Below are 52,891 nucleotides of genomic sequence, written 5' to 3' on the forward strand. Positions count from 1 at the left end.
TCTGCTGGTGCTGGGTTATTTTGCCTACAACTATGACATATGGTTTGCAGGCATCACTCTCAGTGCGTTGATCATCTATATCGTTTTTACGATTTATGTCACTGAGTGGCGCACCCATTTGCGTCGAACCATGAATGACATGGATTCGCGCGCGAATCAAAAGGCGATTGATTCGTTACTCAATTTTGAAACTGTGAAGTACTTTGGCAACGAAGCATTTGAGGCTAAGCGTTACGATGAAAATCTGTTGCGCTATCAGGCGGCAGCGATCAAATCGCAAAAGTCGCTGTCTTTTTTGAATGTCGGACAGCAGGCCATTATCGCAACAGGTCTGGTGCTCATTCTCTGGCGTGCAACGCTTGGTGTTTCTGATGGTTCGATGACACTGGGCGATCTGGTGCTTGTCAATACCTTGATGATCCAGTTGTACATTCCACTGAATTTTCTTGGTGTGATCTATCGCGAAATCAAACAGTCGCTCACGGATCTGGATCGGATGTTTACGTTGCTGGAGTCGGATCGGGAGATCGCGGATGCGCCGAATGCGCCAGCACTGCGCATTCGGGATCAAGCTAATGGTCCCGAGGTCAGATTTGAGAATGTCTCGTTTCATTACGAGTCCAATCGCGAAATCCTGCATGATGTGAGTTTTGTGATTCCCGCAGGCACAACAACAGCCGTTGTCGGACGAAGTGGTGCGGGAAAGAGTACGTTGGCGCGTTTGTTGTTTCGTTTTTATGATGTGCAGGGTGGCCGAATTTTGCTGGATGGCCAGGATGTGCGCAGCGTCCAGCAAGCCAGCTTGCGCCAAGCACTTGGGATTGTTCCGCAGGATACTGTGCTCTTTAACGATTCCATTGGTTACAACATTGCGTACGGCCGCCCAGGGGCGACGCCGCAAGAAGTGCAAGCTGCCGCCCGTGCGGCACAGATGAATCAGTTTATCGAGCATTTACCTGATGGATACAATACTCAGGTGGGCGAACGCGGCCTCAAACTATCCGGTGGCGAAAAACAGCGCGTTGCGATTGCACGCACCTTGCTGAAAAAACCTGCCATGTTGATTTTTGATGAGGCGACTTCCGCGCTTGACTCCAAAACAGAGCGAGCATTGCAGGACGAGCTCTCCAGCCTTGCGCGCAATCATACGACTTTGATCATCGCGCATCGTTTATCAACGATTGTGCACGCAGACCAGATTTTAGTGATGGATCAAGGTCGTGTCATTGAGCGCGGCACACATCAGGATTTGATCGCTGCCAATGGCGCCTACGCACAGATGTGGCAAATGCAGAAAAGAGAAGAGGGCGAGGGCTGAACTGATCGTATAAAACTGAACAGTTTAGAGCCGAGGCCCTCGTTTACCATTTTTTGATTCTGAATTAGCGCATGTCAAAGCCTAGTTTCTTGAGTGCGTCGACCAACAGATCGCGCCCAGCCATCGCTTCGGGTCCGCGAACGCGGTGCAAGGATTGAATATGCCAAGGACCAAGCGGTTTCATTGACTGTTCGGCATAAAATTTTTCCATAGTCGCGTTGTAGGCATCGACTGCTTCTTTATGCGCGATCGGATTGTAGGTCTCTTTATGCAGGACAGCGCGCTGGGGCAGGCGTGGTTTGACTACGTTTTTTGCAGTGGCGGCTGGATCGATGTGACCGACGCACATTCCAAAGGTCGCGAAACTCATTGGCGGCAAGCCCAGTTCTTTCGCGACGTCGAGGGGCTTGTTACGGATACCGCCGATATAGACGATGCCCAGGTTGAGTGATTCCGCTGCAATGGCCGCGTTCTGCGCGGCGAGTGCGGCATCGATCGTTCCCATCAAAAGCATTTCCATGTAGTTGAGGCTTTCATGGGCGTGCTGATGTTCCTCGCCCAGTGCTTTGAGACGGGCAAGGTCGGCGACCCACACCAGAAACAAAGGACAGGCGCTGATCCATTTTTGATTGCCCGCCATCGCGGCCAGGCGGTCTTTACGCCCCTGATCCTCGACAGCCACCACGCTCCAGGTTTGCAGGTTGGAGGAGGTTGAGGCGGATTGGGCTGCGGCAACCATGAGCTCGGCGGTGTTCGGGGCCAAGGGTTCACTGGTGAAGCCGCGTACGGACTTGTGTTGGAAAAGTGTCTCGAGTGTGGGGTTTAAAACGTTCAGGACTTGGGGGGCCTGGCCGTAGCGTGCTTTGAGGAGTGTGTCGAGGTCTTTTGATGTTTGTGTGCTCATTTTCTAGCTTTCCATCCTATCGTGAAGATGGCTTAGCATACATTGGGTTACAGTCAATGCCAAAATAACCAGGGTATCGCGCTAAAACGAACGTGAGGGTATTCTCACGTGAAAAGTGGAGTTCCAGTGGCTTCTTCAGTAGCATCTTCAAACGAATCTTTACCTCAGGCAAACGATCTGGCTGATCAAGTCCGTCGCCGCCGTGCTGTGTGGCTTCTCATGCTGTTGGTTTTGATTTGGGGGAGCAATTGGGTAATCGCCAAAATGAGCCTGGAGTATGTCCCGCCTGTGTGGGTCACTGCCCTGAGACTTCTCCCCGCTTGCGCGCTATTTTTTGTGCTGTGTCTGGCGACAAAGCGTTTGCGAGTTCCAGTGAAAGCGGATCTGCCTGTTATTTTCAGTATTGGCCTGCTTCACATGGTTGGATTCTCAGTACTAATTAGTATAGGTTTGCAGTATTTGCCTGCAGGAAAATCGATTGTGTTGGCCTATACATCGCCGCTTTGGGTCGTCCCCGCCGCCTGGTTTTTTTTGAGTGAACCTCTGACCGTCAGACGTATGCTTGGTTTGCTGATCGGGTTGTCAGGCGTGATTTTGATCATGCAGCCCGGGCAGATGGATTGGAGCGACTCCGATGTGGTGATTGGCCATGCCTTCATCTTGACGGGCGCACTATCATGGGCGATTTCAATTGTGTATGGACGTGCCCATAAATGGGTCACTCCACCCTTTTCTTTACTGCCATGGCAAATGCTGGTCGGTGGAGTTGTCCAGCTGGTGTTGGCCTTGGTGATTGAGGGCATTCCACATATTGAATGGACACTTGAACTTTGGTTATTGCTTGGATTCAACTGTTTGATTGGTAATGGACTGGCTTACTGGATCATGAATCTGGTGAGCCGGGACTTACCGGCCGGCATGGTGTCGATGGGGTTGTTGGGTGTCCCGGTCATCGGTATGGTGTGCGCGAGTATTTTCCTCGGGGAGACTCTTGGGTTGCCGTTAATTTTGTCCGCAGTGCTGATTATCATTGGCATCATGCTGGGTACGATGACAGTCAAATCAACAACGCATTCATAAAATCAGGGAGCGATTCAATATGAGCCAAACGGAATTCGATCTGGGTTTTGCCTCTGATGAGGATGTCCCGATTCCTTATATGACGCGTACGCGAGACTGGTATCTGGCGCTGGGTTATGACAATCCCTATCGGTGGGCGCATTATGCGGAGGTACCCTTCACGCCGCTTGTTGCGCCACTCTCAAAGATGACGGTCGCTTTACTGACAACCGCATCGCCTTATGATCCAGCCAAGGGCGACCAAGGGATCGGCGCACCCTATAACGCAGAAGCGAAATTTTATAAAGTCTACTCAGGTGACGTGACGCAAGACCATGATGTGCGGATCTCGCATGTCGCGATTGATCGCAAAAACACCACGATGGAGGACAGCAACACCTGGTTTCCATTGCCAGCGATGAGAGCGGCTGCAGCAACGGGTCGTATCGGACGGTTGGCGCCACGTTTTCATGGCATCCCGACTAATCGCAGTCAGCGTCACACACTTGAGGTGGACTGCCCCGAGGTGCTGAGGCGTTGCCAGGAAGATGGGGTAGAGGCGGCTGTACTCGTTCCCAATTGTCCGGTTTGTCATCAGACGCTGAGTTTGGTGGCGCGTTATCTCGAGGCCGCTGGTATTTCGACGGTGTTACTGGCCTGTGCAAAAGATATCGTCGAACACTGTGGCGTGCCACGGGCAATGTTCAGTGATTTTCCTCTGGGCAACGCGGCTGGCAAGCCAAACGACCCGGCTTCTCAGCAGGCAACGCTTGAGTTGGCGTTTCGTACTTTGGAGTCAGCGCCTGCGGCACGCACCACTGTCCAGTCACCCCAGCGTTGGAGTGCGTCGCATGAGTGGAAGCAGGATTATTCAAACGTGGCGCGAGTCAATCCACAAGAGTTGGCCCGGTTGCGTGCTGAGAACGATCGGGCCAAAGAAGCAGCTAAAGCGTTGCGAAGCGATCAGTTAGCCTGAACGCCAGCTTTTTGCAGCAGCGGGCCCAGCGTGTCGATTTCCTTTTTCAGGTGTTCAGCAAGCTTTGCTGGCACGGCCAAGTCTGGCGAGACAGGGGAGGTGCCCATGCTGGCCAAACGTGCCTTGACATCGGGATCCTGAACTGCCTTGGCAAGTGAGGCGGAGAGCTTGTCAATCACAGGCTTGGGGGTGCCTTTTGGCGCGTAAATACCAAACCAGATACTGAGGTCAAAGCCTTTGACACCTGCTTCGCTGATTGCGGGCAGATCGGGCAAAGAGTCGATGCGATTATTTCCAGCGACAGCGTAAGCTTTCACGCGTGTGCCTTCTTTAATGTGGCTCATGGTGCTGGTTGTCTGATCGCACAGAATGTCAATCTGACCACCCATCAAGTCATTCAGCGCTGGCGCTGTGCCTTTATAAGGAATCGTGTTGAGCTTGACGCCCAAGGCATCCATAAACATCAGACTGCAAAGGTGCGAAGCCGAACCCACACCGGCATTACCCATGCTGATCTTGTCTTGATTTTTTTTGACATATTCGACAAATTCTTTGGTGTTTGCAGGCGGAAAGTCTTTGCGAGCGATCACCACCATTGGACCCACTGTCGCCAAGCCGACCGGTTCAAAATCAGTCACAGGGCTATATGAGAGATTTTTAATCATCATCGGGTTGGTCGCATGGCTGATGTGCGTCATCAACAAGGTATACCCATCAGGTGCCGAGCGTGCAACCCGTGCGGTGCCGATACTACCGCTTGCTCCGGCAGGGTTGTCGACAATGATTTGTTGACCGATATTTTTTTGCATGGCAGCGGCAAAGAGTCGCGTAATCGTGTCACCAGGACCGCCGGGCGCATAGGGCATCACCATTGTGATGGTGCGATTCGGGTAGTCCTGGGCGTTCGCGGAGAAAGCGCCCGCGGCGAGCAATAAGGAGGCGCATAGAGTACGCACAAGGGTCTTTTTCATATTGAGTATCTCCTAAAATATTTTCGGTTCAGGGCAGATGTGGCCGTGCCTTGAAGCCGAATATACTATGAGGAGCGGGTGTAGATCACTATCACCCTGCATACCAATATTTTTCTTGATGAGCCTATTCCAATGCCCATTTCAATGATCGAGTCCTCCATTTTTAAAGACATGTTTGGCACAAACGAAATGCGTGCAGTGTTTGATGATGCAGCCACTTTACGTCGCTACACAGACACGGAAATAGCATTGGCTAAAGTTCAAGGCGAACTCGGTGTCATCCCTAAAGCTGCGGCTGCAGCGATTATGGCGCGTGCTGATTCAAGCAAACTTGACATCGCTGAGCTCAAACGTGAAACGGAAATCGTGGGCTATCCCATTTTGCCCTTGGTGCACCAGATTTCCAAGATGTGCGGACCAGAGGGTGAGTATTTGCATTGGGGGGCGACCACGCAAGACATCATGGATACCGCCACGGTGCTGCAGGTGCGTGATGGCTTGGCGATTATCGAAAAAGATCTGAACGAGCTTGATGCGATTTTGGATCAGTTATCCCTCCAATATCGTGATGCGCCCATGGCGGGACGGACACACTTGCAACATGCGCTCCCCATCACCTTTGGCTATAAAGCGGCCGTATGGCTGTTGATGGTGCGTCGTCACCGCGAGCGTTTGGCTCAACTCAAACCCCGAGTGTTGGTGGGTCAATTTGGCGGTGCTGCCGGGACATTGGCTTCACTGGGCGATCAGGGCTTGGCTGTTCAAGAGGCACTGATGAAAGAGTTGGGTTTGGGCTGCGCGCCCGTCACCTGGCACGTCGCGCGCGATGGTCTGGTCGAAGCCATTCAGTTTTTAGCTTTGGTCACAGGCTCGCTAGGCAAGATCGCGCTCGACATCATGTTGATGATGGCCAACGAGCTCGGTGAGGCATTTGAGCCTTTCGTCAAAGGACGTGGCGCCTCGAGCACCATGCCGCAAAAGCGTAATCCGATTTCTTGCGAGCTGATGCTCAGCGCCTCCAAGGCTGTGCGTCAACACGCTGGATTGGCACTTGACGCAATGGTCCAGGACTTTGAACGTGCGACAGGACCTTGGCACATCGAGTGGTCGGCCATACCCGAGTCATTTATTTTGACGGCAGGTGCGCTCAAGCAAGCTAAATTCATGCTCAGCGGTCTCGAAGTCGACACGAAACGCATGCTCAAAAATCTCGATTTGTCAGGCGGCCTGATCGTGGCAGAGGCTGTGATGATGGGGCTGGCTCCTCACATCGGACGCCAGACAGCGCATGACGTTGTCTATGATGCGTGCCGCATCGCATCGATTCAGGGTAAAAAACTGGCTGAAGTGCTCTACCATGATGAAACGGTCAGCAGCAAACTCGATCGCGCTTCGATTGATCGGCTGTGTGATCCCGCCAATTATCTGGGTGCCGCACCACAAATGGTGGATTGTATGCGTGCCTGGAACAAAGGCTGACCACTATGCGAGTGATTCAGGCGCGGGATATTGTCACAAGTATCGCTCAGGCGTTGCAGTATGTGAGCTACTACCATCCATCTGACTTTGTTCACGCGCTCAAAGAGGCCTATCAAAAAGAAACCTCTGCGCCTGCGCGCAATGCTTTGCTGCAATTGCTTGTGAATAGCAAAATGAGCGCGCAGGCCAAGCGTCCAGTCTGTCAGGATACGGGTGTGGCGCATGTCTTTTTTAAACTCGGCATGGATGTCCGCATTGCCGCGCCTGAACGTCCCGTCACACCAAGTTTGCAGACTCTTGCAAACGAAGGTGTTGCCCAGGCGTATTTGTTTTCCGCGAATCCCTTGCGCGCTTCAATGATCCGTCATCCTCTCGGTCAACGTAAAAACACAGGTGACAATACGCCAGCGATTGTTCACGTTGAGTTGGTTGAGGGAGATGGACTCGAGATTATCGCGGTGGCAAAGGGTGGCGGCGGTGACGTCAAGGCTCGCTACGCGATGCTCAACCCAAGCGACTCAATCGCGGATTGGGTTGTCAGCCAGCTACCTGGCATGGGAGCGGGTTGGTGTCCGCCGGGTGTCTTGGGACTCGGCATAGGCGGAACGCCTGAACAAGCCATGCTAATGGCCAAGCGCGCGCTCTTTGCACCGATCGATATTCAAGCAGTTCGCGCACGATCTTCCACGGATGATGTTGAAAGACTTCGCCTTGAGGTTTTTGATCGAGTCAATGCGCTCGGTATCGGTGCACAAGGCTTGGGGGGTGACTCCACTATTTTGGATGTCAAAATCGAGACGGCTCCGTCTCACGCAGCGTTGCTCCCTGTGGCATTGATGCCAAACTGCGCTGCGACACGGTTTATTTCTTTTTCTCTCGATGGCTCGGGCCCCGCGGTATTTACGCCTCCTGATGAATCTGTATGGGACGACATCCCTGAGACGATGCCTATTGGAAGTGGACGAAGGGTGGATCTCGATACACTTACCCCTGCAGAAGTCCGGAGCTGGAAAGCTGGTGAGCTACTTTTGCTTTCCGGCAAACTTTTGACTGGCCGAGACGCGGCACACAAACGGATGGCTGACACACTTGCGCGTGGTGAGCCCCTCCCGGTTTCTCTTAAAAATAGAGCGATCTATTACGTTGGGCCGGTTGATCCGGTAGAGGGAGAGGCCGTTGGGCCTGCGGGTCCCACAACTTCCACTCGGATGGATAAGTTCATGCCAAGCTTGCTTGAACAAACGGGGCTTCTTGTCTCCGTCGGTAAAGCGGAGCGAGGCCCAGTGGCAATTGAAGCGATTAAAAAATCAGGTTGTGCCTATCTCGTAGCGGTGGGTGGTGCGGCGTATCTGGTCTCCAAGGCCATCGAGTCCGCACGCGTGTTGGCGTATGAGGACTTGGGTATGGAAGCAATCTACGAATTTGTCGTGCGCGACATGCCTGTGACCGTGGGTGTCGATGCGCGTGGTCAAACGATTCACTGGATTAGCTCAGTTCATACCAGTCGCGAATAACATTCCATGCTTGCTCGGCTGTTTCAACGATCTTGACGATATTAAGGTCGTCATGCTCGATCAAACCTGACTCGATCAACAGATCAAAACGGATCATGTTGTTCCAGAAGGTATGGCCCACCAAGACGATGGGCATAGGTTCGACTTTTTTGGTTTGTACAAGCGTGAGGACCTCGAACAGTTCGTCAAACGAGCCAAAGCCGCCGGGATACACCACGATGGCGCGCGCCCGTAGCATAAAGTGCATCTTGCGCAGTGCGAAATAGTGAAACCTGAAACAAAAATCCGGCGTGATGTAGGCGTTTGGTGCTTGTTCGCGCGGCAGACTGATATTTAAACCGATTGAAACGTCCCCGGCTTCCGAGGCGCCGCGATTGGCCGCCTCCATGATCCCCGGGCCGCCACCGGTGCAAATATGTAAACGATAGGCCTTCGTATTCTGCTGTCGGTTGTATTGACCCACCAAGTGACCAAACTCGCGTGCCGATTCGTAATGGCTGCAGGTGTTGAGTGCGATCGTGGCTTTTTTGCGTTCATGCTCTGTTGTTGCTGTCTTTTCCAAGTCGAGCGCGATTTCTTTGCTGACAAAGCGAGCGGAGCCAAAGACGACAATCGTGTGGTCAATGCCGTGCTTGCGCAGAATCAAATCGGGTTTGAGCAATTCAAGCTGAAAGCGAATCCCGCGTACATCAGGACTATTCAGAAAATCTTGGTCTGCAAAGGCAAGCTTATACGAACTTCCCTTTTCAGAAGGAGAAAATTTTTCCTCAAGCTCAACCTCCAGTTCACCTGCGGTTTTAGCGTTATCGATCGGTAGTTTAGGTGTCATGCTTGCGCCTGAAATTTCATTTAAAAGTACTTGCCAAGCTTGGGTCGACTTCAATCGTCCACTTTCTAGCCTAATATATTCCAAAAGCTCAATAACCATTTGTAAAGGACACAAGCATGAAATTGGTGAGTTACATCCATCAAGGGAAAAATTCTTATGGTGTGTTGCGCGCCGATGGCGGTATCGTGGATCTATCTTCCCGCATCGGACAGCTCTATCCAACGCTTTTGCAGCTGGTTCAGAAAAATGCCTATGGTGTAGCCGAGAAAGCCCTGGCAAGTGTGGCGGTGGCGGACTTTCAGGAGTCGGACATTCGTTATTTGCCGCTTTTTCTTGAGCCAGTCACGATTCACTGCGTGGGCTTGAATTACGCCGCGCATGCCGCTGAGGCGGGTCATGCCCCGCCTGAGTTTCCCAGAACCTTCATTAAAATCCCTGCTGCCCTGGTCGCACATGGCGAAGATTTTGAAAAGCCAACCCTTTCCCCAGAATTTGATTTCGAGGGCGAGATCGCTGTCGTGATCAGTAAAACCGCCCGTAAAGTTCGTGCTGAGGATGCTTCACAATATATCGCTGGCTACACGTGTTTTATGGATGGCTCAGTCAGGGACTATCAGTTCAAGCGCACGCTGGATCAGGGTAAAAACTTTTACCGCTCCAGTTCAATCGGCCCTGCTCTGGTGACGCCTGACGAGGTTGGTCCTCTTGATCATTTAACACTCACAACGATCGTGTCGGGCGAAACGATGCAGCACACCGCCTTTGACAACATGATCTTTACGATCCCCAAACTCATCGAGTACATCTCTGGCTTCACCGAGCTCCAGGCCGGTGATGTGATTGCCACAGGCACGCCTGAGGGCGTGGGATTTAGTCGGACACCGCCTCGCTTTTTGCAGAAAGGCGATTATGTAGAGGTCATCATTGATAAAATAGGAACTCTGCGTAATCAGGTTTCTTAGCAAAATGACAATTAGCGATCCACAGTACTCGCAGTCGAGCATCCTTGAACCGGTTGCTGTGACGGCAGGTCCGGTGGGACATGGCTCGACGCATGTGTTGATGCTCGCGGCTATAGGCGTAGTATTTGGCGATATCGGCACCAGCCCCTTGTATGCGCTTAAAGAGTGCTTTAGTCCTGAGCACGGCATTCCTTACACGCAAGATGCGGTCCTCGGGATCTTGTCCATGCTTTTTTGGGCTGTTCTGTTGATCGTGACGCTGAAGTATGTGGTGATCGTGATGCGGGCAGATAACAGAGGTGAGGGGGGGGTACTCTCACTCATGGCACTCGCTTTGCGCTCACTCAAAGGCACGGGTAAACCGCATCTGGCTGTCATGATGCTTGGGATGTTCGGTGCTTGTATGCTGGTCGGTGAGTCCGTCATCACCCCCGCGATTTCTGTATTGTCAGCTGTCGAGGGTTTGGAGATCATTACCCCTGAGCTCAAGCGCTTTGTGATTCCCATCACTCTGACGATTCTGATTGCGCTTTTTTTAATACAAAAGCACGGTACAGCAGCGGTTGGAAAGCTCTTCGGACCGATCACGCTTTTATGGTTTTTGTCTTTGGCCGCTCTCGGGGTGCTCAATATCCTGAAACAACCCGAAATATTCATCGCGATTAATCCACTCTACGCAATCAATTTCGTCTACGAACACACGTTTTTGGCTTTTATCGTTCTGGGCTCAGTCGTACTGGTTGTGACTGGGGTCGAGGCACTCTATCTCGACATGGGTCATTTTGGAAAAAAACCGGTTCGCTACGCCTGGTTGTTTATCGTGATGCCAAGTTTGTTGCTGTGCTATTTTGGCCAGGGCGCATTATTGATGGTGGATCCTACGGCAATACGAAACCCGTTTTATTTAATGGCTCCTAGTTGGGCTCTTATTCCAATGGTGGTGTTGGCGACGTGTGCGACGGTCATTGCCTCTCAGGCCGTAATTTCAGGCGCGTATTCTTTAGCCAATCAAGCCACTTTATTGGGCTTTTTGCCGCGCATGAGTATCAATCACACCTCCGAGGCGGAGAGAGGACAGATTTATATCCCAGTCGTCAATTGGGCCTTGTTAATCATGGTTCTGTTTACGGTTGTCGAATTCCGTGAGTCGAGTAATTTGGCGGCAGCCTATGGAATTTCAGTGACAACAACGATGTTGATCACGACGCTGTTAGTTGCAGTTGTCATGATCCGCGAGTGGAAACTCAATCCCCTGATCGTGGCCGTGTTTTTGGTTGTGTTTTTGGCCATAGATTTGTCTTTCTGGGCGGCCAACCTCATCAAGGTCAAGGATGGTGGTTGGTATCCTCTCGTACTGGGCTTAGTTTGTTTTACCTGTTTGATGACCTGGTATACCGGCAGACGTCTATTACGCGAAAAGGCAATCGATGGTTCTATCCCATTGTCTGATTTTGTGACCAGCATTCTGGCGTATCCTCCCCATCGTGTGGAAGGCACGGCAGTCTTTTTGACTGCGCACGTGGACCACACTCCCGCGACAATGCTACACAACCTCAAGCACAACAAGGTTCTGCACAAGCGCGTGTTTTTTATCAAGTTGAGCACCTGGGACGTCCCCTATGTCAATGATGATGAAAGACTTCAACTCAAAGAACTCGGTAAAGATATCTACGTCGTCCGAGCGGTGCACGGCTTCAAAGAAACGCCAGACATGAAATCAGTGCTGGCACTGATTACGGCCAAACATGGACTGGAGTTTGAAGAAATGGATACGTCATTCTTTTTGGCGCGCGACACGATTGTGCCGAGCAAGTTGCCTGGCATGGCGCTATGGCGTGAAAAGCTTTTTTCCTGGATGTATCAAAACGCAGCCAAGCCTTCTGATTTTTTCCAGATACCGCCAAACCGGGTTGTCGAGCTCGGAGCGAAAATAGAGATTTAAATTTAGAACGTGCGGGGTTTGGCATACAGGTCGATATGGCCAATCTCGCATGATGTCGCAAGACATCGGCTACGCTGCCATGTGTCAATATCCGCAGATGCCACCATGCCTGTTTCGCGGACAGCGCCCGCGCTGCCAATCGCGAGCTGTTCGATCAGCGAACGATCTTCTTGACCCAGTTTCCAGGGGCTCAACGCGCTCGAGACTTTAAAGCCTCGCGTGCTCAATAGCGACTCCATGACGCGTGCGGCGGCCGGTCCTGCGGCTGCGCCAAAACCTTTGTCGGTCTGTTGATGTACATGAAATGCCTTGAGCATTGCGGCGTCCTGTACCTCAGGAGGACTCCAGATCTCCTCGCCGTTATAGGTGAGTACTGTGTAAAGGGGGGTGCAGAGCAAGCCGCAAAAGCGAGTCAGCCAGTCGACCGCGACCAGATCAAAAAAGGCAGCTGCTGTAATCAGGTCTGCAGGCAGCGCAAGAACCGCTTCAATATTTTTCGAAAGATCTTCGCAGCGAAAATCGATCGAAAGCAGTTTGCCGTTTTTGTTCAGCGCGAGCGTATCGTTATCCGCGATGATATGGTCAGCCCATTGCTTGAGTGTCGTGCGGGCAGCACTCAATAATGCGGGATCGAAGTCGACAAGTGTCCAGTGCTGGGCGTTGGGTAAATGAGGTGCCAAGGCGCGTAAATTGGAGCCGGAACCTGAACCCAGATCGATCAGTTTGAGAGGGCCTGGACGTAGGCGTGACAAGTGGTCGAGATCATGAACAACTTGGTTTTGCAAAGCAATATCGCGCGCACGGTGATCAGCGGGTTCACGTAAAGCCAACCATTGAGCGGAGAAACCTGTCATCTTTATTCCAGTGGTTTGTTTGTTGTTTGTTGTTCGTTTAAAGCGTCTTTTGAATAGGCGCGTTGAATTGCTGCTCGACGATTTCAGTAAATCTACCGCCTTGCGCATATAGCGTGTCGAACGTTCCCGCCTCGATAACTTGGCCGGCATCCATGACTAGAATCATGTCAGCTTGACGGATGGTGCTGAGTCTATGTGCGATCACAAGCGTACTGCGCTGTTGCGTGACTTCGTCCATCGCTTTGAGCAAGCTTGTCTCAGTCGAGCTGTCGAGCGCGCTTGTTGCCTCGTCTAAAATCAGAATAGGCGGATCTTTAAGCAAAACGCGCGAAATGGACAGACGCTGGCGCTCTCCGCCCGAAAGGCTGCGACCGCGTTCGCCAATCGTGGTGTCAAAACCTTCTGGTTGTCTCTGAATAAAGTCCAAGGCCTGCGCACGCGCGCAGGCCGCCTCGAGGTCGCTCATGCTTGCTTGTGGCGAGCCAACGCGCAGATTCTCTGCAATCGATCGGTTAAACAACAAAGGTTCTTGAAATACCACGCCTATATTTCGACGCAGCGCAGTCAATTGAAACGTTCGGATGTCTTGCCCATCAATGGTGATGGAGCCAGACTGCGGATCAAAGGCGCGATACAACAGGCTCAGTGCAGTGGATTTACCTGCACCAGAAGTACCCACCAAGGCAAGCGTCTGGCCTGGCGCGACGTTAAAACTCAGGTTTTGTACGGCAGGTCGTTTACCATCATAAGAAAAGCAGACGTTGCGAAATTCGATGTGACCCGTGCAGCGACCCGGATCAATCGCATCCGGTGCATCCTGAATATCCGGATCAGTATCAAGCACTCCGAAAAATTCTCTTAGTCGTGGCGCATCCATGGCGAGTTTATTGGCAAAGGCTACGATTTGCTCGAGACGACCAATCACCATTCCCGCAAAAGCGATGAACGTCACGATTTCACCAATCGTGATGAGTGACTGGGTATAAAGCCATGCGCCGAGAATGACAATACACAGGATGCTCAACGTAGTGGCCGACCGGGTCAATACTGTCACAATCGCCCACCAGGACAAGACGGGAAGCTGGGCGCCGAGCACGCGTTGACTGATGTTGCGCAAGGCATTCACTTCGGTTTGAATGCGTGAAAAACTCTGCACCAAGGCGATGTTGCCCAGCGTATCTGAGGCGAGTTCGGCTAAATCAGAGTGATGGCTTTCGACCTGTTGTTGAAGTTTTTGGGTTTTACGCAAAATAAAATTAGTTAAAAAACCAAAAAGCAAACACAGGACAATCAAGACAAGCGCGAGTCGCCAATTAATATAAAGCGCTAACGGAACAAGTACGACAAGCGATACGAACGCCGCCAGATGTTCCCTGAAAAAACTCAGCCACAACCACCAAAGCGTATCGGTGCCTTGCAGCATGATTTTCATCAGTCGACCTGAGTGTGTGCGTGACTGTTGAGCGAGAGGCAGATGCAGCACATGTTCAAAATACTCGCCAAAGACGGCGTGTCGCCTGCGGTGGGCCAGTCGATCAGAAAAGAGTGCAACGAGTGTCGAACACAGAATGGTGAACAACCCAAATCCTGTCCACAGTAAAAGTAGCGGCCAGACACCTTGCCAGATCGCAGCAGGCTGATCGCTCGGGATGTTGGAGAGCGTATCGATGACGCGGCCAAACAGTACGGGCTCGGCGAAGAGCGCCATCGCGAGCGCGACATTGGCAAACGCGAGTATCCAGCCGAGTCGGCGATCAGAGCCGAGCTTATCGAGTACACGCAAATAGAGGCGTACAAATTTCATGTTTGCTCAGTCAGGAGTTTTGCGATGCACGCATGGACTGAACGATATTCAGTGCTTTTAAATCGAGCGCCGACAAAGACTCAGGCGGGTTGATTTCCTCGGGCAACGAGAGTAACCCGCGGGACATCATCCAGCGTCCCAGCCAAGGCTGAGAAGTGATCACCGCCAGTGGAATCGCCAGTAGCAAGCCAGAATAAAAAATCAGTGCGTAGGGAAGCAAGGCAGGGTGCGTCGCAACCAGCAGCCCCGAGAGCACCAGTCCAAGCAGGGTATGCGGCCAAAACTGCCTGATCGCATCATCAAGTCCTATCGTGTGGTCATCACGCGTTTGCGCTGTCCAGCCCGCTTTTTTGCCAAATAAAAGTCCCACAATAAAAATCGAGTGATTCAGCCATGTGATGGGGGTCATCAGTATTGAGAACAACATCTCCATACTAAAACTCAAGCCAAACCGCCATCCCCCTCCAAAGCGCAAGCGATCTTCTTTACGCAGAAGCACATCGATCGCACCCGCGATCTTGGGCAGATACCACATTAACAGCGCGAAAAACAGTAAGGTCAAAGATTCGCCACTCTGCGCAAAATCCGCACCGTTTTGGGTCATGCTCAACGCAAGCGTCGCAATGATCAGCATGGCGATCCATGCGGGTGAACCCAGGAACATGAAAATCGCCAAGGTCAGTTGATAGCGGTTCATCAGCTTGAGTCCCGGTAAAGTTAGCAGGTGGATGTATTGCAAATTACCTTCACACCAGCGTAAATCACGGCGAATGTACTCACTCAAGGTTGGTGGGTTTTCTTCCCAGCTTTCATCTTCCTGGGGAAACACGCGTACCTCAAATCCCGCACTTCGCATCAAGACCGCTTCGACCTGATCGTGACTGAGAATATGACGGGCAGTGCCATCACGGCTGGTGAGGGTGGGGAGTTCGCAGTGTGCGATGAAGGGTGCGAGCCGAATGACAGCGTTGTGTCCCCAATAAGGACCACAGTCTGATTGCCACCAAGCTGAGCCCATCGTGTATGACCGCATACCCAGTCGCATCCCGTATTGAAACAGGCGGGTAAAGGCACTGGTTGAAGGCAATCCCACCACAAGGCCTTGCAAGATACCCAAGCGCGGGTTGGCTTGCATCATACGCACGAGACGCACGATGGCACCGCTCGTCATGAAGCTGTCGACATCCAGTGTGAGCGCGAAATCATGCTGAGACCCCCAGCGCTGACAAAAGTCCGCGATATTGCCTGCCTTATAGCCGCGGTTATCTGTGCGACAGCGATACGTAATGGCGACGCGGTCACTCCAGCGCTGTGTCATGGAGTCAAAACAGCTTTGTTCTTGGGCGGCGATGATGCGGTCGTTCGTGTCGCTCAGAACATAAAGGTGAAAGTGTTCACCGATGCCTGGTGCAGCAAGTCCCTTAAGCATGGTTTCGAGATTGCGCTCGATGCGCTCGGGTGTTTCGTTACGAATGCACAATAGAATCGCGGTCGATGTGGTGAGGGGTTCGGTGTCGGTGATGTCCATTTCACGCGGCAAAACAGATGCCGTGGGTTCTGTGGAAAGCTGGCAGAGCAATAAACCAATCAAGGCATTCCAGAAACCCACAACCATCCAGGGCAGTGTGAAGCCAAACAAAATCATCAGCGTGGCATAGAGGGGAGTCGAGACTTGAGGTGAGAGCGCCCTGTGCATGAGCCAGAGCATAAAAATGGCCGAACTGATGGACAGCAGACAAAAAACGACACGTCGTGCGGTGATCGCACGCGCAGAAGGATTATTCATAAAGGTATTCAAGGGTATGGCCTCTGGCTCACTTATACTCTGCGAAATGCAATCGCAGTATAGGTCACAGCGGATTGTTTAAATTAAAAAACCAGGATTTTCCAGTGCTTAGAGACCAGCCCCCTTCTTCTGCGCCACAACTGGCGCGCGCCCTCTGGTATGTCGCGCCTGAGCAAGCTGAACTGCGTGAGGAGCCGCTTCCCGTTTTGGCAAACGAGGCCATACAGGTACGTTCCGTGTTCGGAGCCTTAAGCCGGGGGACTGAATCACTCGTTTTTAGAGGACACGTTCCTGAGTCCGAGTACGCAAGGATGCGCGCACCATTCATGGGAGGCACGTTTCCGTTTCCCGTTAAATATGGGTATTCGAATGTCGGTCGCGTTGAGCATGGGCCGGATGCTTTGGTTGGACAGCTGGTTTTCAGTTTGATGCCCCACCAGACGGTATTTCAAACTGATGCCGCCTCTGTCTCCATCGTCCCCAATGGAGTGGATGCTGCGCGTGCTGTGCTCGCCGCGAACATGGAAACGGCGCTGAATGCCGTTTGGGATGCCGCCCCGGGCCCGGGTGACCGGATCGCAGTGATCGGTGGTGGTGTGGTGGGTTGCCTGGTGGCTTACTTATGTGGACATTTGCCTGGCGCGCAAGTCACTTTGGTTGATATCAATCCACAGCGTGCCGGGATCGCCCGGTCACTCGGTGTACAGTTTGCTCTGCCCGAGGCAGCACCGCAGGAGTGTGATGTGGTGATACATTCCAGCGCTCATGCTTCAGGCTTGGCGACTGCGCTGGCCTGTGCAGGCGAGGAGGCGACTGTTCTGGAGCTCAGCTGGTACGGGTCTGGCATGGTGAGTGCGCCGCTGGGTGGTGCTTTCCACAGCCGTCAGATCAGGTTGCAGTCCAGCCAGGTTGGCCACATATCGGCATCGCGTCGTCCGCGCTGGACCTACCGTCGACGACTCGGCGCAGCCCTGAATATGTTGCAGGACCCACGTCTGGATGTGTTGCTTGCGCCGGCTATTGATTTTGAGAATCTACCCCAATCCTTACCTGATATTTTGGGTCGTCACAGCACGGTTTTGTGCCAGCTGATACGCTATCCCTGAAAATTTATCCCTGAATTGTTTCCCTGAGGAGTTGCCGTGTTTACAGTCGAAGTCCGTGACCATATTATGATTGCCCACTCATTTCGTGGCGAGGTGTTTGGCCCCGCCCAAGCGCTTCATGGCGCAACCTTTGTGGTTGATGCCGCCTTTATTTCAAAAGAACTTGATCCCAACGGTATCGTGATTGATATCGGTCGCGCGCTCGATGTGCTCAAAGCCACGCTCAAACCTCTGAATTACAGCAACCTGGATGAACGTCCTGAATTCAAGGGCGTGAATACAACAACAGAATTTCTGACAAAGTATATTTTTGATCAATTGGCTGCTGCCGCACGCAGCGGGGATCTGGGGCGCGATGGTCGAGAGTTGCATGCTATCCGCGTCACAATCTCCGAATCGCATGTTGCACGGGCTTGGTACGAAGCTTCGATTCATTAAACCTTTGTCTGACTTCAGAGCCAGAGCTTGATGAACATGAAACCATTGGTTTTTGCTTTCCCTGGTGACCTTAATACGTCCACCGGAGGTTACATCTACGACCGGCGCATCATCGAGGGTTTGCAAAAATTAGGTTGGCAAATTGAGTTGCTGAGCTTGGGGCCGGGATTCCCATATCCTACCAAAGAGACCGTCTCTCTTGCGGCAGAGCGTTTGTTGGGAATTTCTCCCGATGCGATTGTTGTCATGGATGGATTGGCCCTGGGTGTTTTACCCGAGGCTGTGGCGGCGCTCTCCGAGCGACAACCGGTTGTTGCCTTGATCCACCATCCTTTGGCTTTCGAGTCCGGCTTAAGTGCTGAGCAGGCGCAGGCCTTTCGTCTGAGTGAGACACGCGCATTGCGTCATGCGATCCATGTGATCGTAACAGGCCCGTCCACCGGAAGGGATTTGGTTCGAACGTTTGGTGTGTCGCCAGCGTTGATTGATGTCGTTTGCCCAGGCACTGTACGAGCGTCTTTGGCGAAGGGAAGTGGCACATCGTCCCCGCACTTGTTATCAGTCGGCACTGTGACGCCTCGCAAAGGATATGACGTCTTGCTAGCCGCGCTCCGTCCGTTAGCAGATTTGTCCTGGACGCTTACGATCGCAGGTGATCTGACGCGCGATGCACAGGCACCTGTCCGGCTTCAGGAAGACATTCTCCGCTTTGGTTTTGAGGGTCGGATCAAGACTTTGGGTGTCGTGGATGAAGCACAGTTGGAAGCGCTTTATCAACGGACGGACGTTTTTGTTCTCGCTTCGCGTTTTGAAGGCTATGGCATGGCGTACGCAGAGGCTTTGGCGCATGGATTGCCTGTCATCGGTACGACAGGGGGTGCGATCCCGGATACTGTGCCACAGGAAGCGGGGCTGTTGGTGCCACCTGGTGATGTGGAGAGCTTGACCGAAGCTTTACGTAGAGTGCTGCAAGACGTGCGCTTGCGCGCGCGTTTGTCTCAGGGGGCCAGAGAAGCTGCCGTCAGTCAGCCTACCTGGGAAGACTCGGTGAAGCGGTTTGAGGCGGTTCTATTCAAAATATCTTGATACGCTGGCCACTGAAATCGCAATCAAACAACACTTCGTTACCAAGCAAGTGGGTTCGCACATCTAAACGCGAGGCCTGATCCATATGTTCAATTGCAGGTAAATTCAGACTCGCGCGTCCCGAACCCATCAGGATGGGCGCGACAATGAGATGTAGACGATCCAGGCACCCGGCTTGTAAAAAGCGGGACACTGTTTCGGCGCCACCTTCAATTAGCACGCGACTCAAACCACGTGCGTACAGACTGGATAAAATTTCCTTAGGCGAGATCCGTCCTTCGTCTGTTGGCAAGCTGATGATTTCCACACCTTCGGGAGCCGAAACATCAATCTGCTCCGAGACGATCCACAGGCGGCGTGTACCATCGGAAGTCCAGACTCGGGCATGTGGACTAAGCTTGCCCTTGGGATCGATCACGACGCGGGCTGGATGCTTTCCACTCACGAGTCTGACATTGAGTAATGGATCATCGGCCAACGCCGTACCGACGCCCACTACCACGGCATCCAGCAATGCACGCAGTTGGTGCAAATGGGTCAAGCCGTTGCGGCCATTGATATATTTGGACTGGCCTGTAACGGTGGCAATACGCCCATCCATTGTCTGACCAAGCTGTCCAAGCACCATCATGGCATCGGTTCGACCACTTCGCAGAGGCTCAAAAAGAGCCTGGAGCGAAGAGGCGGGTAGGGGCCCGGAGCTAAAAAAATTCTTTAGAAAATCTGTCCAGCGATTTTCTGCTTCGGGACCGGAGAGGTCTTCCTGGACTTGCAGGTGTTGTGCGGAGGAAACCAATCTTTAAAAAGCCTCAAAACAAGTTGTCGATTAGGTGAATTCCATTAGGGTTTTACCTTAAGCTGTCATAATATTCGCTTGTGTGCATTTTTGCGCAAGCTTTTATTTTTAAAGCCCTATTGACCCTTTCCTCTCATAATATCTTGTCGACTCCTGATCCTCTCATTGAAGTAGACCGTGCCATTTCAGAATTGCGCCGTGGTGCACTGGTGCGCGTGCATGATGGCAACGCCAGCCTTCTGATGTTGGCAGCCGAAGCACTCACCCCGGAGCATCTAGGCCTGCTAACTCGAACCGGAACCACCGCACCGCGTCTCGTCATGACGGGTACACGCGCTAATGTGCTTGGTATAGACAAGACAGATCGTACGGCTTGCGTCGTGTCGCATCCACAAGGGCTTGACCTTGCGACGATCGAGTTTTTAGCCAATCCGCTGGCTGCGCTGATGAAGCGGCCGGACTTGACAGGTCTCGTCCTGAAAGACGCTGATTTATTGGCTCAATCTTGTGTCACACTTTCCAAGCTTTCAAGATTGTTGCCAGCAGCGCTGATCGTTGAGGGTATTGGAACACCTGACATCTTGTCGGTCGAGGCACGACTGATTCAAGACTATATGCAGAATGCCGCCAAAGCGATCACGCTGGTGAGTCAAGCACGCGTTCCGTTGGAAAACGCTGAAAATGCGCGCGTCGTGGCGTTTCGTCCGCGGGATGGTGGGATTGAACATCTCGCTGTGATGGTGGGCGATGTGGATGTGACCCAGCCCGTGTTGGTGCGTTTGCACTCGGAGTGTTTCACTGGCGATTTGATTGGATCTTTGCGTTGCGACTGCGGTAACCAGTTACGTGGTGCGATTGCCGAAATGTCCAAGGCTGGTAGCGGGATTTTGTTGTACCTTGCCCAAGAAGGGCGTGGTATCGGTTTGGTGAACAAACTGCGAGCCTATCAACTGCAAGATTCAGGTTTTGATACGGTCGATGCGAACCTGCACCTCGGTTTTGATTCGGATGAGCGCAACTATTTACCTGCCGCACAGATGTTGCGGCTGTTGGGTGTCAACCGTGTCAAGCTCATGACGAACAACCCGACCAAGGTCGCGGCTCTCGCGCAGCACGATATCGAGGTCGTTGAGCGCGTGCCGCACATTTATCCGTCGAATCAGCACAACGATGGTTATCTCCGTACCAAGGCTGCAAAAAGCGGACATATGTTCGAGTTTTAACTTAATCCATGGGCGGTTGTGTATGAAAAAATTTGGCTGGTTATCGACAGGATTGTGTCTGCTGGCATTAACGGGTTGCGCTCAAATTTCAAGCGTTCAGCCCGGTACACCCATCACTGATGTGATGAAGCAGTATGGCCGGCCCGATATCAGTTGTGCGTCAAGAGACGGCGGCACGAGGATGATCTGGACGCAACAGCCTGATGGCGAAACAGCTTATGCCTTGCATGTATCCAAACAAGGAACTGTGAGCGCCCCCCAGCAGGTCCTCACTGAACAAAACTTCAGGATACTGAGTAATGGCGAGGTCTGGACGCGTGAGCGCTTGCATTGCGAGTTTGGACCACCCGCCAACATCACCCGCGACAACTGGGGTGATGATCAACAGTGGATCTGGGGTTACAGATACCTGCGTGAACAAGGCGACGCCGAGATCATGTATGTCTATCTCGGTAACGACGGCGCACAAGTCACAAAGTATCGTTCACTACCCGATCAACTGATGAATCCCGATATTGGCGGCGGTATAACGCTATACCGCTGGTGATGTTGGGAGGTCCGACACCAACCCTTCGTAGACGGGTGGGTGGGTCACAATCGATTTCAGTTCAGGACGAGCCTCGCGCAATAGACTGAGATCAGGTGTCGGGCGCTTGAGCATTGAGTCAAAACTAAAGGCTTGTTCGAGCGCATGCGCGGCAGCCATCAAGCGACCATCTTCAAAAAGCTTCCCGGTGATTTGCAGTCCGAAAGGCATGCCATGCTCATCACGACCGCAAGGCACTGCGATGGTCGGATTGGTGGCGAGTGTCACGACATAGGTCAGCGCTAGCCAGTGATAATAGTTTCTCATCTTTTGTCCGTCGACCTCGGGCGCATAGAGTTGCGTCCAAGGGAAGGGCGTGACGGGTACTACGGGTGACAAAATCAAATCGTATTTTTCGGTTGCAGCGGCAAACTGTCGTGAAATACGAGTTTGAGCGAGATGCGCTCGTGCGCGATCTTCGAGCGTGATCGTGACCGCCATTTCCATGTTGGCGCAAATGTTCGGTCCAAGGTTTTCAGGTTTGGTCCGCCACGTTTCAGAAAAGCCCGCGACAAAATTTTCAGCGCGCAAGACGTCAAATGCTTGATCGGCTTCGGTGCAACGCAGGTCAACAGGTTCGCAAACTTTCACCAGAGGCGCGATGGCCTCAAGGCGCTTACGAAATACTCTACGTGTTTCTTGATCAACAATACACACACCGAAGTCTTCGGTGTATCCGATACGCAAGGTAGATAGATCGACATGACGCATCGGCCAGATACTAGTCGGATCGACTGGATAGGCAAGCGGATCATAGGCGTCACGCCCGACACATCCTGCCATCATGAAAGCCGTATCCGCGACAGTGCGTCCCATCGGGCCGAGCACCGAGATGACCGACCAGCCCAACGCACGCGTATCGTTGCCAACTGTACCCGGAGACGGGCGCATTCCGACGACACCGCACATGGCGGCCGGAATCCTCAACGACCCACCGGTGTCGGAACCTGTACAAATCGGCAGCATGTCCGTTGCAAGCGCTGCAGCAGAACCACCCGAAGAGCCGCCGGCGTTGAGCGTCGGGTTGAAGGGGTTGCCGGTCGCGCCCCATACAGCGTTACGCGTATTGGCACCGGCTCCCATGTCGGGCGTATTTGTTTTGGCGGTGACAATTGCTCCAGCCTGACGCAAGCGCGACACGAGGCTGTTGTCTTTTGCAGGAATATTGCCGCGTAGGCCGACGTTGCCATAAGTCGTCAGCAGACCCGCGGTGTCCTGAAGGTCTTTGACGCCCAAAGGTAAACCATGCAGGAGACCAAGAGGTTCGCCACGCATCACGGCTGTTTCGGCTTGTTTAGCGGCATCACGTGCGCGCTCAAAGTCTGTAGCGGCAATCGCATTGATCGCAGGATTGAATTGCTCAATCCTTGCAATGCAGGCCTCCATCAACTCTACCGGGGAAATCTGTCTGGTACCGATTAAGCGGCGTAACTCAAGCGCAGAAAGTTCAGGAAGGTTCATGGTGCCTGCAATCCTCACGTGGGTGGTTAATGGATATTGTTCATCAGCGTCTTTTGTAGTTCGTTGATGGCCATGTGAGTATAGTCCTTGCTGATTTCGCTCACGACGATTTTGGAGACACTGGCAGGCAAGTGTTTGCGGATCTCGCCCAGTGCATGAGGCGGCGCAATCAAAACCAGCTCCTTGCATTGGCCACTCTGCACGTCTTGCGCCAAGTGTTCCACGACTGCTTTGAGAAATTTGTCTTCTGCAGCTTGATGCAGGTTGGTCGACTCCAGTGCGGACTTGGCGTGCCCCGAATTGCCACTCAGGCGTCCGGGCTGATCACGACCAAGCTCATGGGTGTGCTCGTTGTGATGATTGGTGCTGCGCACAAGAGCGAGTTTGACCTCGCCAATCTCGCCGATGTTTTTGTAAATGTTGGCACGACCGCCATCCGCCACGACAACCCATGCTTGTCTACTGATAATCATATGCTTGCTCCTTGAATAATCAACATTGTCGGCTCATTCTACGAGTGCCTTGGTCTTAAGTGCGTTTGAAAAGCCTGAACTTAATGACTTGACTTGAGATAGATCAAGAGTCGGACACATACCCCCTATAATCAACCAGCCTTTTAAATCTCGCAGCTGACTGTTCGGTTTGCTGTAATTGACCGTTGGATCGATCAAAGCCGTTCCTATGATAGCTTTAGTAGAAGGGTATCGTGCCGGGTTGTTCGCCCGAAGCCAGTGGTGGCCAAACATCCTGGCGGGCCTGGTTGTGGGAATTGTCGCGTTGCCTTTGTCGATGGCTTTTGCGATTGCCTCGGGCGCACGACCTGAGCAAGGCATTTACACCGCAATCATTGGCGGCGGACTTGTGACACTGCTGGGCGGCAGTCGCCTGCAAATTTCGGGTCCTACGGGTGCTTTTATCGTGATCCTGGCAGGCATAACAGCCAAATACGGCATTGCTGGCCTGCAAATCGCAACACTGATGGCGGGATTGATACTGCTGGTGATGGGATTGGCCAAAATGGGCGGTCTGATTAAATTCATCCCGACGCCCGTGATTATTGGCTTTACCACTGGCATAGGCGTCATAATCTTTGTGGGGCAGTGGGCTTATTTCCTTGGGCTGCCCAAGCCAGAGGGTGAACATTTCCATGAGAAGGTCTGGTCGCTTTTACAATCTCTCGGACAGACGCACTGGCCGACATTTTTGATCGCCTTGCTCAGTCTCGTGATTGTCGTTTTTTCCAACAAAATCAAAATATTCAAACGTATACCGGGCCCTTTGCTTGCGATGGTGGTTGCAACCATTCTGCAAGCTTTGCTGCAGTTGCCGGGGGTTGCGACAATTGGAACGATGTTTGGTGGCGTCCCACAAGGCCTTCCGGCTTTTGCTTGGCCTGACATGACTGTATCCAACGTGCTGAGCTTGGTTGGTCCAGCCTTCACGATTGCGATGCTTGGTGCCATCGAATCGCTCTTGTCAGCTGTCGTGGCGGACCGGATGGCAGGCACGCGACACAATTCAAACCAGGAACTCATCGGACAGGGCGTAGCCAATATCGTTACGCCCTTGTTCGGTGGTTTTGCCGCGACGGGCGCGATTGCCCGAACAGCGACCAACATCCGAAATGGCGGGACGGGTCCGCTGGCCGGTATTGTTCATGTCTTGACGCTTGTGTTGATCTTATTGGTGCTCGCGCCGCTCGCTTCCAGTATTCCTCTCGCCGCATTGGCGGCAATTTTGTTCGTCGTTGCCTGGAATATGAGTGAGTTGCACAACTTTGGCCGGCTTTTACTGCGTGCCCCGACAGCTGATCGTGTTGTCTTGGTCGTGACGTTCTTGTTAACCGTATTTGTTGATCTTGTGGTGGCGGTCAACATCGGGGTGATGCTCGCGATTTTCCATTTTTTGCGCAGGATGGCGGCCTCGGTTGAGACGCGCGAGGTTGGCGAGGACGTGCTCAAGCGCCCCGATGGCGTGATGGTCTACGAAATAGATGGACCGATGTTTTTTGCGGCGATTGAAAGTTTTGAACGTGCGCTCAAACATACGGCGACTGATCCCGAAACTCTGGTGATTCGACTGCGTCGTGTGCCTTTTATTGATGCAACCGGTCTTCAGTCGATCGAAGAGGTCGTCACTGATCTGCATCGACGCGGTGTTCAGGTTTTGTTGTGCGAAGCCAATCCGAGAGTCTTGGAAAAAATGCGCAAATCCAAATTGGTAGATGAACGCTCAAGTGTTCAGTACTGCGACACAATCGAGCAAGCCTTTGAGCATGCGCGCCTTGCAACCGAAGCTACTTAGTACTTTAAAAGGTGTCAGATGAAGACTGTTGTGAAACTCGATAAAAAGATCACGAATCGAGAGTTTAAGTTGCTGCTCAAGCCAGAAGGGCTTGATCGTCATAGTCGGATCGTGCATCTGAGCCATTTGCTTGTCTCTTTTTGTCAGAAACAAGGAGTGGAATTTTTTCACTTGGACAATGCCAATACGGGATTGCGTAGCGTGTATTTTTATGACACGCCCGCGCATGATTTTCGGAACAATAATTTGATTTTGCGTGTGCGTGAATCGCGACAGAATGTCTGGGTGGACGACTGGTGTGAGGTCACACTCAAGTGTCGAGCCAAATCCCTCCAGGCTTCCTTGGCCCATGATCCTGCTCCGGATTTGCCCTATAAAACACGCTTGCGTCTAAAAGAGGAAATCTTACGCGGCGAGAGTCTCGGTAGCACGCGTATGATTTATTCGAATAATTCCATTATGGACGCGGTGCCAGTCGATCAGATTTTTGAGCGCACGATGGGTGGCATTGTTCGCGCCTTTCCCGATCTGGGGCGTTTGGAGCTGAAGCCTGATGTACTTGTCTCAGTGGTGGGTGGTAAAGCCAACAAAATTTTGGAGGCATGTCTGCCGTTAGGCAACATTGTTTTTGGTCCTAACATCAGCGCGCATTGTGATGTGGCGATTTGGATGCGCAGCGTCGGCGAACCAATTGTTGGAGAGCTCGCCTTTTCATATAGAGTGAATAAAACCAATCGCGATGACAGTGCTGCACACCAGCTTGCGGATCGATTTTTTAAAAACTTGCAGTTGGCGATTCCCGATTGGCTTGCATCGGGCAGTACTAAAACCGCTCTAATTTACGGGAGTGAGGAATGAGTCCAAGGTCCGACGTGAAGAGTGACCCTGGCATTGTCACTCCGTCTGCCATAGATTCCCCACCTTCGTTGTGGGAGATTTTTCGAGAGTTTCTGTTGATCGGTGCGGTGAGTTTTGGTGGCGGCATTGTGGCGTATGAGCGTTTGCTTTTGATTGACAAACGTAAATGGCTGACACCTGATGCCTTCATGGCGACGCTTGCGATGAGCCAAACGCTGCCTGGGCTCAACTCCGTCAATCTTGCTCTTCTTGCGGGGGATCGTATTCGTGGCTTTTGGGGGGCGTGCTGTGCAGCACTAGGCTTGATGCTGCCGGGAGGCTTGTTCGTGCTGATTGCAGGTGTCGCCTATAGCCAGGGTGAAGATCATCCAATTTTGAATATTCTGCTTGCCGGTGTTGCCGCAGGTGCGACGGGACTACTTGCTTCGATCACGTACAAAATAGGTGAGCAGCATTTTCGACGCATGCGTTCAATGCTGATGATTCTGGCGACTTTTGTGTTGATGAGCGTGCTGAAGTTTTCTCTGATCACAGTATTGTTGATCATGGTGCCTATCGGTCTATATCTTTATCGACCTCGCGATATTGATGGACCGCAAGTCCCTGCAACGTCTGAGGAGTCCTCCAAATGAGTGCTTTGCTGCAGCTTGCGATGACCTTCGGTATGTTGTCGGTGCTCGCCGTAGGCGGTGGGACGGCCGTTCTTCCTGAAATGCAGACCATTCTGGCGCAGCGCTTCGAGATTGATCACACTGCGTTTGTACATATTTATAGCTTGGGTCAACTCGCACCGGGGCCCAACATGATGATGGTGTTGGTGTTTGGTTTTCAAATTGCCGGTTTGCTTGGTGCGGGAGTTGTTCTACTGTCTTTTTTTCTCCCCTCGAGCTTGCTGTGTCTCGCGGTTGGACGCTTGTGGAACAAAATCGGTGAACGCCCCTGGAGACGCGCGGTACAAAATGCGTTGGAGCCTATCGCGATTGGATTGATGTGCTCGGGTGTCTATGCGGTAGCAAAGGCCGCCTTCGTCGGTCCGTTGACGATTGGGCTTGGTCTAGTTGTCTTTGGCCTGTTGTTACGCACGCGGATCAATCCTGTGATTTTGATTTTAGGAGCCGGTGGTTTGGGCGCACTCATCATGCATCTGACGGGAGCGAGGTGAGCTCATTTACTGAGCCTCCCTCGTGTCTGCCCCAGGATGTTGCGGCCCAGGTACTTTATTCAACTAAACCTGACACCACGTTTGAAAAACCTGAGTCCACATGAATGATTTCTCCGGTCACTCCGGCAGATAGTTCGGACAATAAAAAGGCGGCGACGTTACCGACTTGTTCAATTGTCACGTTACGGCGCAGCGGAGCATTGCTTTCGACGACCTTCAGGATGCTTGAAAAGTCTTTGATTCCACTGGCAGCCAGGGTTTTGATCGGACCGGCGGAAATGCCGTTGGCGCGTATACCTTCGGGACCAAGATTGGCTGCCAAATAGCGTACCGATGCTTCGAGTGATGCTTTAGCCAGACCCATCGTGTTGTAGTTAGCCAAGGCTTTTTCAGCACCCAAATAGGTTAGGGTCAATAATGCGCCGTTACGACCTTGCATCATTGGTCGGGCGGCTTTGGCAAGGGCGGGAAAACTGTAAGCTGAAATGTCGTGCGCGATCCGGAAGGCCTCTCGTGAAAGACCGTCGAGGAATGCGCCAGCGATACTTTCGCGAGGAGCAAAACCGATCGAGTGAACCAAACCATCCAAACCGTCCCAGTGCTTGGAGAGCTCGGTGAAGGTCGACTCAATCTGGCCATCATCGGCGACATCACAGGGCAGTACAAGTGAACTACCGAACTCTGCGGCATACTCTGTGACGCGTTCCTGAAACCGTTCGCCGACAAATGTAAAGGCGAGTTCAGCGCCTTGTTCGTGACATGCTTTGGCGATGCCGTAAGCAATCGAGCGATTGGAGATCACGCCAGTAATCAAGATGCGTTTGCCGGAAAGAAAGCCCATGGACCAGTCCTAGAGATAAAAAATTAAAAGAAGAAAACTAGCTTCGGTTGCTCGTGCCTGGCACACGCAATTTTGTGCCTGCACGCAGCTTATCCGATTTTAAGTTGTTCAGTGCGCGAAGTGACGCGACCGTCGTACCGTACTGAGAGGCGATGCTACTGAGTGATTCGCCAGCGCGAACCGTGTGGGTGCGGACGGCGCTCGCAGGCGTAGGATTGCTCGCGGAACGATTTTGCGCATTTGATACGGTGTGAACGTTCGTTGCACGTGGGGCGGTTGGTTTAGCAACCGATGGCGAGGGTGACGCGATGCGGCCGGCCATTGCCAGGGAGGTTTTATCGGCGGGATTCAGGCGAATGCCTTCACCGCTTGGGCCAGGAATGAGCAGGGTTTGGGCGCTGACGATGCGGACGTTTGTGGGTATCCGGTTGGCTTGACGCAATCGACTTTCCGGTACGCCGAACTTGCTAGCAATCGCTGAAAGCGTCTCTCCTTCCTGTGCTTCATACGTCCTCCAGGAGGTGAGGTCGCCACGATACTGGGCGAGATTTTTATTGTAAATCGCGACACGGTCCCGCGGCAGGATGATGGAATGGTTTTCCTTGACGGAAATAACGGGCTGATTGAAAGATGGATTGAGCGCCTGAAAGTCCTCTAGAGGCATTTCAGCGAACTTGGCTGCTAGTTCATAGTCAATGTTGACCGTTTTTTTGATTGCGACAAAATATGGCGAGTTGTCGACATCAGGTAGGACAACGGAATACTTTTTTGGATCGGCGACGATATTTTTGATCGCCTGTAGTTTAGGAAGATAGTTGCGAGTTTCTGCTGGCATGTTGAGCGACAAGTAGTCGGTGGGCTTGCCGGCCGCTGCATTTTGTTTGACTGCGCGCTGAACAGCGCCTTCGCCCCAGTTGTAGGAGGCGAGCGCCAGATACCAGTCACCCTGAAATTCGAATAGATATTCTAGATAGTCCAGGGCCGCATTGGTCGAGGCGATCGGATCGCGTCTCTGATCGTGCCACCAGTCTTGTTTGAGTTTGAATTGGGTACCGGTACTCGGGATGAACTGCCACAAGCCCGAGGCATTCGCATGGGAGTAGGCGATAGGGTTGTAAGCGCTTTCAACAAAGGGCAGAAGTGCGAGTTCAGTTGGCAGGCCGCGTCGATTGATTTCTTCGACGATGTAATACAGGTATTTGCCTGCACGGTTAGCCATCCGGTTCATCGACTCAGGGTGCGCAGCATAGTAGGCCGTCCATTTGTCGACGAGGGGCGTGTTGAGATTGGGAATGGCATAGCCCCGACGAATCCGCTCCCAGGCATCGGGTGCGGGCACCGTCAGATCAATGGTTAGTGGTGTGTCCTGGGCGCCATCGCGACTGCCAGTACCGGACATGCCCGCGCAACCGGCCAAGACGAGCACAGCGATGAAGACGGGAATACGCGTAAAGAGTAATTTAAAAATAGGCATCAACATCAACGAAAATTGTTTTTCCACTCTCTGAGCGCGGCAAAGACTTCGACCGGCGTGTGGAGGGTACGCTCAGCCCATTGGGCAGCCGCCAGAGCAACAGTTGGCTGTCGAGCGCGTAAAAACGGATTGCAGGATAACTCTTGCCCAATCGTGCTGGGCAAAGTCGGAAGGCCTTTCGCGCGTTGCTGCTCAGCAAGCGCTTGCCATTGTTGTAAGCGTTGGTTGTCTGGTTCGACTGCGCGAGCCCAACGCATGTTTGAGAGCGTGTATTCATGTGCGCAATAAACCGCTGTCGCAGAAGGGAGGTTAGCAAGCTTGGCTAAGGATTCGTCCATTTGAGCCGCCGTACCTTCAAACAATCTCCCGCAGCCCGCCGCAAATAAGGTGTCGCCACAAAATAGCACCGGCTGACCAGCGATTTCGCCGGCCAAGGCAATGTGACCAGCCGTGTGGCCAGGTACATCGAGGACAGCAAGCGACAGCTGCAAGCCGGAGTCGTTGATGCAATCTCCCTCAACCAGCGCGACATCGCAGAGCGGTAAAACCTCGCTGGCAGGGCCGTAGACTAAGGCACCCGTCTGAGCAACCAACTCGGCGACACCGCCGACATGGTCTTGATGGTGATGGGTGAGTAAAATAGCGGTGAGCTTCAAGCTGCGCTCGGCGAGCGCCTGCTGAACGGGAGCTGCCTGACCGGGGTCCACCACCATGGCATCCGCGCCATTTGTGATGAGCCAGATATAGTTGTCGCTAAACGCGTTCAGGGGAAAAATCCCTGTCGTTTGTTGTGGCGTTGTGCTGCCGTTGGCGGAGCAATGCAAGTTTGAGTAAGCAGGCATTTATATTTTTTCAGGAACAGCGTGTCTACACAAGAATCCACCATTGTAAGTCTGAGTGCGTGGTTAAGCACTGATCCGGGTCAATATGCCCGAAATTGGGAGCAAACACGCTTTGATGCGATGGTTGACGACGTCTTTGGATATCGGGCGCTTCAAGTAGGTTTGCCAGAGCTGGACTTGCTGCGCGCGAACCGAATGCCATTCAAGGCCTTTGTTGGCCCTGACTTGCCTGCAACGCAGCAAACCTATGACTGGGCCGGGGTCGTCCGCGCCGAGCCAGAGTTCCTGCCTTTTGACAGAGAAAGCGTGGACTTAGTGGTTTTACCCCATATTTTAGAGACATCTGGCAATCCTCACCAAGTCCTGCGCGAGGTAGACCGTATTTTGATGCCAGAGGGTCGGGTAGTGATTTCTGGCTTCAATCCCTGGAGTTTGTGGGGCTTACGTCAGCGCGCAAGCTTTCTGAAGCCTTGGCTTCCCGTTGAGTTGGGACATCAAGTTTCTCTTTCCAGATTGAAAGACTGGCTCAAACTCCTTTCATTTGAGATCGATCTTGGTCACTTTGGTTGCTATGTTCCGCCATGTCGTACAGAAAAGTGGTTGAATCGCACGGCTTTTTTTGAGTCTGCTGGCGATCGCTGGTGGCCGGCCTGCGGGGCGGTCTATGTGGTATCAGCTGTCAAGCGCGTTCATGGGATGACCTTGCTCAAACCCAACTGGAAAACCAAGTCTATCAAGCAAGGTGCGCGCCGCGCCGCGGGTGTCGCGATGCAGCAACAATCAATTCCAACGAAAAAATAAATGATGCAAACTGAAGAAAATGTAGAAATTTGGACGGATGGCGCTTGCAAAGGTAATCCGGGTCCTGGTGGCTGGGGTGTCTTGCTCAAGCTCGGTCAGGTTGAGAAAACGCTTCATGGCGGTGAGCCCCTCACGACAAACAACCGTATGGAAATGATGGCGGTTATTGAAGCCTTGCGTGCGCTGAAGCGGCCGTGCAAGGTGACCCTCCATGTCGATTCGCAATACGTGATGAAAGGCATGACGGAGTGGATTCACGGCTGGAAACAACGCGGCTGGAAAACGGCTGATAAAAAACCCGTAAAAAATGCTGATTTATGGCAGCTCATGTCAGATGAGGTCGCCAGGCATGAGATTCACTGGCAGTGGGTCAAGGGACATGCCGGTGATCCTGGAAATGAACGCGCCGATCTCCTTGCAAATCGCGGTGTCGAAGAAGCCCGGGCTAAAATAACTCGCTAGGTTGTTCACCCGAGCAAAATGGTTCTAAGCCTGCTCACTCCACTTTTTGGTCATTTACTTATGCGCTGGATCATTCTTGATACTGAAACGACTGGACTCGATCCCGCTCACGGCCACCGCATCGTTGAGATTGGAGCCGTCGAGGTTCTGAACCGGGGCGTAACGGGTAATCATTTTCATACTTATCTGAATCCAGATCGAGAGAGTGATCCCGGTGCGTTGGATGTGCATGGGCTGACAAGCGACTTTTTATCAGACAAGCCCAGATTTAAAGAGCAGGCTGACGAGTTTTTAAAATTCATCGAAGGGGCGGAGCTGATTATTCATAACGCTCCTTTTGATCTGAAATTTTTAAATGCCGAGCTCGAAAAAATTGGTCGTCAGCCGATCACCGAGTTTTGTAGCGGAGTGACCGATTCACTCGTACACGCCAAGACCCTGCACCCGGGAAAACGCAACTCACTGGATGCCCTGTGCGAGCGCTATGGGATCTCCAACGCCCACCGCGCTTTGCATGGCGCGTTGCTTGACTCGAGATTGCTCGCCGAGGTCTGGTTGGCGATGACGCGCGGTCAAGATAGTTTGATGATAGATAGCTATGAAACGCCCGAAACTGAAAGCGCCGAGGCCAGAGGGCATCAGCAGGACGCACTGAGCTTGCCAGTGATTTTGCCCAGCGCAGAAGATCTACTCGCGCACGAAGAGTACCTTGCGACCCTCGACAAATCAGTCAAGGGACGTTGCTTGTGGCGCCAGTTTGAGCCTGGTTGAAACTGATTAAAACTGGTTGAACAGCTTGGCGTTTTAGCTCAACACGCCAAGGGTTTTACGTTTAATCAAATCAAAATCGATTTGTGCACCTAGGCCCGGACCTGTTGGGGCATGAATCATGCCCTGCTCATCGATTTCAAGATCTTCAAGCAAGCCATATTTTTGTGATTCTGACGGGAGCAGGACTTCGAAGAGCTCGGTGTTCTGTAGCGCCATGATCACATGCAGATTGGCAAAATTATTAAGAGAATTTCCACCATGGTGAACTTCATAGTTCAGATGAAACGCCTCGGCCAAATGTGCGGTTTTCATGAGCGTGGTGATTCCGCCTTTCACGGCGACGTCACCTCTTAAAAAGTCTGTCGCACGCTCTTTAATCCAGGGCGCGTAAGAATCCAGCCCGCCTGCCGGATACTCGGTTGCCATGATGGGTATGCTCAGGTGCTTTTTGAGCTCGATGTAGTTGTAGATATCTGCATCGGCGAGTGGATCCTCATACCAGTAGAAATCGAGCTCTTCGATGACGTGTCCGACACGAAGGGCTTGTGGATAGTCGTAACTCCAAACAGAGTCCAGCATCAGCACATACTCGTCGCCTACCGCTTTCCTGACGGCTTCACAAACTTTGATGTCTTCACGCCAAATTTGAGGCGGATGAATTTTGTAGGCGGCAAGCTTGAGTGATTGGTAATGTTGAGCTTCATCAGCATAGGCTTCAGGACTTGATAGCACAGCGGAGCTGATGTAGGCTGGAACACGATCACGGTAGGACCCGAGCAGTTGATGGATGGGAAGGTTTGCGACTTTTCCCGCGATATCCCACAGCGCAACGTCCACCGCACCGATTGATCGTGGCGTGGTTGTGCGCACACGCTTCCACATCGCTTTGTAAAGACGCTCACGGTCAAGCGGATTCTGTCCAAGCAAGATTGGTTTGAGATAACGAATCAGACTGCCACCATCCATATCCGCCGGAAAAAAAGCAGAACCGAGAAATGCATGTCCTGTGATGCCTTGATCCGTTGTGATTGCAAGCAGGCCGAGCTTGCTTGCACCGGCAAAACGGCCAGTATGCGCGCCATAGCTGGTCGAAGGAATATCGTCCCAACTAAAGAGAGTGAGGGTGACATCTTGAATTTTCATGTTTACTCAATCCGAATATTCGCTTCTTTGATCAACTTGCTCCACTTGGCGACTTCGCTTTGCAAGAGTGCGCTGAACGCTTCAGGCGTGCTGGCGATCACTTCGACACCCTGGTCATTAAAGCGTTTGGTGACATCTGGCTGGCGATAGATGCTTGCCAGCTCTCGGTTGATTTGATTGACAATTGCCGTAGGCGTGGCACCTGGCACTTGCATCCCAAACCAGACGTTGACTTCAAATCCTGGCACGCCCGATTCTGCAACAGTTGGTGTGTCAGGCAGGAGTGCTGTACGTTTGAGGCCACTTACGCCAATGGCATTGATGGTGCCTGCTCGAATTTGCTGAACAACGTTTGGAACGTTATCAAACAGAACATCGATCTCGCCTGCCATGAGAGCCGCTACGGCAGGCGCACTTCCTTTGTAGGGGACGTGTGTGAGTTTGGTGCCTGTCATATTCATCAGCAGCTCCATCGAAAGGTGATTCGATGATCCTGAGCCCGTTGAGCCATAGTTCAGTTTGCCTGGATTGGCACGGGCATATTCGACGAGTTCTTTGGCGCTATTGATATTGAGCCCTTTGCGTGTCACAAGTGCGTTTTGCGCTGAACCCGCCAGAATCAAGGCGCGAAAGTCTTTCAGTGCGTCGTAAGGGAGTTTGGCACCGTAGAGTCCTGGCATGGCTGAAAATGGCAGAGGTGTGACCAAAATCGTATAACCATCTGCAGGAGCTTTCGCAACATAGCTATTGCCAATTGTCGTGTTGCCTCCTGGTCTGTTTTCGACCACAACAGGTTGACTCCATATTTTTCCGAGTCTTTCGCTGGAAATGCGAGCTAGCGTGTCGTTAAAGCCGCCGGGAGGATAAGGAACAACGATGCGAACGGTTTTTTCTGGAAAGGTTTGCGCCAATGCAGCACTTGCCATGCATAAGGACAAACCTAACCCAACAAGTATTTTTTTAGTGAGCATATTCATTTTTGTCTCCGAACTTAGAATTTAACGACATACCCGGGACCATCGATAAGAGGATATTTTTTAAAGATGGATTCATCGACTTCGATACCAATACCTGGCTTGTCCAAAGGCTCGACACAGCCATCCTGCCCAATTTGAAAACTGACACCGAACATATCCCGCAAAGGGTTGTAATGGGAGACGCATGCCTCGAAGTACTGCGTATTTTCAATAGCCGAGGCAAAGTGAATCGTGGCAGCGTGATTAAGTCCGGTCGCTGAACTGTGTGTATTCATCGGGATGCGATGCGCAGAGGCAAGGGCTGCGATGGCCAGACCTTCCGTGATGCCGCCACACTTTGATAAATCAGGTTGCCAAATCCTGATGTCGCCAGCTTCGAGAAGCTGAGCAAACTCAAAGCGCGTGTAGTGATTTTCACCCGCAGCGATCGGCACGAGAGACGTGATTTTTGCAGCCTCCCGATAAGATGCAAAATCGCTGCAAGCGAACGGCTCTTCGAGCCAACCAGCTTTAATCTCCGCCAGTACCGGCAGGACACGTCTAACGTCCGCTATCGTGTAGGCCGTATTCGCATCCGTCAAAATATCTATGTCATCGCCGAGCACCTTGCGCACATGGAGCACCCGTTCGATATCTTTTGCTGCCGTATCACCTAGTCTGAGTTTCACAGCTTTGTAGCCACGCGCAACATATTCCTGGGCCTCCTCAGCCAAGGACTCTTTGGGTTGGTAGCCAAGTGAAATCCCGCCCGCATATGCAGGCAACCGCCGTTTACTGCCACCCAGAAGCTCATACAACGGCATGTTGGCGGCTTTGCCCCGGATGTCCCACATCGCCATATCAATGCCGGCCAGTGCGAGGGAGGCACCAGAGCCTACACCGTGGCTAGAGAGTTGCATGCGATGGACGCGCTTCCATACACCCACGCAGTCTGTTGCTTTCATCCCGATCAGCATCGGAGCGAGGGTGTTGTGAATCAGGCTGACAACAGCCCCGGGGCTGCGGCCGGGATGCGCCTCTCCGTATCCCGTAATGCCCTCCGAGGTATCGACTCGGACAATGATGGCGTCGCGCTTGGTAGTACTGCCGATTCCCATCGTAACGGTTTTGCCCTGGTCCAGGCGAAAAGAAAGAGGAAAGGCCGTGATGGCAGTGATTTTCAAGCGTGGTCTCCCAGATTGCACAAAAAGTGTTGGACGGCTTCATTAAAGGCGGCCGGTTCTTCAAGATTGATAGCGTGACCTGTATTCGGACAGACCCAAAGCTGTGCGTTGGGCAGTGTGCGTTTGAGATATATGTTCGTATCCAGACACGGATTGTCCAAGTCACCCACCGCTAGAAGTGTCGGCACCTTCATCGCGCGGATCTGTTCATCAAAACTTTGAATAGAAGGGCGGCTCGCCTGATACATGTTCAAAGTGTGTGCCATCCCGGCAGGGTCATGTTCCGACAAGTGCTCAACAAAACTATGCCAACCCAGAGGATCTTTTTTAAGCAAACCGATCCGAGTCGGTGCACGGCCGATCTCTTGTGCGACTGCAGCAGAGCCGGCCTTTAGAAACAGCTCAGCTTGGGCTCTGCACTTGGCAACAAAGGCTTCCCGATCTTGGGCGAGCGAACCCGAGCCTACGCCCGCCACGACGAGAGAACGGGCAAGCTCAGGATATTTCATGCCGAATCGAAGCGCTGCATATGCACCCATGCTCAAGCCAACGACGTGCGCCTGACCCAAGTTCATCCCTCGGATGACGGCTGCAATATCATCGGCTGCAAACTCAAGGCCATAGAGGTTCGGATCGCTTGGGACTTCGGAAGGGAAATAGCCGCGCGCACTATAGGCGAGGCAGCGATACCGGCGAGAAAACCACCTGACCTGAGATTCCCATTCCCGGTAGTCCGCACCCATTTCGTGCACAAAGACAATCGGCGTGCCTGAGCCGGTATCCTGCACAAATAGTTTTGCCCCTTCCGCTTGAACGTAAGACATGCTTGCTCCTCTGTTTCATTCTTATTAATAGATTATCGTTTTACCTAGCTGCGCCAAGCTTGTAAAGAGAAGTGTTCAAAATATGAGACCACCTTTCACCCCCTTTGGTCAGACAATTTATCTGTATTGTTCAAGACATCATCGTGTTATAAGAAGCGCAAATAAAAACAATACACCGACTGTTAGATTGGCTATTTCGGAGACTGTTCATGCAAAAAAGTTTTTATGCTGTCGCAGCATTGGCAAGTTTGGCGCTCATGTCGAGCCCCTCAACCGCTCAGGATTTTCCCAAGCGTCAACCAATTTCAATCGTGGTTCCCTGGGCTCCCGGTGGAAACGTCGACATTACCGCCCGAGCGATCGCCCCGGCAATGTCCGAAATTCTCGGACAGACTGTGATTGTTGAGAATCGACCTGGCGCAGGTGGCTTCATCGGTTCTTCGCGTGTTGCGAAGTCTTCTCCAGATGGCTATACCTTATTGCTCGGATCCAGTGGTTCCATTTCGATTGGACCCGCTCTGGCCACCAACCCGCCTTACAACCCCACTAAAGATCTGATCGCGGTTGGTCCGATTCATTCGGTTCCGCTTGTCCTGTCTGCCTCGGCAAAAAGCCCGATCAAAAACTACGCGGATTTTGCGGCAAAGTCCAAAGCGAATCCAGGCGCACTGAACGTAGCCTCAGCTGGTATTGGCTCAACGCAACATTTGGCGATCGAGTTGATCGCACTCAAGACCGGTACAAAACTCAATCATGTCCCCTACAAGGGTAGTGGTCCAGCAATCACAGACTTGATTGGAGGACAGGTTGAAACGATGATCGATCAGATGACGGCTTCGATGCCCCACATCAAAAGCGGCGCAATCACCCCGCTTGCCGTGACTACAAAAACCCGCTCCGCAGGCTTGCCCAATGTCCCAACATTGCAAGAGCTTGGTGTCAAGGACATCGATATGACAACGTATACGGGTATTTTTACGCCCGCCGGCACGCCGCCTGCAGTCGTCAAACAGCTCAATGCCGCACTCAAGCAAGCGATGCAACGCCCAGAGATCAAGAAACAGTTCGAAGCCTTGGGTGTTGAGATTTTGAATATGGATCAGGCAGAGTTTCAAAATTACGTAAATAAAGATTTTGCGAACTCTCAGGCAATTGGTAAGGCCGCCAATATTCAGATTTCAAATTAATCAAACCCTTTCATCATGAATCAAACACCTCTAGCTCCCGATTCGAATCTCCGTGCGCCTAAAAGACGTCTGCCTCCGGGTACGATTGATTGTCACGCGCATATTTTTGATTTGTTCGATCAATACCCTTTGGATCCCGATCGCAAATACACTCCGCCGATTTGTACGCGAGAGGAGTGGTTGCGTCTGCATGCAGTGCTCGGAGTGGATCGGGGGGTGCAGGTGCACGGTTCGGCTTACGGCTTTGATAACACCATCACCGAAGACTTCATTCAAACTGACCCGGAGCGTTTCCGCGGAGTCGCTGCGATTTCGCCGAGAGACACCGTTGATCACTTGCGACGCCTGGATGCCGCAGGCTTTCGTGCGGCACGTTTGATGGACCAGTTTCCCACCGGGGCAACCACCCGGGATCTCGAGGCCATCGCTCGCCTGTGCGCGGAGGTGGGCTGGCATATTGAAATTAACATCAAGGACGCGGCTGACTGGATCACTCTCGAACAGCGTCTCATGAACTGTCCTGTCGGTTTGGTGTTTGACCATATGGGTCGAGTCAGAGGGAACCAAACCGTACAGTCTGAGCAGTTTGCTGTGGTTCGGCGACTACTCGATCGCAAGCCTGACACATGGGTGAAAATTTCAAGTTGGTATCGCGTCTCTGACGCAGGTCCTCCGAACTATTCAGACATGAAACCATTCGCACAAACATTACTGACAGATTTTCCCGATCAATGCGTGTGGGGCACAAACTGGCCGCATCCAGGTATTCACAAAGATATGCCAAACGACATTGATTTAGCGGACTTGTTGGAAAGCTGGATACCCAACGAGGATGTTCGCACCAAACTCTTTGTGACCAATCCTGAAAAACTCTATGACTTTTCTCCATTCAAAGGGAGAGCTACATAAATGTCCACACCTCTTGAACAGATTGAAGCGGGCTACCTCGATAGCTTGGGTTTTGTCCCAGAACGCATTAAAAACCGTCTCGCGCTTGGCATGTCCACTGCGCCTGAAATGACGCTCGCAGTCGAAGAGGCAAGAGCCAAGCTACTTGAACCTGAAGCACTTGATCACAAAACTTGTCAGCTCATGGCTTTTGGTATGCTCTTGATGAATCTTTCTCAGGCTGCTGAAAATCATGCTGTGGCCGCAATGAGGGCGGGTGCAACGCCTGCCGAGTTGCAGGCTGTCGCAGGCATCGCTTTTGTGTTCAGAGGGATTCCAGCCGTGAATCTGGCGGGTGATGCGATCAGTGGGGCGCTAAAGAAGTTGGAACAGCTGAAGTAGTCCTCAATCTACCGACAAGCTGCGAATCCAATTTCGAAAGTCTTCTAGCTCCGGGCTACGGCGCTTGTAGCCATCAGGCGGCAAGAGAAAATAATACGTCTGATCGCCGAGATCGACCCATAAGTCAAAAGGCGTCACAAGTCGTCCCTCGCTCAGTTCGCGCTCTACCATCGTTCGTTGCGCGATCGCTACGCCATAGCCCTCTACCGCAGCTTGATAAGCCAGAGCTGATGACTGGTAACGCATGCCGCGAGCAGTGTCTATGTTGTTGATCTGAGCCGCTTGAAACCATAGTTGCCAATCGTCAGGACGAGCAAGCGTGTGGAGGAGTGTTTCATGCTTCAGGTCTGTGGGGCTCCGCAGTTGCCGTGCCTTTTCTGGCGTACAAACGGGACTGATATGGTTGCTCATGAGCTTCCACACTTCAACTCCTTTCCATGAGCCATCCCCGAGCATGATGCCTGCATCTAGATCCTCACGATCGAAGTCTGGCTGCGCTAATGAAGTGTGAAGCTTGACCTCGATGGTGGGATGGCTCATGTGCAGACTAGCCAGTTTGGGTAACAACCAGCGTAATGCGATAGTGTGTGGTGCGCGGATGTTGAACGTTTTGTTGTCTTGGTATCGCGTGATACTTTGAGTCGCTCGTTGCAGGTCTGCAAAAGAGCGTGCGATGTCAGCGTGATACTGCGCACCTGCTTCGGTCAAAACAATGCGACGGTGCTCACGATTAAACAGACGCACGCCTAGAAAGTCTTCTAGCAAGCGTATTTGTTGGCTCACAGCAGCAGGCGTAATGCAGAGCTCATCAGATGCTGCCAAGACACTTTGCAATTTTCCAGTCACATCAAAGACCCGCAAAGCATTCAAGGGTAGTTTCATGTGATGAGTCTTCGATTAAGTAAAAGTTAATCGTAGCACAGCAGAATTTGTTTGCAAACAATGATATGGCACTCCTACTATCGATTGAATGAGATAGATAAAAATTATTTTTCTAAATCTCCAGGAGGAGCAATCATGAGTTCAAAAGTGATAAAACTGTTTAGTGCAATGGCTATTTCAGCCTCTGCCTTCCTTGCTAACGCGCAAGCCGATAGTTCAACTTACCCATCACGAACTGTATCCATCATCGTGCCGACTACTCCAGGTGGTACTGCAGATATTTTGGGTCGACTAATTGGATCCAAGCTCGCAGAAATGTGGGGCCACCCTGTGGTGATCGAGAACAAACCGGGGGCAGGTACGCTGGTGGGCTCCGAGTATGTCGCTCGCGCAAAGCCTGATGGCTATACGCTGATGGTGACCTTTAACGAGCTGGCCACTTTACCCGCAATCAATAAAAACGCTCGTATAGATGTTGTTAAAGATTTTGTGCGTATAGGAAAAATTGGTAATTTGCCGGTAGTGATTTTGGGCCATCCGCGTTTGCCCCAGAACACGTTGCAGGAATTGATAGCCGAAATCAGGGCTAATCCCGGTAAATATTCATATTCCTCGAATGGCTCGGGAGGCGTGTTGCAACTCTACACAGAGATGTTTAAACAAGAGGCAAAAATTGATGTTCTGCACGTACCTTATCGTGGAGCACTCGAGGCGTCTACGGCTTTGTTAGGGGGACAAGTGGACGTGCTGGTTCAGTTTGCATCGGGCAACGTTAAGTCCTACATCACGAGTGGTCGTGCAAAAGCTTATGCTGTCGCTTCACCCGCGCGTGTAGAAGGTATTTTGGATGTGCCTACGACTGCAGAGGCAGGTTTGCCGAGTTTAAGTCTTGAGGCTTGGTACGGAGTTTTTGCGCCTGCCGGAACGCCGCTAGCTATCATTGAAAAAGTAAACAAAGACATTAATAAGGTTTTGCAAATGCCTGATGTTCAAGCTCGTCTAAAGAGCGTAGGCATGTTCGTTGAAACTAGCACACCAAAAGAATTTGATGCGTTCTTTAAAAGTGAATATGCACGCTGGACTAATTTGATTAAATCTGCGGGCATTCAAGCAAACTAATTCACATTTTGTCGATTGGAGTTCAACGTTATGTATAGCCCCAAAACATTTCAAGCATTAACGTTTCACGATGCTCGTCAAGCATTTCTCGAGCATAAAGACACCCCTCGCGAGTACCTAGAGCGTTGTTTGGCGCGCATTGAGGCTCGAGAGCCTGTTGTCAAAGGCTGGGTGGTTTTGAATATTGAATCGGCCCGTCGAGCGGCTGACGAATCCACCACACGATATCGCAACGGCCAGGCCTTGTCCCTGATTGATGGTATGCCCGTCGGAATCAAGGATCTAATAGAAACGAAAGATATGCCGACTCAAATGGGTAGTCCTGCATACGAAGGTAACTTTCCAAAACGCGATAGCGCTGTTGTTCGAGCGTTGCGAGATGCGGGAGCGATGGTACTGGGTAAAACCGTCACCACTGCCTTGGGATTTCTTGACCCCGGACCTACGACGAATGCCTTCGATCCTGAGCGCACGCCTGGAGGATCCTCTAGTGGCTCGGGCGCGGTTGTTGGGGCGGGTATGGTTCCAGTAGCGCTGGGGTCCCAGCTCGTTGGTTCAGTTATTCGGCCGGCTAGTTTCAATGCGAACTGGGCGTTAAAGCCAACTTTTGGCGCCATTAATAGAGGCGAAAGGCTGGGATACAGTCAATCCCACGTTGGCATTCATGCGGGATGCGCTCAGGATATGTGGAATACCGCGATGGAAATGGTAGTTCGTGTAGGAGGTGATCCCGGACATCCCGGCTTGTATGGACCCATTTCTGCTCCAGAACAAAAGAGGCCGAGTTGTTTAGCTGTTCTTGAAACCGAAGGTTGGCCGCGCCTTGATGCCAAGTCCCATAAAGTCTTTGAGACCTTCTTGACCCAAATTGAAGATAAAGGCGTGCGTATTTTACATCGTAAAGACAGCCATTTAATCGAATTGCTGGAGCAGTCTGTGCAGGACGCTACGGCAAAATCCATGCGACTGATATCTTGGGAGCAGCGCTGGAGTCTTGAAAATATGATTGAACAACATCCAGGCACCTTGGGCCCCAGCCTGTTGCGCCAGCTTGAGAGCGGTCGCGACATGTCGCTTGAACGTTACCGACAGGATATTTTGCTGCGTGATCACGCCCATCGCTGCTTGGCGGCATTGGCTACTCAATGCGATGCCCTGATTTCATTGGCTTCTTGCGGTCCAGCGCCTCGTTTTCAAGATACTCGAAATACGAAATTCCCAACGGGGGATGTGTCTTTTAGCTGCGTTTCATCTTATTTAGGGGCACCAGCCATCAGTGCACCCTTGCTGGCAGTAGATGGGCTGCCAATGGGAGTGCAGCTGATCGGACAGCATCATGAAGACTACAACCTCACAGGAATTGCGACATGGTTGGAGCGCAATCTCGTCTGAGGATTTTTATTTAACGTTGCACGCAACCCAGTAAACAGCGGCCACGAGTGCGGTGGCTCCGGCCATCGCACCTCCCAAAAGTTTCCAGGTCATGCTGTGGAGTTCCTGGTGAAGATCCGTTTTGGTAGCAAAAGTGTCCAACCGAGTTTCGATTCGTGTCAAACGATCACGCGTTTCGATCGCAAACTTTTCTAAATCAATTAATCTGGCCTGCACGTTTTGACTCCCGAATCAGCATGCTGAAAAGTCTCTCACAAGTACTGATGTACAACAAGCATTAGGTTGCTACTGAGTGTAACGATGGATACTGTTGATCCCCAGATAATGGAGTAGAGCCAGTAGAGCCAAATGGGGTAGAGCAGAGCCGGAATGTGCCTTCGTCAGAATCTTGACAAGTTGGCGGAGAGGGTGGGATTCGAACCCACGGTGGATTTGCACCCACGCCTGATTTCGAGTCAGGTACATTCGACCACTCTGCCACCTCTCCGGGGTGTAATCGCTGGGAACAATTACGAGTGAGGCTTGTGGCGGATAGTTCAGATGCCAAAGCCCCACTGGGGTCAAGGGCGTAATTCTAGCAGAAACGCGCCCGCGAGCCGCTACACTAGGGGTATCGATGTTGATACTAACCTTTGAGCCGGATTAAGCCATGCTATTTCTGTTATCTCCAGCTAAAAAACTTGACTACGATTCCGCGGTCCAAACCGAAATCCATACCCAACCCCTTTTTGTGAAAGAAGCGTCCCAGCTGATCAAGGTGCTTAAAACCAAGAGTGCTGAGGATGTCGCTGAGTTGATGGATCTGAGTCCTGCTTTGGCCAAGCTCAATGTGGAGCGTTATGCGGCCTGGAAGCCCACCTTTACTCAGGTCAACGCCCGCCAGGCAGTGCTTGCGTTCAATGGCGATGTCTACGAAGGCTTAGAGGCTGCCACACTGAAAGAAAAAGACCTCGAGTGGGCGCAGGAACATGTGGCAATTTTGAGTGGGCTATACGGAGTTTTACGCCCCTTGGACCTGATGCAGCCTTACCGCTTGGAAATGGGCACAAAAATTGCCAATCCTGGAGGTGCCAATCTTTATCAGTTTTGGGGCAAAACAATCGCACCCTATCTGAACGAGCGTCTTGCAAAGGACAAAGATCCGATCATCGTGAATCTTGCCTCTGAAGAATATTTCAAGTCCGTGGATCAAAAAGCGCTCAAGGCTCGGGTGATTCAATGCGTGTTCCAGGATGCCAAAGGGCCGACCTGGAAAGTGGTCAGCTTTCATGCGAAACGCGCCCGCGGATTAATGGCACGCTTTGCGATTGAAAAGCGCATCACTAAGCCTGAGGGTTTACAAAAATTTGCCAGTGAAGGTTACGCATACGCGCCTGAGGTGTCTACGGAAGATAAGCTTGTCTTCCGTAGACCCGAATAACAAGAAGACTTGTCAGCGAGGATTAATGCATGCTCCAGCCGTGGCTCACGATCACGGACTGACCTGTCAAGGCGCTGCTTTCAAAGCCGGCTAAAAATGCCACAACGTTTGCAACGTCTTCAGTCGTGGTGAACTCACCGTCCACCGTGTCTTTGAGCATGACATTCTTGATGACCTCTTCTTCGCTGATCTTGAGTGCTGCGGCTTGCTCGGGGATCTGCTTGTCAACCAGCGGTGTGCGGACAAAGCCCGGACACACGACGTTGGCGCGTACACCCTTGGGGCCGCCTTCTTTTGCGACCACGCGAGCCAGGCCCAAAATTCCGTGCTTGGCGGCGACGTAGGCTGCTTTCAGGCGTGACGCCTCGTGAGAGTGAACAGATCCCATGTAAATGATCGAGCCACCCTTGCCGCCGGCATACATATGCTTGATCGCGGCTTTGGTGGTGAGAAACGAACCATCGAGGTGAATAGCGAGCATTTTTTTCCAGTCGGCGAAAGGATAATCTTCGATTGGATGAACGATTTGAATGCCAGCGTTGGAAACCAGAATATCGATGCTACCGAATGTTTTTGCTGCGAGATCTGTACCCGCGTTGACTGCGGCTTCATCAGTCACGTCCATGACGACACCCATGGCTTTTCCACCCGCTTGTTTGATTTCCTCTGCCACTTTGTCAGCTGCCGCCTGATTCAGGTCGGCGATCACGACCGTTGCGCCCAAGCTGGCAAGTTTCAGGGCACATTCACGTCCAATTCCACTTGCCGCGCCAGTAACGAGTGCAACTTTATTTTGTAGTGACATATTAAACTCCAGAAAGGGGGGTAGTGTGAAGATAAAGAATGCTGCGGTGAGCCATTGTAAAGCCCATGTCAGTATAGTCGCCTAAATTTAAATGAATTACATTCTAGCTACCAATGCAACCGGAGAGTTTCTTGAAAATAGCCGATATCAAAGCGAATGCCTACTCAATGCCGTTCGCGAGTCCTTCCTTTCCAAAAGGACCTTACCACTTCGTTAATCGAGAATTTTTAATCATTTCATATCGTACGGATGCAAAAAAACTGCGCGAAATGGTGCCTGAGCCGCTCACAATCGATGATCCGATTGTGAGTTATGAGTTCATACGCATGCCCGACTCATCGGGTTTTGGCGACTACACAGAGTCAGGACAGGTGATTTCGGTCATCGACGAGCAGGGACGTCGGAGCGGCTACACGCACATGATGTATCTGGATGATGAGGCTCCGATTGCGGGCGGGCGTGAGCTGTGGGGATTTCCCAAAAAGCTAGCAAAACCGAAGCTCCAAGTCGACTCGGATACCTTGTTGGGAACGCTTGATTATGGACAGGTTCGTATTGCGACGGGCACGCTTGGTTATAAGCATCAAGAGCTTGACCGTCTCGCAGAGCAAAAAAAGCTCATAGAGACACCAAACTATCTGCTGAAAATCATTCCCCATGTCGATGGTACCGCTCGCGTGTGCGAATTGGTGCGCTATTACTTGCAAGGCGTGACGGTCAAGGGCGCTTGGACGGGTCCAGCGAAATTAGAGCTGTTTCAGCATGCATTGGCGCCAGTCGCCGACCTTCCTGTTCTGGAGATTGTCGGCGCCAAGCACTTGCTCTGCGACCTCACTTTGGGGCTTGGCGAGGTCGCTTACGATTACCTGAAGGCTTGATGACAGGGTGATCCAATTGTCCCGATGAGCTTCGTTGACGAGTATGTACATCAAACGTCACGAAGTTCTCCCCCTCGTTTGGCATTGCCAGGCACTCTGGATGTTCGAGCGTTTCATGCATGTCGTGTAGACCGGATTGCCAGTGCTGATCCTTTGTTTCAGCGCTGAACTCGTAGTCCTTGTAATGCCCTTCGCTGTGCTTGTTTTGATAGATGAGGTGGATCACGTTGTAGCGCGCACCCATCATGTGACGCATCATCTCATCGAACCAAGGATCGTTGGCACGCACTTTTTCCGGAATGCGCGCTACCGTGTCAAACCAGATACGGCGCATTTTTTGCGCCATATCTATCATGTTCGTCACGCTACGCGTGCGACTTGAAAATTGGATGTCTTTGAGTCTTTCGTTTACTTGGAAAATATCAACGGGTAGCGGGCCTCGCGCGCTCCATAAGTCGACTTGAAACACAAGCGTGTCTTTGCGAGGCGTGACACCCAAGACATAATCGAGTGGAGTGTTCGACACACAGCCGCCATCCCAATAGTATTCGCCGTCAATTTCTGTGGCTGGAAAACCCGGAGGCAGGGAGCCAGAGGCGAGAAAGTGTTTGGGCGTCAGTTTGATATTTTCAGAGTCAAAGTAAACAAAGTTGCCGGTTGCAACATTTGTGGCACCCAGCGAAACTCTTGTTTCACCGCTGTTGATCCGATCAAAATCCGCAAAACGTTCGAGCGTGGCAAGAACGGGGGCGGTATCGTAAAAACTCGTTGTGTCTGGAGTTCCACCACCTGGTGCCAACATTCGAGGCGTGAAAAAATTATCCTGACCCTTGATGAGCGCGGACATTGCCGCCATCGAACCCCTCACCGTGTGCTCAATTCCTTTGAGCATGTCGCCCCAAGGCGGAAGCAATTGATCAAACATGTTGGCTGTGTCGGGGATCAGAGTGTTGGGCAGCGAAGGTGGACTGCAGATCGCGTTCCAAAATCCTTTCAGCATTTCAACCCTTTTTTCTGGCGGGTTGCCGGCAATGATGGCGCAATTAAGTGCTCCAATTGAAATACCCGCCACCCAGTTTGGATGAATACCTGCGCGAGCCAATCCTTCGTACACGCCTGCTTGATAGGAACCCAGGGCTCCGCCACCTTGAAGCACAAGAGCGACGCGCGGGTAATCAGGGAGCTTGATGCGACGGTGATTCATGAGGGAGATCCTAAAGGTGAAAGTGTTGACTGTATGTGACGATGAATCACCGATACTTCAGCATCGATATTCATGATCGTTTTTTGTAATTGAGACATCGGATAGGCAAAATTTGGCGAGCTACCGTCCACAAGGGATGCAGGAAGGGGCGGCAATGGTGCGCTGGCATCTGCTTGGAGATGCGGAACGATCTGAGCAAGGTGATTAATCACGATCGGATTGGCTTGCGAAGATATTGTGAGAGCCTGCATGACTGCATTGATTTGCGACGCCAGCATGTGTACTTGAATCATGAGATTGTTGAATTCAATCACATGCCATTGGCGTGAGCGTGGTTCGAGCATCATCCGATAAAAGGCCTCTGCAAAATTGCCAAGAGCAACGTAGACATTTTTGCGCGCCAATCTCCAAGCAACTTCAGCGCGTTGAATATCGGTGTTCTGAGGATCTTTTTTATTGGCTTGCAACATATCGACGTAATGTAATCCGGCGCGTAAATACTCTCGGTTCGCATTGATTGCTGCGCGCGATAGTGATGGCATGAATTGCGATTCCCACCATGGCAAAAAATAGCTGCAGGCAAAAGAAATCATGGAGCCAATCAGCGTATCGATCGCACGGTCTGTGACGATAGTAGAGGCCGTCGGGTCGACAAAGTGAAACGCCAACAACACGGCATTGGTATTAAAAACCGATGCCATCATATAATTGAGCTGTAGCAAACTACCGCCAATAATTGCCGACAATACCATGGCTGCAAACAGCCATGTATTATCTTCTGTGATGTATAGGGCGCCTAGCGCTAAAACACAGCCAATTAGCGTACCCACTAGTCGCCAGGTGTTACGTTGACGAGTCAAGGCAAAGCCCGGTTTCATGATGATCAGGACTGTGAGCAAAATCCAGTAGCCCTGAGGCGCGAGTGCCGGAACAAAGGTCCAGACCGCCATGGCTAAGGCGGCCGCCAGCGTCACGCGCAATGCATAGCGACAAATCGGTGAATCAAGCCTCAAATTGCTTGTAATCATGCCCAGACGGTATTTTTCACGCGATAGAAACTGGCTGAGCGACTGATCCAATACCGTTGGCTGTATGACTTGGGTGTTTTTGCTCATGTCGGTTGAGATGATCATGCGCTGGACAGCGTTCGCGCTGTTGCGTAACCGGCGCAAAATCTCCACACATAAGTGATAGACATCGGGTTCGCGTGTGGCAAACCCATTGCGCTCCATTTGATCAATCTCAAATTCCAATGCGCGTAATTCTGCTTTGACACTGTTGCGCGGGGTCGCGATGCTTTCCCGAGAAACAGCCAGGGCGATTCTGTCCAAATCAACGGACATCTTATAAAGCGCATCACGGATAAAGATCAGGATGTCAGAGTCCGCAAGTTTGTTGCGTAACAGTGAATAGTCCGTTCGTGTGGCAACTAAAGTGTCAACGATTTCAATCGTATCGACAAAAAGATTCCAGAGCATGAGGCGTTTTGGCTGATCCAGATTGATTTTTCCGGAGAGTCCTCTGAGCACCATGTCGCGAGCCGCTTGCTGCTTGTCTGTCATATTGGACTGGCTGGTGATGAGCTTGCGATAGCTATCATCCAAGTCGTGATCCAGGTTATACATATCTGCGCGTTGAGCAACATAATCAGACGTTGCAAACAGCGCGACGGAGAGTGCCTGTTCTTTTTCCCGAAGATTCATCGCCCGGCTGAGCGAATAACTAAAAATCGTATAAAACAATCCGCCACTAAATGAGGTGAGGGTATGTAGCCATATTTGGTCTGCGGTGAGGGCTTCGTGCATGGTGACTGTCATCAAAAGCAAACAGGCAAAACCAATCAGTCCGCCTTTTTTGCCGTAAACGGACAGCATGGAGTAGCCGAAGCATTGAACGATCACTGCGAGCCACAAAAGGAGCGGATAGTTGGAGGCCAGGCCCGTGATCGCCACTGTCAACGTGCTGAGCAACGTCCCCCCCAGCATTTCCCAGAGTCGATTCTCGTGTGGACCGGGTTGATCGATAAAGGCCACGCATAGCGCGCCAAAGGTGGCGACTAGTCCGGCGGCATACCAGCCAAACACGCCTCCCAGAATGGTGACCGGCAGCAAGGTGCCGGCCGTGCGTCTAACGCCACTATAGAGATGGTGACTAAAGATAAAGCGTTGAACTTGGCTGGCAGTTTCGTTCATAAATCCCGTGTGCACTGCAGCAATTTGCGTCTAAATCACCACTCTATCGGAGTCGGCCCTGGGTGACAACTCCCATAGGCATACACCAGTACGATTTGCGCTGCGGCGCACAACACGTTAAAGTTTGGGATTCGGGTAAAAAAACTTATCGGATTTTTGCCTGATGACAGATTCGTACGGGATACCATCCGGCCGCAGACGTCAGTATTTTTAAACTTTTGCTGCTGTCCTTGCCAAAAGCTCGGGTCAGCCGCTTCCGTTTCGATCCAGTGCACCCCTGTTGGGTGCGTGCATAGCCTGATGGCGAATGCGCGCCAGGTTGGCAAGGTGGTCGGGTGGCCAGGCTCTGTGAGCTTGAAAACGTCGATGCATGTTGCGGTTCCTGTCGCGGTTCGGCGCGTCTCAATCTAGAGGCCGCAGTCATAGGGGTGAAGCCGGTAATGAAAGGAATGACATCATGGAACTCAATGGCGCAGACATCGTCACGCGCGTTTTAGCCGAAGAAGGCGTAGAACACGTATTTGGCTATCCAGGTGGAGCTGTGCTCTACATTTACGACGCCATCTACAAGCAAGACAAATTCAAACATATTCTGGTGAGGCACGAGCAAGCCGCGGTTCACGCTGCGGATGCGTATTCACGTTCCTCCAACAAGGTCGGTGTGTGTCTCGTGACCAGTGGTCCAGGCGTCACCAACGCGGTTACAGGTATAGCCACGGCTTACATGGACTCCATTCCGATGGTGATCATCAGCGGTCAAGTGCCTACGCACGCGATTGGTGAGGACGCTTTTCAGGAGTGCGATACGGTTGGTATCACGCGTCCCTGCGTCAAACACAATTTCTTGGTGCGTGACGTCAAAGAACTGGCCGATACGATGCGCAAGGCGTTTTACATCGCCCGCACCGGTCGACCCGGCCCCGTTCTGGTTGATATCCCCAAAGACGTTTCTTTTGCGCATTGCAAATACGCGCCACCCAAAGCCGAGCCCGTCATGCGCTCCTACGCTCCCGTCGTCAAGGGGCATCAGGGCCAAATCAAAAAAGCCGTGCAGATGTTGCTGCAGGCCGAGCGTCCTATGATCTATACCGGTGGCGGTGTGATTCTTTCCGACGCATCCCCGGAGTTGCATCAGTTTGTCCGCATGATCGGTGCGCCCTGCACCAACACGTTGATGGGTCTTGGTGCGTATCCCGCGACAGACAAGCAGTTTGTCGGGATGCCCGGCATGCACGGCACGTACGAAGCCAATATGGCGATGCAGCACTGCGACGTTCTGATTGCGGTCGGTGCGCGTTTTGATGACCGAGTGATTGGTAACCCCAAGCATTTCTCTCAAAATCCCCGCAAAATCATCCATATCGATATTGATCCTTCGTCCATCTCAAAACGCGTCAAAGTCGATGTGCCAATTGTTGGTAACGTCAAGGACGTTTTGATCGAGTTGATGTCCCAGTATCAAGTTGCTGCTGCCGAAACGCGTCCCAACACAGAGGCCTTGGCCAAGTGGTGGCAGCAAGTCGGTGTTTGGCGCAGCAAAGAGTGCATGAAATTCGCGGACTCCACAGAGTTGATCAAGCCACAGTCTGTGGTTCAAAAGCTTTGGGAAATCACAGGCGGTGACGCATACATCACGTCAGATGTCGGTCAGCATCAGATGTGGGCTGCCCAGTACTATGGTTTCGACAAGCCGCGTCGCTGGATTAACTCGGGCGGTCTCGGCACGATGGGCGTGGGTTTGCCTTACGCAATGGGCGTTCAGATGGCCAATCCTGATGCCACGGTGGCTTGTATTACGGGTGAAGGCTCTATTCAGATGAATATCCAGGAGCTTTCTACGTGCCGTCAGTACCACCTGACCCCCAAGATCATATGCCTGAATAATCGTTTTCTTGGCATGGTGCGCCAGTGGCAGCAGATAGATTACTCTTCGCGCTACTCAGAGTCCTACATGGACGCATTGCCTGATTTCGTCAAACTGGCTGAGGCGTATGGTCATGTGGGCATGCGTATTGACAAGCCCGCTGATGTCGAGGGTGCCTTGCGCGAAGCCTTCAAGCTCAAAGATCGTCTCGTATTCATGGACTTCATTACGGATCAAAGCGAAAACGTCTGGCCGATGGTCAAGGCGGGTAAAGGCTTGACCGAGATGTTGCTCGGTTCTGAAGATCTGTAAGGGGGACATCCATGAAACATATTATTTCAGTGCTGATGGAAAATGCGCCTGGTGCGTTGTCACGTGTGGTGGGTTTATTCTCCGCAAGAGGCTACAACATCGAGACCTTGACGGTCGCGCCGACTGAAGACAACACCTTGTCACGACTGACGCTCGTCACAATGGGTTCGGACGATGTGATCGAACAGATCACCAAGCATCTGAATCGTTTGGTGGACGTGATCAAGGTTGTCGATTTGACCGAAGGACCGCATCTCGAGCGAGAGCTGATGCTGATCAAGGTTCGCGCGGTGGGCAAAGAACGTGAAGAAATGAAGCGGATGGCGGATATTTTTCGCGGCCGTATCATTGATGTCACCGATAAGGCCTACACCATCGAGTTGACTGGTAATCAAGACAAGATTCAGGCGTTTATCGATGCCTTGGATCGAAGTGCGATTTTGGAGACTGTCCGTACTGGCGTCTCAGGAATCGGTCGCGGCGAGCGTATCCTGAAGCTGTGATCTGCTGCTGAATATTCAAAGTTGTTTCAACGATTAATTGCATTCAATTTACAAAAATCTGGAGCCCAGAATGAAGGTTTTTTACGATAAAGATTGTGACCTGTCCCTGATCAAAGGCAAGACAGTTGCCATTATTGGTTATGGATCGCAAGGCCATGCCCACGCGCTGAACCTGCATGAGTCGGGCGTGAAAGTGGTGGTGGGTTTGCGCAAAGACGGCGCTTCCTGGAATAAAGCAGCAAACGCCGGACTGAAAGTCGCTGAAGTCGCCGATGCCGTTAAATCAGCCGATCTCGTCATGATGTTGTTGCCCGACGAAAATATCGGACAGGTCTATCGCGAGAGCGTGCATAGCAACATCAAGCCTGGCGCAGCACTGGCATTCGCACACGGCTTTAACGTGCACTACGGTCAGGTGATTCCACGTACGGATATCGACGTTGTGATGGTTGCTCCCAAGGCGCCTGGTCACACCGTTCGCGGTACGTACGCCCAAGGTGGCGGCGTGCCAGCATTGGTTGCTGTGCATCAGGATAATTCCGGTTCGGCACGCGATGTGGCCTTGTCCTACGCCTGCGCAATCGGCAGCGGTCGCGCTGGCGTGATTGAGACAAATTTCCGTGAAGAAACAGAGACAGACTTGTTCGGCGAGCAGGCAGTTCTGTGCGGCGGTACAGTTGAGCTGATCAAAGCAGGCTTTGACACACTGGTTGAAGCAGGTTACGCCCCTGAAATGGCTTACTTTGAGTGTTTGCACGAGCTCAAGCTGATCGTTGACTTGATCTACGAGGGCGGTATTGCCAACATGAACTACTCGATCTCGAACAATGCCGAGTTCGGCGAGTACGAGACAGGCCCCAAGATTGTCACAGACGAGACTCGTGCAGCGATGCGCAAGTGCTTGACGGATATTCAGACTGGCGAATATGCCAAGCGCTTTATTCTGGAAAACCAGGCTGGTGCCCCCGCACTGATCTCGCGTCGTCGTATTAATGCGGAATCGCAAATCGAAGTCGTTGGTGCCAAGTTGCGCGCCATGATGCCTTGGATTGCTGCCAACAAACTTGTTGATAAAACAAAGAACTAATCTGATTTAAATCAGTATGCAGTTCAAACACGCCCCTCGG

Annotated in this window: 51 protein-coding genes and 1 tRNA gene (1 of these 52 only partly in view); 29 read left to right on the top strand and 23 right to left on the bottom strand. The window is 52.0% G+C overall.

Annotation, left to right across the window (positions count from 1 at the left end):
- A protein-coding gene (locus tag QWY27_RS08725; protein WP_290196855.1) for an ABCB family ABC transporter ATP-binding protein/permease crosses the window boundary here: on the top strand, positions 1-1,318 show its 3' portion. It extends 413 nt beyond the left edge of the window; the window shows 1,318 of its 1,731 coding nt (coding positions 414-1,731); the start codon falls outside the window, past its left edge; the stop codon is at positions 1,316-1,318.
- Positions 1,319-1,382: 64 nt separating this feature from the next.
- Here the strand turns inward: QWY27_RS08725 and QWY27_RS08730 are convergent, their stop codons facing one another.
- Complete coding sequence (locus QWY27_RS08730; protein ID WP_290196752.1) at positions 1,383-2,222, bottom strand: nitroreductase family protein; 840 nt, start codon at positions 2,220-2,222, stop codon at positions 1,383-1,385.
- Between the two features lie 126 nt (positions 2,223-2,348).
- On the opposite strand from QWY27_RS08730, the gene QWY27_RS08735 reads away from it, so the two are divergent.
- Both QWY27_RS08735 and QWY27_RS08740 read left to right on the top strand, forming a co-directional pair.
- A complete protein-coding gene (locus QWY27_RS08735) occupies positions 2,349-3,302 on the top strand; it encodes a DMT family transporter (protein ID WP_290196754.1) in 954 nt (317 codons plus the stop codon).
- Between the two features lie 19 nt (positions 3,303-3,321).
- Complete coding sequence (locus QWY27_RS08740; protein ID WP_290196756.1) at positions 3,322-4,257, top strand: glycine/sarcosine/betaine reductase selenoprotein B family protein; 936 nt, start codon at positions 3,322-3,324, stop codon at positions 4,255-4,257.
- Here QWY27_RS08740 and QWY27_RS08745 read toward each other — a convergent pair.
- Positions 4,245-5,228 carry a tripartite tricarboxylate transporter substrate-binding protein gene (locus tag QWY27_RS08745; RefSeq protein ID WP_290196758.1) on the bottom strand — a complete coding sequence of 328 codons (984 nt, stop codon included), beginning with the start codon at positions 5,226-5,228 and terminating at the stop codon, positions 4,245-4,247. The genes QWY27_RS08740 and QWY27_RS08745 overlap by 13 nt on opposite strands.
- 132 nt (positions 5,229-5,360) lie before the next feature.
- On the opposite strand from QWY27_RS08745, the gene QWY27_RS08750 reads away from it, so the two are divergent.
- Positions 5,361-6,707 carry a class-II fumarase/aspartase family protein gene (locus tag QWY27_RS08750; protein WP_290196760.1) on the top strand — a complete coding sequence of 449 codons (1,347 nt, stop codon included), beginning with the start codon at positions 5,361-5,363 and terminating at the stop codon, positions 6,705-6,707.
- A 5-nt stretch (positions 6,708-6,712) separates the two neighbouring features.
- Positions 6,713-8,221 (top strand): fumarate hydratase, encoded by a 1,509-nt coding sequence (locus QWY27_RS08755; RefSeq protein ID WP_290196763.1) that lies wholly within the window; start codon positions 6,713-6,715, stop codon positions 8,219-8,221.
- On the opposite strand, the gene QWY27_RS08760 is transcribed toward QWY27_RS08755, so the two are convergent.
- Positions 8,193-9,050: an LOG family protein gene (locus QWY27_RS08760; protein ID WP_290196765.1), complete on the bottom strand. Its 858-nt coding sequence runs from the start codon at positions 9,048-9,050 to the stop codon at positions 8,193-8,195. The genes QWY27_RS08755 and QWY27_RS08760 overlap by 29 nt on opposite strands.
- Before the next feature lie 116 nt (positions 9,051-9,166).
- Here QWY27_RS08760 and QWY27_RS08765 point away from each other — a divergent pair, with 116 nt between their 5' ends.
- Together QWY27_RS08765 and QWY27_RS08770 are read left to right on the top strand one after the other, a co-directional pair.
- Positions 9,167-10,012: a fumarylacetoacetate hydrolase family protein gene (locus QWY27_RS08765; protein WP_290196767.1), complete on the top strand. Its 846-nt coding sequence runs from the start codon at positions 9,167-9,169 to the stop codon at positions 10,010-10,012.
- Between the two features lie 100 nt (positions 10,013-10,112).
- Positions 10,113-11,954, top strand: a complete 1,842-nt coding sequence (locus QWY27_RS08770) for a potassium transporter Kup (RefSeq protein ID WP_290196857.1) — start codon at positions 10,113-10,115, stop codon at positions 11,952-11,954.
- 2 nt (positions 11,955-11,956) lie between these two features.
- Here the strand turns inward: QWY27_RS08770 and QWY27_RS08775 are convergent, their stop codons facing one another.
- Genes QWY27_RS08775 through mdoH form a run of 3 tightly spaced genes read right to left on the bottom strand, consistent with a single transcriptional unit; the run spans position 11,957 to position 16,398 of the window.
- Positions 11,957-12,808, bottom strand: a complete 852-nt coding sequence (locus QWY27_RS08775) for a class I SAM-dependent methyltransferase (RefSeq protein ID WP_290196769.1) — start codon at positions 12,806-12,808, stop codon at positions 11,957-11,959.
- Positions 12,809-12,845: 37 nt separating this feature from the next.
- Positions 12,846-14,612: a glucan ABC transporter ATP-binding protein/ permease gene (locus tag QWY27_RS08780; RefSeq protein ID WP_290196770.1), complete on the bottom strand. Its 1,767-nt coding sequence runs from the start codon at positions 14,610-14,612 to the stop codon at positions 12,846-12,848.
- A 10-nt stretch (positions 14,613-14,622) separates the two neighbouring features.
- Positions 14,623-16,398, bottom strand: a complete 1,776-nt coding sequence (gene mdoH / locus QWY27_RS08785; RefSeq protein ID WP_290196772.1) for a glucans biosynthesis glucosyltransferase MdoH — start codon at positions 16,396-16,398, stop codon at positions 14,623-14,625.
- 104 nt (positions 16,399-16,502) lie between these two features.
- Between mdoH and QWY27_RS08790 the strand changes: the two genes are divergently transcribed.
- Genes QWY27_RS08790 through QWY27_RS08800 form a run of 3 tightly spaced genes read left to right on the top strand, consistent with a single transcriptional unit; the run spans position 16,503 to position 19,028 of the window.
- Positions 16,503-17,504 (top strand): zinc-dependent alcohol dehydrogenase, encoded by a 1,002-nt coding sequence (locus QWY27_RS08790; protein WP_290196773.1) that lies wholly within the window; start codon positions 16,503-16,505, stop codon positions 17,502-17,504.
- 36 nt (positions 17,505-17,540) lie between these two features.
- The gene (locus tag QWY27_RS08795) at positions 17,541-17,942 is read left to right on the top strand and encodes a 6-pyruvoyl trahydropterin synthase family protein (RefSeq protein ID WP_290196776.1); all 402 of its coding nucleotides are present in this window, start codon (positions 17,541-17,543) and stop codon (positions 17,940-17,942) included.
- A gap of 36 nt (positions 17,943-17,978) precedes the next feature.
- Positions 17,979-19,028: a glycosyltransferase family 4 protein gene (locus QWY27_RS08800; RefSeq protein WP_290196777.1), complete on the top strand. Its 1,050-nt coding sequence runs from the start codon at positions 17,979-17,981 to the stop codon at positions 19,026-19,028.
- Here QWY27_RS08800 and QWY27_RS08805 read toward each other — a convergent pair.
- The gene (locus QWY27_RS08805; protein WP_290196779.1) at positions 19,015-19,824 is read right to left on the bottom strand and encodes a RibD family protein; all 810 of its coding nucleotides are present in this window, start codon (positions 19,822-19,824) and stop codon (positions 19,015-19,017) included. The genes QWY27_RS08800 and QWY27_RS08805 overlap by 14 nt on opposite strands.
- Positions 19,825-19,967: 143 nt before the next feature.
- On the opposite strand from QWY27_RS08805, the gene ribA reads away from it, so the two are divergent.
- Both ribA and QWY27_RS08815 read left to right on the top strand, forming a co-directional pair.
- Positions 19,968-21,047: a GTP cyclohydrolase II gene (ribA, locus tag QWY27_RS08810; RefSeq protein WP_290196780.1), complete on the top strand. Its 1,080-nt coding sequence runs from the start codon at positions 19,968-19,970 to the stop codon at positions 21,045-21,047.
- 22 nt (positions 21,048-21,069) lie between these two features.
- Complete coding sequence (locus QWY27_RS08815) at positions 21,070-21,594, top strand: hypothetical protein (protein WP_290196782.1); 525 nt, start codon at positions 21,070-21,072, stop codon at positions 21,592-21,594.
- Here the strand turns inward: QWY27_RS08815 and QWY27_RS08820 are convergent.
- A complete protein-coding gene (locus QWY27_RS08820; RefSeq protein WP_290196784.1) occupies positions 21,580-23,094 on the bottom strand; it encodes an amidase in 1,515 nt (504 codons plus the stop codon). The genes QWY27_RS08815 and QWY27_RS08820 overlap by 15 nt on opposite strands.
- A gap of 26 nt (positions 23,095-23,120) precedes the next feature.
- Positions 23,121-23,567 (bottom strand): host attachment protein, encoded by a 447-nt coding sequence (locus QWY27_RS08825; RefSeq protein ID WP_290196785.1) that lies wholly within the window; start codon positions 23,565-23,567, stop codon positions 23,121-23,123.
- A gap of 208 nt (positions 23,568-23,775) precedes the next feature.
- Between QWY27_RS08825 and QWY27_RS08830 the strand changes: the two genes are divergently transcribed.
- From QWY27_RS08830 to QWY27_RS08845, 4 genes are read left to right on the top strand one after another with little or no spacing between them, the layout of a single operon-like run.
- Entirely contained in the window at positions 23,776-25,398 is a 1,623-nt protein-coding gene (locus QWY27_RS08830) for a SulP family inorganic anion transporter (protein ID WP_290196787.1), read from the top strand.
- Between the two features lie 18 nt (positions 25,399-25,416).
- Positions 25,417-26,256, top strand: a complete 840-nt coding sequence (locus QWY27_RS08835) for a CYTH domain-containing protein (protein WP_290196789.1) — start codon at positions 25,417-25,419, stop codon at positions 26,254-26,256.
- Positions 26,253-26,888 carry a chromate transporter gene (locus QWY27_RS08840; protein WP_290196791.1) on the top strand — a complete coding sequence of 212 codons (636 nt, stop codon included), beginning with the start codon at positions 26,253-26,255 and terminating at the stop codon, positions 26,886-26,888. The genes QWY27_RS08835 and QWY27_RS08840 overlap by 4 nt, the downstream gene beginning before the upstream one ends.
- Positions 26,885-27,418, top strand: coding sequence for a chromate transporter (locus QWY27_RS08845; RefSeq protein WP_290196793.1), 534 nt, complete (start codon positions 26,885-26,887; stop codon positions 27,416-27,418). The genes QWY27_RS08840 and QWY27_RS08845 overlap by 4 nt, the downstream gene beginning before the upstream one ends.
- 55 nt (positions 27,419-27,473) lie before the next feature.
- Here QWY27_RS08845 and fabI read toward each other — a convergent pair whose 3' ends face one another.
- The 3 genes from fabI to gloB are packed head-to-tail and all read right to left on the bottom strand — an operon-like array spanning position 27,474 to position 30,575.
- On the bottom strand, positions 27,474-28,259 hold the full coding sequence (gene fabI / locus QWY27_RS08850) for an enoyl-ACP reductase FabI (RefSeq protein WP_290196795.1): 786 nt from the start codon (positions 28,257-28,259) through the stop codon (positions 27,474-27,476).
- Positions 28,260-28,296: 37 nt separating this feature from the next.
- The gene (locus QWY27_RS08855; RefSeq protein ID WP_290196860.1) at positions 28,297-29,733 is read right to left on the bottom strand and encodes a LysM peptidoglycan-binding domain-containing protein; all 1,437 of its coding nucleotides are present in this window, start codon (positions 29,731-29,733) and stop codon (positions 28,297-28,299) included.
- A 5-nt stretch (positions 29,734-29,738) separates the two neighbouring features.
- Positions 29,739-30,575, bottom strand: coding sequence for a hydroxyacylglutathione hydrolase (gene gloB, locus QWY27_RS08860; RefSeq protein ID WP_290196797.1), 837 nt, complete (start codon positions 30,573-30,575; stop codon positions 29,739-29,741).
- A gap of 21 nt (positions 30,576-30,596) precedes the next feature.
- Here gloB and QWY27_RS08865 point away from each other — a divergent pair, with 21 nt between their 5' ends.
- The 3 genes from QWY27_RS08865 to dnaQ are packed head-to-tail and all read left to right on the top strand — an operon-like array spanning position 30,597 to position 32,609.
- Positions 30,597-31,376 carry a class I SAM-dependent methyltransferase gene (locus QWY27_RS08865; protein WP_290196799.1) on the top strand — a complete coding sequence of 260 codons (780 nt, stop codon included), beginning with the start codon at positions 30,597-30,599 and terminating at the stop codon, positions 31,374-31,376.
- Positions 31,377-31,838 (top strand): ribonuclease HI, encoded by a 462-nt coding sequence (rnhA, locus tag QWY27_RS08870; RefSeq protein WP_290196801.1) that lies wholly within the window; start codon positions 31,377-31,379, stop codon positions 31,836-31,838.
- Positions 31,839-31,898: 60 nt separating this feature from the next.
- Positions 31,899-32,609 (top strand): DNA polymerase III subunit epsilon, encoded by a 711-nt coding sequence (gene dnaQ / locus QWY27_RS08875; protein ID WP_290196803.1) that lies wholly within the window; start codon positions 31,899-31,901, stop codon positions 32,607-32,609.
- 33 nt (positions 32,610-32,642) lie between these two features.
- Here the strand turns inward: dnaQ and QWY27_RS08880 are convergent, their stop codons facing one another.
- Genes QWY27_RS08880 through QWY27_RS08895 form a run of 4 tightly spaced genes read right to left on the bottom strand, consistent with a single transcriptional unit; the run spans position 32,643 to position 36,716 of the window.
- Positions 32,643-33,752 (bottom strand): mandelate racemase family protein, encoded by a 1,110-nt coding sequence (locus QWY27_RS08880; RefSeq protein ID WP_290196805.1) that lies wholly within the window; start codon positions 33,750-33,752, stop codon positions 32,643-32,645.
- Between the two features lie 2 nt (positions 33,753-33,754).
- The gene (locus QWY27_RS08885) at positions 33,755-34,729 is read right to left on the bottom strand and encodes a Bug family tripartite tricarboxylate transporter substrate binding protein (protein WP_290196807.1); all 975 of its coding nucleotides are present in this window, start codon (positions 34,727-34,729) and stop codon (positions 33,755-33,757) included.
- A gap of 14 nt (positions 34,730-34,743) precedes the next feature.
- A complete protein-coding gene (locus QWY27_RS08890) occupies positions 34,744-35,892 on the bottom strand; it encodes a mandelate racemase/muconate lactonizing enzyme family protein (RefSeq protein ID WP_290196809.1) in 1,149 nt (382 codons plus the stop codon).
- Positions 35,889-36,716, bottom strand: a complete 828-nt coding sequence (locus QWY27_RS08895; protein WP_290196811.1) for an alpha/beta fold hydrolase — start codon at positions 36,714-36,716, stop codon at positions 35,889-35,891. The genes QWY27_RS08890 and QWY27_RS08895 overlap by 4 nt, the downstream gene beginning before the upstream one ends.
- Before the next feature lie 209 nt (positions 36,717-36,925).
- Between QWY27_RS08895 and QWY27_RS08900 the strand changes: the two genes are divergently transcribed.
- Genes QWY27_RS08900 through QWY27_RS08910 form a run of 3 tightly spaced genes read left to right on the top strand, consistent with a single transcriptional unit; the run spans position 36,926 to position 39,193 of the window.
- Positions 36,926-37,903 (top strand): Bug family tripartite tricarboxylate transporter substrate binding protein, encoded by a 978-nt coding sequence (locus tag QWY27_RS08900; protein WP_290196813.1) that lies wholly within the window; start codon positions 36,926-36,928, stop codon positions 37,901-37,903.
- A 15-nt stretch (positions 37,904-37,918) separates the two neighbouring features.
- On the top strand, positions 37,919-38,812 hold the full coding sequence (locus QWY27_RS08905) for an amidohydrolase family protein (RefSeq protein WP_290196815.1): 894 nt from the start codon (positions 37,919-37,921) through the stop codon (positions 38,810-38,812).
- Positions 38,813-39,193, top strand: coding sequence for a carboxymuconolactone decarboxylase family protein (locus QWY27_RS08910; protein ID WP_290196816.1), 381 nt, complete (start codon positions 38,813-38,815; stop codon positions 39,191-39,193).
- Between the two features lie 3 nt (positions 39,194-39,196).
- On the opposite strand, the gene QWY27_RS08915 is transcribed toward QWY27_RS08910, so the two are convergent.
- Positions 39,197-40,075, bottom strand: a complete 879-nt coding sequence (locus QWY27_RS08915; RefSeq protein ID WP_290196818.1) for a LysR substrate-binding domain-containing protein — start codon at positions 40,073-40,075, stop codon at positions 39,197-39,199.
- Between the two features lie 135 nt (positions 40,076-40,210).
- Here QWY27_RS08915 and QWY27_RS08920 point away from each other — a divergent pair, with 135 nt between their 5' ends.
- A complete protein-coding gene (locus QWY27_RS08920; protein WP_290196820.1) occupies positions 40,211-41,194 on the top strand; it encodes a Bug family tripartite tricarboxylate transporter substrate binding protein in 984 nt (327 codons plus the stop codon).
- A 30-nt stretch (positions 41,195-41,224) separates the two neighbouring features.
- A complete protein-coding gene (locus QWY27_RS08925) occupies positions 41,225-42,586 on the top strand; it encodes an amidase (RefSeq protein ID WP_290196822.1) in 1,362 nt (453 codons plus the stop codon).
- A gap of 6 nt (positions 42,587-42,592) precedes the next feature.
- Here QWY27_RS08925 and QWY27_RS08930 read toward each other — a convergent pair whose 3' ends face one another.
- Both QWY27_RS08930 and QWY27_RS08935 read right to left on the bottom strand, forming a co-directional pair.
- A complete protein-coding gene (locus QWY27_RS08930; RefSeq protein WP_290196823.1) occupies positions 42,593-42,802 on the bottom strand; it encodes a hypothetical protein in 210 nt (69 codons plus the stop codon).
- A 181-nt stretch (positions 42,803-42,983) separates the two neighbouring features.
- A tRNA-Ser gene (locus QWY27_RS08935) sits at positions 42,984-43,073 on the bottom strand.
- Positions 43,074-43,235: 162 nt separating this feature from the next.
- Here QWY27_RS08935 and yaaA point away from each other — a divergent pair.
- Positions 43,236-44,006: a peroxide stress protein YaaA gene (yaaA, locus tag QWY27_RS08940; RefSeq protein WP_290196825.1), complete on the top strand. Its 771-nt coding sequence runs from the start codon at positions 43,236-43,238 to the stop codon at positions 44,004-44,006.
- A gap of 22 nt (positions 44,007-44,028) precedes the next feature.
- Here the strand turns inward: yaaA and QWY27_RS08945 are convergent, their stop codons facing one another.
- Positions 44,029-44,811 carry a 3-hydroxybutyrate dehydrogenase gene (locus tag QWY27_RS08945; RefSeq protein ID WP_290196827.1) on the bottom strand — a complete coding sequence of 261 codons (783 nt, stop codon included), beginning with the start codon at positions 44,809-44,811 and terminating at the stop codon, positions 44,029-44,031.
- Positions 44,812-44,978: 167 nt separating this feature from the next.
- Between QWY27_RS08945 and QWY27_RS08950 the strand changes: the two genes are divergently transcribed.
- Positions 44,979-45,689, top strand: coding sequence for an acetoacetate decarboxylase (locus QWY27_RS08950; protein ID WP_435433470.1), 711 nt, complete (start codon positions 44,979-44,981; stop codon positions 45,687-45,689).
- Here QWY27_RS08950 and QWY27_RS08955 read toward each other — a convergent pair.
- The 3 genes from QWY27_RS08955 to QWY27_RS08965 all read right to left on the bottom strand — a co-directional run bounded on the left by QWY27_RS08955 (position 45,643) and on the right by QWY27_RS08965 (position 49,457).
- The gene (locus QWY27_RS08955) at positions 45,643-46,893 is read right to left on the bottom strand and encodes a DUF3734 domain-containing protein (RefSeq protein WP_290196830.1); all 1,251 of its coding nucleotides are present in this window, start codon (positions 46,891-46,893) and stop codon (positions 45,643-45,645) included. The genes QWY27_RS08950 and QWY27_RS08955 overlap by 47 nt on opposite strands.
- Positions 46,890-49,085, bottom strand: a complete 2,196-nt coding sequence (locus QWY27_RS08960) for an FUSC family protein (protein ID WP_290196832.1) — start codon at positions 49,083-49,085, stop codon at positions 46,890-46,892. Before QWY27_RS08960 ends, QWY27_RS08955 begins: the two co-directional genes overlap by 4 nt.
- A 246-nt stretch (positions 49,086-49,331) precedes the next feature.
- The gene (locus QWY27_RS08965; protein WP_290196834.1) at positions 49,332-49,457 is read right to left on the bottom strand and encodes a hypothetical protein; all 126 of its coding nucleotides are present in this window, start codon (positions 49,455-49,457) and stop codon (positions 49,332-49,334) included.
- Between QWY27_RS08965 and QWY27_RS08970 the strand changes: the two genes are divergently transcribed.
- The 3 genes from QWY27_RS08970 to ilvC all read left to right on the top strand — a co-directional run bounded on the left by QWY27_RS08970 (position 49,456) and on the right by ilvC (position 52,851).
- A complete protein-coding gene (locus QWY27_RS08970) occupies positions 49,456-51,261 on the top strand; it encodes an acetolactate synthase 3 catalytic subunit (protein WP_290196835.1) in 1,806 nt (601 codons plus the stop codon). The two genes, QWY27_RS08965 and QWY27_RS08970, sit on opposite strands and share 2 nt — an antisense overlap.
- 11 nt (positions 51,262-51,272) lie before the next feature.
- The gene (gene ilvN / locus QWY27_RS08975) at positions 51,273-51,764 is read left to right on the top strand and encodes an acetolactate synthase small subunit (protein WP_290196837.1); all 492 of its coding nucleotides are present in this window, start codon (positions 51,273-51,275) and stop codon (positions 51,762-51,764) included.
- 70 nt (positions 51,765-51,834) lie between these two features.
- Positions 51,835-52,851, top strand: coding sequence for a ketol-acid reductoisomerase (gene ilvC / locus QWY27_RS08980; RefSeq protein WP_290196839.1), 1,017 nt, complete (start codon positions 51,835-51,837; stop codon positions 52,849-52,851).
- The last annotated feature ends 40 nt before the right edge of the window (positions 52,852-52,891 follow it).

It is taken from the genome of Zwartia vadi (genome assembly GCF_030410375.1).
Classification (GTDB): Bacteria; Pseudomonadota; Gammaproteobacteria; order Burkholderiales; family Burkholderiaceae_B; genus Zwartia; species Zwartia vadi.

Coding starts and splice junctions, on each gene's coding strand:
- QWY27_RS08730 (WP_290196752.1), bottom strand. CDS start 2,222: ATGAGCACACAAACATCAAAAGACCTCGACACACTCCTCAAAGCACGC.
- QWY27_RS08740 (WP_290196756.1), top strand. CDS start 3,322: ATGAGCCAAACGGAATTCGATCTGGGTTTTGCCTCTGATGAGGATGTC.
- QWY27_RS08745 (WP_290196758.1), bottom strand. CDS start 5,228: ATGAAAAAGACCCTTGTGCGTACTCTATGCGCCTCCTTATTGCTCGCC.
- QWY27_RS08750 (WP_290196760.1), top strand. CDS start 5,361: ATGCCCATTTCAATGATCGAGTCCTCCATTTTTAAAGACATGTTTGGC.
- QWY27_RS08755 (WP_290196763.1), top strand. CDS start 6,713: ATGCGAGTGATTCAGGCGCGGGATATTGTCACAAGTATCGCTCAGGCG.
- QWY27_RS08760 (WP_290196765.1), bottom strand. CDS start 9,050: ATGACACCTAAACTACCGATCGATAACGCTAAAACCGCAGGTGAACTG.
- QWY27_RS08765 (WP_290196767.1), top strand. CDS start 9,167: ATGAAATTGGTGAGTTACATCCATCAAGGGAAAAATTCTTATGGTGTG.
- QWY27_RS08770 (WP_290196857.1), top strand. CDS start 10,113: ATGCTCGCGGCTATAGGCGTAGTATTTGGCGATATCGGCACCAGCCCC.
- QWY27_RS08775 (WP_290196769.1), bottom strand. CDS start 12,808: ATGACAGGTTTCTCCGCTCAATGGTTGGCTTTACGTGAACCCGCTGAT.
- QWY27_RS08780 (WP_290196770.1), bottom strand. CDS start 14,612: ATGAAATTTGTACGCCTCTATTTGCGTGTACTCGATAAGCTCGGCTCT.
- mdoH (WP_290196772.1), bottom strand. CDS start 16,398: ATGAATAATCCTTCTGCGCGTGCGATCACCGCACGACGTGTCGTTTTT.
- QWY27_RS08800 (WP_290196777.1), top strand. CDS start 17,979: ATGAAACCATTGGTTTTTGCTTTCCCTGGTGACCTTAATACGTCCACC.
- QWY27_RS08815 (WP_290196782.1), top strand. CDS start 21,070: ATGAAAAAATTTGGCTGGTTATCGACAGGATTGTGTCTGCTGGCATTA.
- QWY27_RS08820 (WP_290196784.1), bottom strand. CDS start 23,094: ATGAACCTTCCTGAACTTTCTGCGCTTGAGTTACGCCGCTTAATCGGT.
- QWY27_RS08825 (WP_290196785.1), bottom strand. CDS start 23,567: ATGATTATCAGTAGACAAGCATGGGTTGTCGTGGCGGATGGCGGTCGT.
- QWY27_RS08830 (WP_290196787.1), top strand. CDS start 23,776: ATGATAGCTTTAGTAGAAGGGTATCGTGCCGGGTTGTTCGCCCGAAGC.
- QWY27_RS08835 (WP_290196789.1), top strand. CDS start 25,417: ATGAAGACTGTTGTGAAACTCGATAAAAAGATCACGAATCGAGAGTTT.
- QWY27_RS08840 (WP_290196791.1), top strand. CDS start 26,253: ATGAGTCCAAGGTCCGACGTGAAGAGTGACCCTGGCATTGTCACTCCG.
- QWY27_RS08845 (WP_290196793.1), top strand. CDS start 26,885: ATGAGTGCTTTGCTGCAGCTTGCGATGACCTTCGGTATGTTGTCGGTG.
- fabI (WP_290196795.1), bottom strand. CDS start 28,259: ATGGGCTTTCTTTCCGGCAAACGCATCTTGATTACTGGCGTGATCTCC.
- QWY27_RS08855 (WP_290196860.1), bottom strand. CDS start 29,733: ATGCCTATTTTTAAATTACTCTTTACGCGTATTCCCGTCTTCATCGCT.
- gloB (WP_290196797.1), bottom strand. CDS start 30,575: ATGCCTGCTTACTCAAACTTGCATTGCTCCGCCAACGGCAGCACAACG.
- rnhA (WP_290196801.1), top strand. CDS start 31,377: ATGATGCAAACTGAAGAAAATGTAGAAATTTGGACGGATGGCGCTTGC.
- dnaQ (WP_290196803.1), top strand. CDS start 31,899: ATGCGCTGGATCATTCTTGATACTGAAACGACTGGACTCGATCCCGCT.
- QWY27_RS08880 (WP_290196805.1), bottom strand. CDS start 33,752: ATGAAAATTCAAGATGTCACCCTCACTCTCTTTAGTTGGGACGATATT.
- QWY27_RS08885 (WP_290196807.1), bottom strand. CDS start 34,729: ATGAATATGCTCACTAAAAAAATACTTGTTGGGTTAGGTTTGTCCTTA.
- QWY27_RS08895 (WP_290196811.1), bottom strand. CDS start 36,716: ATGTCTTACGTTCAAGCGGAAGGGGCAAAACTATTTGTGCAGGATACC.
- QWY27_RS08900 (WP_290196813.1), top strand. CDS start 36,926: ATGCAAAAAAGTTTTTATGCTGTCGCAGCATTGGCAAGTTTGGCGCTC.
- QWY27_RS08905 (WP_290196815.1), top strand. CDS start 37,919: ATGAATCAAACACCTCTAGCTCCCGATTCGAATCTCCGTGCGCCTAAA.
- QWY27_RS08910 (WP_290196816.1), top strand. CDS start 38,813: ATGTCCACACCTCTTGAACAGATTGAAGCGGGCTACCTCGATAGCTTG.
- QWY27_RS08915 (WP_290196818.1), bottom strand. CDS start 40,075: ATGAAACTACCCTTGAATGCTTTGCGGGTCTTTGATGTGACTGGAAAA.
- QWY27_RS08920 (WP_290196820.1), top strand. CDS start 40,211: ATGAGTTCAAAAGTGATAAAACTGTTTAGTGCAATGGCTATTTCAGCC.
- QWY27_RS08925 (WP_290196822.1), top strand. CDS start 41,225: ATGTATAGCCCCAAAACATTTCAAGCATTAACGTTTCACGATGCTCGT.
- yaaA (WP_290196825.1), top strand. CDS start 43,236: ATGCTATTTCTGTTATCTCCAGCTAAAAAACTTGACTACGATTCCGCG.
- QWY27_RS08945 (WP_290196827.1), bottom strand. CDS start 44,811: ATGTCACTACAAAATAAAGTTGCACTCGTTACTGGCGCGGCAAGTGGA.
- QWY27_RS08950 (WP_435433470.1), top strand. CDS start 44,979: ATGCCGTTCGCGAGTCCTTCCTTTCCAAAAGGACCTTACCACTTCGTT.
- QWY27_RS08955 (WP_290196830.1), bottom strand. CDS start 46,893: ATGAATCACCGTCGCATCAAGCTCCCTGATTACCCGCGCGTCGCTCTT.
- QWY27_RS08960 (WP_290196832.1), bottom strand. CDS start 49,085: ATGAACGAAACTGCCAGCCAAGTTCAACGCTTTATCTTTAGTCACCAT.
- QWY27_RS08970 (WP_290196835.1), top strand. CDS start 49,456: ATGTTGCGGTTCCTGTCGCGGTTCGGCGCGTCTCAATCTAGAGGCCGC.
- QWY27_RS08965 (WP_290196834.1), bottom strand. CDS start 49,457: ATGCATCGACGTTTTCAAGCTCACAGAGCCTGGCCACCCGACCACCTT.
- ilvN (WP_290196837.1), top strand. CDS start 51,273: ATGAAACATATTATTTCAGTGCTGATGGAAAATGCGCCTGGTGCGTTG.
- ilvC (WP_290196839.1), top strand. CDS start 51,835: ATGAAGGTTTTTTACGATAAAGATTGTGACCTGTCCCTGATCAAAGGC.